Source organism: Paenibacillus sp. J2L1-98 (genome assembly GCF_056269405.1).
Genome location: NZ_JBWDNW010000012.1, coordinates 1 through 57,671, shown reverse-complemented (window position 1 = coordinate 57,671; position 57,671 = coordinate 1). Strand labels below are relative to the sequence as shown.

Annotated in this window: 53 protein-coding genes and 2 pseudogenes (1 of these 55 running past the window's edge); 37 read left to right on the top strand and 18 right to left on the bottom strand. The window is 48.0% G+C overall.

The genetic code is table 11. From position 1 onward, the window contains the following. Together AC0YNZ_RS20225 and AC0YNZ_RS20220 are read left to right on the top strand one after the other, a co-directional pair. Positions 1 to 437: the 3' portion of an Ig-like domain-containing protein gene (locus tag AC0YNZ_RS20225; RefSeq protein WP_475828310.1), read on the top strand. 2,221 nt of this gene lie to the left of the window's left edge; only the last 437 of its 2,658 coding nucleotides appear in the window; its start codon lies beyond the left edge, outside the window; the stop codon is at positions 435 to 437. A 14-nt stretch (positions 438 to 451) separates the two neighbouring features. Beyond that, a complete protein-coding gene (locus AC0YNZ_RS20220) occupies positions 452 to 1,171 on the top strand; it encodes a hypothetical protein (protein ID WP_475828309.1) in 720 nt (239 codons plus the stop codon). A 165-nt stretch (positions 1,172 to 1,336) separates the two neighbouring features. Here AC0YNZ_RS20220 and AC0YNZ_RS20215 read toward each other — a convergent pair whose 3' ends face one another. From AC0YNZ_RS20215 to AC0YNZ_RS20205, 3 genes are read right to left on the bottom strand one after another with little or no spacing between them, the layout of a single operon-like run. Next, positions 1,337 to 2,587, bottom strand: coding sequence for an extracellular solute-binding protein (locus AC0YNZ_RS20215; RefSeq protein ID WP_475828308.1), 1,251 nt, complete (start codon positions 2,585 to 2,587; stop codon positions 1,337 to 1,339). A gap of 18 nt (positions 2,588 to 2,605) precedes the next feature. After that, positions 2,606 to 4,147 (bottom strand): response regulator transcription factor, encoded by a 1,542-nt coding sequence (locus AC0YNZ_RS20210; RefSeq protein WP_475828307.1) that lies wholly within the window; start codon positions 4,145 to 4,147, stop codon positions 2,606 to 2,608. A gap of 37 nt (positions 4,148 to 4,184) precedes the next feature. After that, positions 4,185 to 5,966 (bottom strand): sensor histidine kinase, encoded by a 1,782-nt coding sequence (locus AC0YNZ_RS20205; protein ID WP_475828306.1) that lies wholly within the window; start codon positions 5,964 to 5,966, stop codon positions 4,185 to 4,187. A gap of 595 nt (positions 5,967 to 6,561) precedes the next feature. Here AC0YNZ_RS20205 and AC0YNZ_RS20200 point away from each other — a divergent pair. From AC0YNZ_RS20200 to tyrS, 5 genes are all read left to right on the top strand, one after another. Then, a complete protein-coding gene (locus tag AC0YNZ_RS20200) occupies positions 6,562 to 9,153 on the top strand; it encodes a glycoside hydrolase family 31 protein (RefSeq protein WP_475828305.1) in 2,592 nt (863 codons plus the stop codon). A gap of 366 nt (positions 9,154 to 9,519) precedes the next feature. Beyond that, complete coding sequence (locus tag AC0YNZ_RS20195; RefSeq protein WP_475828304.1) at positions 9,520 to 10,503, top strand: DMT family transporter; 984 nt, start codon at positions 9,520 to 9,522, stop codon at positions 10,501 to 10,503. 286 nt (positions 10,504 to 10,789) lie between these two features. Further along, complete coding sequence (locus AC0YNZ_RS20190) at positions 10,790 to 11,350, top strand: DUF4240 domain-containing protein (RefSeq protein ID WP_475828303.1); 561 nt, start codon at positions 10,790 to 10,792, stop codon at positions 11,348 to 11,350. Between the two features lie 219 nt (positions 11,351 to 11,569). Then, complete coding sequence (locus AC0YNZ_RS20185; protein ID WP_475828302.1) at positions 11,570 to 11,839, top strand: hypothetical protein; 270 nt, start codon at positions 11,570 to 11,572, stop codon at positions 11,837 to 11,839. A 253-nt stretch (positions 11,840 to 12,092) separates the two neighbouring features. Continuing rightward, positions 12,093 to 13,382 (top strand): tyrosine--tRNA ligase, encoded by a 1,290-nt coding sequence (gene tyrS / locus AC0YNZ_RS20180; RefSeq protein WP_475828301.1) that lies wholly within the window; start codon positions 12,093 to 12,095, stop codon positions 13,380 to 13,382. A gap of 162 nt (positions 13,383 to 13,544) precedes the next feature. Here the strand turns inward: tyrS and AC0YNZ_RS20175 are convergent, their stop codons facing one another. The 3 genes from AC0YNZ_RS20175 to AC0YNZ_RS20165 form a co-directional block, all read right to left on the bottom strand. After that, positions 13,545 to 14,741: an MFS transporter gene (locus AC0YNZ_RS20175; protein ID WP_475828300.1), complete on the bottom strand. Its 1,197-nt coding sequence runs from the start codon at positions 14,739 to 14,741 to the stop codon at positions 13,545 to 13,547. Positions 14,742 to 14,813: 72 nt separating this feature from the next. Next, complete coding sequence (locus tag AC0YNZ_RS20170; RefSeq protein ID WP_475828299.1) at positions 14,814 to 15,095, bottom strand: ArsR/SmtB family transcription factor; 282 nt, start codon at positions 15,093 to 15,095, stop codon at positions 14,814 to 14,816. A gap of 185 nt (positions 15,096 to 15,280) precedes the next feature. Next, complete coding sequence (locus AC0YNZ_RS20165) at positions 15,281 to 16,255, bottom strand: phosphotransferase (protein WP_475828298.1); 975 nt, start codon at positions 16,253 to 16,255, stop codon at positions 15,281 to 15,283. Between the two features lie 290 nt (positions 16,256 to 16,545). Here AC0YNZ_RS20165 and AC0YNZ_RS20160 point away from each other — a divergent pair, with 290 nt between their 5' ends. From AC0YNZ_RS20160 to AC0YNZ_RS20150, 3 genes are all read left to right on the top strand, one after another. Beyond that, entirely contained in the window at positions 16,546 to 16,650 is a 105-nt protein-coding gene (locus tag AC0YNZ_RS20160) for a hypothetical protein (RefSeq protein WP_475828297.1), read from the top strand. Between the two features lie 102 nt (positions 16,651 to 16,752). Continuing rightward, positions 16,753 to 16,905 (top strand): heme-binding protein, encoded by a 153-nt coding sequence (locus AC0YNZ_RS20155; RefSeq protein WP_475828296.1) that lies wholly within the window; start codon positions 16,753 to 16,755, stop codon positions 16,903 to 16,905. A gap of 44 nt (positions 16,906 to 16,949) precedes the next feature. After that, positions 16,950 to 17,771, top strand: coding sequence for a shikimate 5-dehydrogenase (locus tag AC0YNZ_RS20150; protein ID WP_475828295.1), 822 nt, complete (start codon positions 16,950 to 16,952; stop codon positions 17,769 to 17,771). Between the two features lie 101 nt (positions 17,772 to 17,872). Here AC0YNZ_RS20150 and AC0YNZ_RS20145 read toward each other — a convergent pair whose 3' ends face one another. Beyond that, positions 17,873 to 18,955: a branched-chain amino acid aminotransferase gene (locus AC0YNZ_RS20145; protein WP_475828294.1), complete on the bottom strand. Its 1,083-nt coding sequence runs from the start codon at positions 18,953 to 18,955 to the stop codon at positions 17,873 to 17,875. A gap of 119 nt (positions 18,956 to 19,074) precedes the next feature. Between AC0YNZ_RS20145 and AC0YNZ_RS20140 the strand changes: the two genes are divergently transcribed. From AC0YNZ_RS20140 to AC0YNZ_RS20120, 5 genes are all read left to right on the top strand, one after another. Continuing rightward, positions 19,075 to 19,971 (top strand): LysR family transcriptional regulator, encoded by an 897-nt coding sequence (locus AC0YNZ_RS20140; RefSeq protein WP_475828293.1) that lies wholly within the window; start codon positions 19,075 to 19,077, stop codon positions 19,969 to 19,971. 17 nt (positions 19,972 to 19,988) lie between these two features. Continuing rightward, on the top strand, positions 19,989 to 21,356 hold the full coding sequence (locus tag AC0YNZ_RS20135) for a UTP--glucose-1-phosphate uridylyltransferase (protein WP_475828292.1): 1,368 nt from the start codon (positions 19,989 to 19,991) through the stop codon (positions 21,354 to 21,356). A 69-nt stretch (positions 21,357 to 21,425) separates the two neighbouring features. Continuing rightward, complete coding sequence (locus AC0YNZ_RS20130) at positions 21,426 to 22,565, top strand: serine hydrolase domain-containing protein (protein ID WP_475828291.1); 1,140 nt, start codon at positions 21,426 to 21,428, stop codon at positions 22,563 to 22,565. Next, a complete protein-coding gene (locus AC0YNZ_RS20125; protein ID WP_475828290.1) occupies positions 22,562 to 23,236 on the top strand; it encodes an HAD family hydrolase in 675 nt (224 codons plus the stop codon). The genes AC0YNZ_RS20130 and AC0YNZ_RS20125 overlap by 4 nt, the downstream gene beginning before the upstream one ends. A 544-nt stretch (positions 23,237 to 23,780) precedes the next feature. Further along, a complete protein-coding gene (locus AC0YNZ_RS20120) occupies positions 23,781 to 24,533 on the top strand; it encodes a methylenetetrahydrofolate reductase (RefSeq protein WP_475828289.1) in 753 nt (250 codons plus the stop codon). Positions 24,534 to 24,900: 367 nt separating this feature from the next. On the opposite strand, the gene AC0YNZ_RS20115 is transcribed toward AC0YNZ_RS20120, so the two are convergent. Continuing rightward, positions 24,901 to 25,086 carry a hypothetical protein gene (locus AC0YNZ_RS20115; protein ID WP_056642829.1) on the bottom strand — a complete coding sequence of 62 codons (186 nt, stop codon included), beginning with the start codon at positions 25,084 to 25,086 and terminating at the stop codon, positions 24,901 to 24,903. 262 nt (positions 25,087 to 25,348) lie between these two features. On the opposite strand from AC0YNZ_RS20115, the pseudogene AC0YNZ_RS20110 reads away from it, so the two are divergent. Then, positions 25,349 to 25,573, top strand: a pseudogene (locus AC0YNZ_RS20110) (GNAT family N-acetyltransferase); the annotation flags it as partial. A gap of 97 nt (positions 25,574 to 25,670) precedes the next feature. Then, a complete protein-coding gene (gene rnhA, locus AC0YNZ_RS20105) occupies positions 25,671 to 26,327 on the top strand; it encodes a ribonuclease H (protein WP_475828288.1) in 657 nt (218 codons plus the stop codon). 101 nt (positions 26,328 to 26,428) lie between these two features. Here the strand turns inward: rnhA and AC0YNZ_RS20100 are convergent, their stop codons facing one another. Then, positions 26,429 to 27,301: an AraC family transcriptional regulator gene (locus AC0YNZ_RS20100; RefSeq protein ID WP_475828287.1), complete on the bottom strand. Its 873-nt coding sequence runs from the start codon at positions 27,299 to 27,301 to the stop codon at positions 26,429 to 26,431. Positions 27,302 to 27,441: 140 nt separating this feature from the next. On the opposite strand from AC0YNZ_RS20100, the gene AC0YNZ_RS20095 reads away from it, so the two are divergent. From AC0YNZ_RS20095 to AC0YNZ_RS20085, 3 genes are read left to right on the top strand one after another with little or no spacing between them, the layout of a single operon-like run. Continuing rightward, a complete protein-coding gene (locus tag AC0YNZ_RS20095) occupies positions 27,442 to 28,500 on the top strand; it encodes a Gfo/Idh/MocA family protein (RefSeq protein WP_475828286.1) in 1,059 nt (352 codons plus the stop codon). Then, a complete protein-coding gene (locus tag AC0YNZ_RS20090; RefSeq protein WP_475828285.1) occupies positions 28,497 to 29,354 on the top strand; it encodes a sugar phosphate isomerase/epimerase family protein in 858 nt (285 codons plus the stop codon). Before AC0YNZ_RS20095 ends, AC0YNZ_RS20090 begins: the two co-directional genes overlap by 4 nt. Positions 29,355 to 29,373: 19 nt before the next feature. Then, positions 29,374 to 30,264 (top strand): sugar phosphate isomerase/epimerase family protein, encoded by an 891-nt coding sequence (locus AC0YNZ_RS20085; RefSeq protein ID WP_475828284.1) that lies wholly within the window; start codon positions 29,374 to 29,376, stop codon positions 30,262 to 30,264. A 419-nt stretch (positions 30,265 to 30,683) separates the two neighbouring features. Here AC0YNZ_RS20085 and AC0YNZ_RS20080 read toward each other — a convergent pair whose 3' ends face one another. The 4 genes from AC0YNZ_RS20080 to AC0YNZ_RS20065 are packed head-to-tail and all read right to left on the bottom strand — an operon-like array spanning position 30,684 to position 34,818. After that, positions 30,684 to 32,024 (bottom strand): LLM class flavin-dependent oxidoreductase, encoded by a 1,341-nt coding sequence (locus AC0YNZ_RS20080; RefSeq protein ID WP_475828283.1) that lies wholly within the window; start codon positions 32,022 to 32,024, stop codon positions 30,684 to 30,686. A gap of 15 nt (positions 32,025 to 32,039) precedes the next feature. Beyond that, the gene (locus tag AC0YNZ_RS20075) at positions 32,040 to 32,876 is read right to left on the bottom strand and encodes an ABC transporter permease (RefSeq protein WP_475828282.1); all 837 of its coding nucleotides are present in this window, start codon (positions 32,874 to 32,876) and stop codon (positions 32,040 to 32,042) included. Further along, on the bottom strand, positions 32,869 to 33,747 hold the full coding sequence (locus AC0YNZ_RS20070) for an ABC transporter ATP-binding protein (RefSeq protein ID WP_475828281.1): 879 nt from the start codon (positions 33,745 to 33,747) through the stop codon (positions 32,869 to 32,871). The genes AC0YNZ_RS20075 and AC0YNZ_RS20070 overlap by 8 nt, the downstream gene beginning before the upstream one ends. A 24-nt stretch (positions 33,748 to 33,771) precedes the next feature. Continuing rightward, positions 33,772 to 34,818, bottom strand: coding sequence for an ABC transporter substrate-binding protein (locus AC0YNZ_RS20065; RefSeq protein WP_475828280.1), 1,047 nt, complete (start codon positions 34,816 to 34,818; stop codon positions 33,772 to 33,774). A gap of 177 nt (positions 34,819 to 34,995) precedes the next feature. Here AC0YNZ_RS20065 and AC0YNZ_RS20060 point away from each other — a divergent pair, with 177 nt between their 5' ends. From AC0YNZ_RS20060 to pruA, 8 genes are all read left to right on the top strand, one after another. Further along, complete coding sequence (locus AC0YNZ_RS20060) at positions 34,996 to 36,213, top strand: helix-turn-helix domain-containing protein (protein ID WP_475828279.1); 1,218 nt, start codon at positions 34,996 to 34,998, stop codon at positions 36,211 to 36,213. A gap of 257 nt (positions 36,214 to 36,470) precedes the next feature. Beyond that, positions 36,471 to 38,192, top strand: coding sequence for a methyl-accepting chemotaxis protein (locus AC0YNZ_RS20055; RefSeq protein ID WP_475828278.1), 1,722 nt, complete (start codon positions 36,471 to 36,473; stop codon positions 38,190 to 38,192). A 163-nt stretch (positions 38,193 to 38,355) separates the two neighbouring features. Beyond that, positions 38,356 to 39,288, top strand: coding sequence for a manganese-dependent inorganic pyrophosphatase (locus AC0YNZ_RS20050; protein WP_110772913.1), 933 nt, complete (start codon positions 38,356 to 38,358; stop codon positions 39,286 to 39,288). A 110-nt stretch (positions 39,289 to 39,398) separates the two neighbouring features. Next, positions 39,399 to 39,695, top strand: a complete 297-nt coding sequence (locus AC0YNZ_RS20045; protein WP_475828277.1) for a DUF6509 family protein — start codon at positions 39,399 to 39,401, stop codon at positions 39,693 to 39,695. 87 nt (positions 39,696 to 39,782) lie between these two features. Continuing rightward, on the top strand, positions 39,783 to 40,742 hold the full coding sequence (locus AC0YNZ_RS20040; protein WP_475828276.1) for a phosphotransferase family protein: 960 nt from the start codon (positions 39,783 to 39,785) through the stop codon (positions 40,740 to 40,742). A gap of 201 nt (positions 40,743 to 40,943) precedes the next feature. After that, positions 40,944 to 42,155 (top strand): ornithine--oxo-acid transaminase, encoded by a 1,212-nt coding sequence (locus AC0YNZ_RS20035; RefSeq protein ID WP_475828275.1) that lies wholly within the window; start codon positions 40,944 to 40,946, stop codon positions 42,153 to 42,155. A 5-nt stretch (positions 42,156 to 42,160) separates the two neighbouring features. Continuing rightward, the gene (gene rocF, locus AC0YNZ_RS20030) at positions 42,161 to 43,063 is read left to right on the top strand and encodes an arginase (protein WP_475828274.1); all 903 of its coding nucleotides are present in this window, start codon (positions 42,161 to 42,163) and stop codon (positions 43,061 to 43,063) included. Between the two features lie 58 nt (positions 43,064 to 43,121). After that, positions 43,122 to 44,669 (top strand): L-glutamate gamma-semialdehyde dehydrogenase, encoded by a 1,548-nt coding sequence (gene pruA / locus AC0YNZ_RS20025; protein ID WP_475828273.1) that lies wholly within the window; start codon positions 43,122 to 43,124, stop codon positions 44,667 to 44,669. A 133-nt stretch (positions 44,670 to 44,802) separates the two neighbouring features. On the opposite strand, the gene AC0YNZ_RS20020 is transcribed toward pruA, so the two are convergent. The 4 genes from AC0YNZ_RS20020 to AC0YNZ_RS20005 form a co-directional block, all read right to left on the bottom strand. Next, on the bottom strand, positions 44,803 to 45,009 hold the full coding sequence (locus AC0YNZ_RS20020) for a hypothetical protein (protein WP_475828272.1): 207 nt from the start codon (positions 45,007 to 45,009) through the stop codon (positions 44,803 to 44,805). A 19-nt stretch (positions 45,010 to 45,028) separates the two neighbouring features. Beyond that, a complete protein-coding gene (locus AC0YNZ_RS20015) occupies positions 45,029 to 46,045 on the bottom strand; it encodes a CotS family spore coat protein (protein ID WP_475828271.1) in 1,017 nt (338 codons plus the stop codon). Then, positions 46,029 to 47,084, bottom strand: coding sequence for a CotS family spore coat protein (locus AC0YNZ_RS20010; protein WP_475828270.1), 1,056 nt, complete (start codon positions 47,082 to 47,084; stop codon positions 46,029 to 46,031). Before AC0YNZ_RS20010 ends, AC0YNZ_RS20015 begins: the two co-directional genes overlap by 17 nt. A gap of 63 nt (positions 47,085 to 47,147) precedes the next feature. Beyond that, a complete protein-coding gene (locus AC0YNZ_RS20005) occupies positions 47,148 to 48,323 on the bottom strand; it encodes a glycosyltransferase family 4 protein (protein ID WP_475828269.1) in 1,176 nt (391 codons plus the stop codon). A 253-nt stretch (positions 48,324 to 48,576) separates the two neighbouring features. Between AC0YNZ_RS20005 and AC0YNZ_RS20000 the strand changes: the two genes are divergently transcribed. Next, the gene (locus tag AC0YNZ_RS20000; RefSeq protein ID WP_475828268.1) at positions 48,577 to 48,831 is read left to right on the top strand and encodes a hypothetical protein; all 255 of its coding nucleotides are present in this window, start codon (positions 48,577 to 48,579) and stop codon (positions 48,829 to 48,831) included. A 133-nt stretch (positions 48,832 to 48,964) separates the two neighbouring features. On the opposite strand, the gene AC0YNZ_RS19995 is transcribed toward AC0YNZ_RS20000, so the two are convergent. Next, positions 48,965 to 49,792 carry a UTP--glucose-1-phosphate uridylyltransferase gene (locus tag AC0YNZ_RS19995; RefSeq protein ID WP_475828267.1) on the bottom strand — a complete coding sequence of 276 codons (828 nt, stop codon included), beginning with the start codon at positions 49,790 to 49,792 and terminating at the stop codon, positions 48,965 to 48,967. Between the two features lie 206 nt (positions 49,793 to 49,998). Here AC0YNZ_RS19995 and AC0YNZ_RS19990 point away from each other — a divergent pair, with 206 nt between their 5' ends. From AC0YNZ_RS19990 to AC0YNZ_RS19955, 8 genes and pseudogenes are all read left to right on the top strand, one after another. Then, on the top strand, positions 49,999 to 51,282 hold the full coding sequence (locus tag AC0YNZ_RS19990; RefSeq protein ID WP_475828266.1) for a UDP-glucose dehydrogenase family protein: 1,284 nt from the start codon (positions 49,999 to 50,001) through the stop codon (positions 51,280 to 51,282). After that, positions 51,279 to 52,223 carry an NAD-dependent epimerase/dehydratase family protein gene (locus AC0YNZ_RS19985; RefSeq protein ID WP_475828265.1) on the top strand — a complete coding sequence of 315 codons (945 nt, stop codon included), beginning with the start codon at positions 51,279 to 51,281 and terminating at the stop codon, positions 52,221 to 52,223. Before AC0YNZ_RS19990 ends, AC0YNZ_RS19985 begins: the two co-directional genes overlap by 4 nt. 17 nt (positions 52,224 to 52,240) lie before the next feature. Beyond that, the gene (locus AC0YNZ_RS19980; RefSeq protein ID WP_475828264.1) at positions 52,241 to 53,485 is read left to right on the top strand and encodes a glycosyltransferase family 4 protein; all 1,245 of its coding nucleotides are present in this window, start codon (positions 52,241 to 52,243) and stop codon (positions 53,483 to 53,485) included. Between the two features lie 17 nt (positions 53,486 to 53,502). After that, positions 53,503 to 54,507, top strand: a complete 1,005-nt coding sequence (locus tag AC0YNZ_RS19975) for a CotS family spore coat protein (RefSeq protein WP_475828263.1) — start codon at positions 53,503 to 53,505, stop codon at positions 54,505 to 54,507. 137 nt (positions 54,508 to 54,644) lie between these two features. Next, positions 54,645 to 55,640: pseudogene (locus tag AC0YNZ_RS19970) on the top strand (amidase family protein); the annotation flags it as partial. Positions 55,641 to 55,779: 139 nt separating this feature from the next. Further along, positions 55,780 to 56,085: a hypothetical protein gene (locus AC0YNZ_RS19965; protein ID WP_475828262.1), complete on the top strand. Its 306-nt coding sequence runs from the start codon at positions 55,780 to 55,782 to the stop codon at positions 56,083 to 56,085. A gap of 165 nt (positions 56,086 to 56,250) precedes the next feature. Beyond that, positions 56,251 to 56,808 (top strand): DUF4362 domain-containing protein, encoded by a 558-nt coding sequence (locus tag AC0YNZ_RS19960; RefSeq protein ID WP_475828261.1) that lies wholly within the window; start codon positions 56,251 to 56,253, stop codon positions 56,806 to 56,808. A gap of 255 nt (positions 56,809 to 57,063) precedes the next feature. Beyond that, complete coding sequence (locus tag AC0YNZ_RS19955) at positions 57,064 to 57,537, top strand: DinB family protein (protein ID WP_475828260.1); 474 nt, start codon at positions 57,064 to 57,066, stop codon at positions 57,535 to 57,537. Positions 57,538 to 57,671: the final 134 nt, after the last annotated feature.

Below are 57,671 nucleotides of genomic sequence, written 5' to 3'. Positions count from 1 at the left end.
ATCAGGATATTCACCACTCCTTCGTTGAAGAAGCGGTGCTGAAGGATGCGAATGGAAATGTCATTCCGGCGTCAAATTACTTGCGCGTCAAGAAGGACTACTATTCCGAATACGCCGATGAAGCAACCGGATCGACGATCAAGGTTCCAGGCATCATTATGGCCGCGAACAACCACGTCCTGCGGACGGACGGCATCGTCGTCGATGCGGTGCTCGGCCAGGGCGAGGCGCTTGACGAATACTCGAGCAACCTGCAATTGCAATCGGTCAGGGAGAAGGAGCTGAAAAACGACCTGCTGCAGACGGAGGTCCGGATGAGGGAACTGGCGCTGCAAATTCTCGAATCGAAGGATCAGGCGGCAGCCCAGCTGTATGCTTTGCTTAATCCTCAACCGGTTGCGGACGAAGAGGAAGAACCAGCGGCTGTTACCGTATAGGAGGAGGCAGAGAGATGGATTTCACTTTCACGCTCAGCGACCGGAACAAGGATCGGCTCGAGCATGACAAGGCGCTTGCCAACAAGGATAAGGCGGCTGTCGTCAATCAGAAGACGGTCGTCAGTGCTTACAAATTCATTTATAAAAAAATCGTGAAGCTGATCGATCTGCCGATTGCCGCCTATGCATTGAACTTTCATAAGGTGCATTTCGAATATTTGACCATCGTGCTCGTCGCCGTAAAAAATACGAGCCAGGCGACGGAAGCGATCGCCGGCATGAAGATGAATCTGGACAGCTACGTGTCGATGACAGAGCAGGTGCTGCGCAAGATCGAAGAGCTGCCGGAGGATCCGCTGCCGGGACTCAATCCGCTCGACCATCTGTATCTGTCGCGCGATCCGGAATTCGTGGAGGCCCATGACCGGATTATCGAGGATTACCGGACGGTTGCCCGCGAGAATTTGACCAATATTACGCATTGCGCGAAGCAGGGGCGGGACATTTACACAAGCACGAATACGGAAGCGAAGAAGATGCTGGACGATTTGATGAAGGTGCAGCCGCAGTCCGATATGGAGAAGCTCATCATCGAAGCGAACAAACGGGATTTGAAGTGGCTCATTTTGTCGCTCGACAAGATTAGGACGGTTTACCAGAAAGCTGATGCCGCCGTGCCGAAGGCGCAGAGCATGGCGGATTTCGCGGATCAGTTCGTGAAAATAGCCGGATAAAAACAAAAAAGGCAGTCCCTTCGCCAATGTGCGAATGCGGCTGCCTTTTTCAGCTATTTGACATGAGCGGTTCCCATGGAGGAAGTTTTCGGTTGTGAGTCGGTATTAAATAGTCGCCGGCTTCAATAATGCCGATCTGCTTGTCGTAAGAAGGAATCGGACAAATTACAATAATTTATCGATTTCAGCCGCCGCACGGTTTAACCCGTCTTTAACCGATATTTCACCCCGAAATATTTTTTCTAAATAATGGGTATACACTTCGTCGATCTTACTCCAATTTTTGACCGGTGGACGAACAAAAGAAGAATCCAGCGCTTCTACATAAGGGTATATGAAGGAATCTTCACTGACCTTCAAAGTTTTGGCTGCATCCAAATTTGTTGGAATCAGTCCGGTGCGCGACATGATAAGCTGAGCTTCCTTACCCGACATCCATTTCATAAACGCCCAAGCTTCATTCGGATGCTTGCTCCCCTTCGGAATAACCAAATCTTCTCCGCCTATAATTGAAGCAGGGCCGTTTCCATGGGGGAAAGGAATGGGGATGGTCAGTTTCAAAGCCCGGTTTAACTCCTGTTCGTTTAAAATGCTATAGAACCAAGGACCTTCATCCATCATCAGAATATCGCCATTCTGTACGTTGTCCCAATTGTCACCGCCGCCGGTAACCACCGAAAAGTCAATGATCTTCTCCTTGTAAAGGACAAGCAGTCGTTCCATAGCACGAATTGTCTCTTCTCCATTTAAATAGCCGGCAGCCTTTGTAAAATCTCCATTCGTTAAGGTTCCTCCAAGACTATAAATATAAGGAAGTGTACCCCACGAGTTAAATCCCCCGAGACCTATGATAAATCGATGCTCGCGTGCAATTTCCAACACTTCTTCCATTGTATGCGGCGGTACGGATAGGCCCGCGCGTTTAAGGAGTCCGCGGTTAAATATGGCCGCTTTCGTGTAAATATTGAGTGGCAGAGAATAATAATTATTTCTGTACAAGCTTGTATCCATTGCCTCGGGACTAAACCTGCCTCGGATCTCTTCGAAATCCGGCATCCCGTTTAACGGCCGGAGAAGTCCGTTTTGTAAAAACTCGGGGACCCACATTTTATCCAAACGGACCACGTCCGGACCGCGTCCGGAGGGAGCATGTGCAATCAGTGCGTGTTTAAATTCGTTATTACTGGCCAGGTGCAAGGGCTTTACCCGGATGTTCGGGTAATTCTTCTCGAAGGCAGGGATCACCTCTTCCTCGAGCAGCCGGGTTTCCTCGTCGTTGTAAGAGTTCCAAAAAACAATCTCAACTTTGAGATTCCCGTGAATCTTCTGAACAGCATTCGGGTCGGAAATGACCGATTGCCTTCCACAGCCAGCAATCAATAGAATAAACAGTACCATTAACCATCGTGTCGGCATCCAGACAACCACCCTTTACTAGACGATCTGCGAACCTGTCCCTTGGTGTTTTCCCCTGTACTCCATCGGCGTTATACCGACGACTTTTTTAAATATTCTGCTGAAATATTTAACGTCGTTAAAGCCCGCCGCCTTCGCGACATCACCAATACGAGCATCATTTTGCACCAGCAGCCGCTTAGCTTCCCTAATCCGCAGCTCAATCAGGTAATCAATGAAGTTCAGACCCGTTTGTTTTTTGAAGAGAAGACTAAAATAATTTTTGCTTAGATGAACGTAATCCGCTGCGCTTTGAAGCGTCAGATTCTCGGTATAATTGGCGGCTATATATTCGAGCGCCTTCTCTATAATCTCCCTGCCGGAGATTCTTTCGGTCATATTCGGAATAAAAGGCTTTCTGATTTCTAGCAGTTGGACGGTCAAATGAGATGCCAGTTGTTCCAAAGTTTCCGCCCCACGCAGGATATCAAGCTGATCGGGCTGTAATAATAGCGATTCCTCTTGAAGGTGAAGACTGCAAGCCTCCTGCTTCACTTGCTCTGGATTAAGGACGCCGCTCTTCCATCGTTCAAGCGCAATATCAACAGCTGATGATACCGGATCGCCGTTTCGGAGGATGTTGAAGTATGGCGTCCAGTCATAATCCGCTTTCTTATCAGCAATGGTTTTCCCTTCAGGATCCTTCTTTTCTTCTAACTTATGCAGGCCGCCCAAACCATCAAAAAATCGTCTTTGACATGCCAAGCGGCTTCCTGAAAATCCTTTGGTGATACTGCCTGTTCCTAACTCTCTTACGAAGCCAGCCGATATGGATATTCCCCATTTCGATTGCGCCGACAATTTCCAATTGCGGAGTCTATACTTCGCCTCACCGTCTTGATCCGGAAGCAGAAGAAATAGGCTGTTTTCGTCTGCTAACATAGCGGTTCCTTCCTCCATTTTTGCATAAAACAGCTCCTGCAATTCCTCCATCATAAAATGGACATAGGGATAGCCGTGATTTTCTTGCCATTCCTTCGCTCCGTCCAACATCACATAAGCACAGAGATAGAATGATTTTAACCATGTTGTGTCCGAAACGGCTGTCGATGCAGATAATTGCTCCTGCACGATCAATCTTTTGATTTCCTGTTCGAGCATCTTTCGTTTCTGATACATGATCGTGCGCAGATTGCTGCGTTCTTCCTGTAGGATCGAAATACACCGGCGAATGACCGCAAGAATATCTTCCGGTTCCAAGGCTGATTTAAGCAAATAATCAACGGCACCGAGCTTCAGCCCTTCTCTGACGTATTCAAAATCACTGTAGCTGCTGACCAGGACCACTTTCAGTGACGGATGAAGCTCCAATGCCTGCCTCATGAGTTCAATGCCGTCCATTACCGGCATCTTGATATCCGTGATCAGAATATCGAATGAACCGTTTTCCAAAGCATTCAGCGCTTCCTCTCCGTTCTCGCAATCGTAATCTACAGACATTTGTTCCTTCTCCCAGTCGATATAGGCGCTGATTCCATGACGTATAACCGGCTCATCGTCAACGATAAGGACTCGATACATTCTATTTCCTCCGATCCGCACTCATTTTTCAAAGGGTTTAAAGATGAATGTTTTTCAATAAAATACGAACGGTTGTACCTTGATTAGGTCTGCTTGTAACGGACCATTCCGAACGGCCGGCATAATGAAGTCGAAGCGTATCGTAGATGTGCCGCAGCCCGATACCCATTTCTCCCTTGGCGATTGCTTTCTCCGGGTCATTCAGTGTGTTCAATTTATCGCTGGACATTCCCCGGCCGTCATCCTCTACAACAAATTCAAGATCACCGTCATGAAAAAGAATCCGTATCCGGATACAACCACCTGTTTTTTTCGGTACAATACCATGGAAAACAGCATTTTCAACTAAAGGTTGGAGCAGCATGCGAGGAATCATTACTTTCTCCGCACCCGGCTTCACGTCCAGCTCAAGCTTGAAATCTTTTTCATAGCGCAGTTCAAGGATGGTCAAATATTTCCGGATGATATTCAGTTCCTCTTCCACTGTTATGATATTTCCGCTTTTAGCCATGTTGGCCTCAAGCAAACGGGTCAGTGCCGTCAAACCTTTATAAGCGTGGTCGTACCGCTTCGATTTGATCAGCCAACGAAAGGTGCCAAGCGTGTTATAGAGAAAATGGGGATGAACCCGATGAATGACCGCCCGCAGCTCCGCAAGATGCTTTTGGCTTTGTTCATTTTCAATCTGCTTCATTAAATGCTCGATTTCGTTAAGCATATTATTGAATTGCTTGCTCAAAAAACCAATTTCATCAGAGGATTGAACGCTGGTTCTTACTTTCAGATTTCCTTCTTGAACATGCCGCATATTAAGGGTGAGTTGTTTGACAGGGTTGATCACCGATCTGGAGATAAGCAGCCCAAGTACTACCGCCAGCAGTCCAAATATTCCGGAAGAAAATAATATTCGGGACCGGAGCCAGTCCAATTGACCCGTGATTTCATGAATCGGAACCGTACCAACAATCATCCAGCCATTGCTGAGCGGCTGTTTGACACCATAGTAGGGGACCCCATTCAAATCGAACTCGAACTCGGATGCATCATCCCTCACAATATAATCATACAATTGGGGGTTTTCCACTTTCTTCCCGATCAAGCCAAGGTCAGAATCGATCGTTCGTTTTCCTTCGGCATCTACAACGAAAAACGTTCCCGTCTTCCCGAGTTTCAATTGCTCAATGGTGCCGAGAATCGCGCGGCCATTCAAGTTCACCTGTACGAATCCAATATTGCTCATCGTACTAAAGTTCTTCATCACCCTGTCTATAGGTAAAACCAAATCCGTATTTTTACTGCCTCCGCTGAAACGATCATATTGGATGCCCCGCCAAACCATTTCCCCATCCGCACGTTTGGCTTCCTTCACCCAATTCAGGTCGGACAGCCTTGTCCTCTTTAGCTTATAATCGGAAAAATCTCCGCTGCCCCAGCCTTTTCCCTCTTCTTTTAAGACATAAACGTTTTTGACATGGGAATTGGAATAGACGAGATTGTTCAGACTGGTTTTCACATCCTGATACAACCTGCTCTTTTCTTCAGTCGAAGTATTGTCCAAATGCATAACGGTTTGCTGGATGCTCTTATCGCTGTAAATCAAATTGGAAATGTCATTACCTACATCAAATATCGATGAGAGCGAATCTGCCGTCTGTTTGGCGATTTGAACGGTTGAAGCCCGCACGTTCTGCTTTAGTATGGTGTTCGACGCCATATAAAAAGAGACACTTGTCAGGAGGGTCGGAATTAAAATGACAAGCAGGAGAATCAGAATGATTTTTGCGGAGAAACGGTTGAGCAACAGGAATTTTCGAACCATGGCATCCCCACCTTAGTTACAAACTTAGTACACTTAATGTACATGAAAAAGGCACCATAGCACTAATGAAGGAACTGGAAGAGATGGTATTTGTTATAGCTTACATCGGTACAGGTGATTTATTATCCGGAAAGTCCTTATTATAATCCGCACCCTTGCTGCTCGGAAATTGTCGGATTTATTTTCCCCATTGATCAGACCGTTTCAATTTATTGTAAAAAATAGATGATGGATTCTCTTATGTTACGTAAAAGAAGTGAAAAAATGAATCACAGTAAACGGGAACATAAATTTAATAATCGGTCCTTTAGTTTTTTTGAACTATATCATCCCCCGATAATAAAGGTCATGTAAAAGCTTAAAACACAGTAAACAAGCCTGTTTTGAATTTTTTATCGGAGTATTTGTTATCTTGCGACACTTCATGATCGTTAATGCCTATTGTTCCCCGTCATTTTACCTGTTAATTTTTTAGTGACCTCCCGAAAGGGGCCCATTTCGGAAAGGCCATTTTGATTTACATGAGTGATATTATCGTCTTCCCCAAAAGCAGCTGTTTGCTAGCTGATCTCATTATTTGAATAGGAGTGAAACCATGGATTTAAAAAGACAAGGAACTAAAATGCTCCTCACGTTATCTGTCGTTCTTTCGGCAGTCACTTCGCCGCTCTATCTGGCCACACCGGTATTCGCAGATATGCAGCCGCACGCTGAAAGGCCTCTTGTAAAAAGCAATCTGCAGAAACCGATGACGGTGCAAGGTGTCGAGAAATTGGAAAATGGCGTAAAGCTTAACTTAGGTGAGCAGGAAGCTTACATTCGGATGCTCACATCCGATACTTCCAAGGTGTCGCTCGTAAAGAAAGGTGAGGAAGAATTCACCTCCGTGGGGATCGCCAAAACGGATTGGCCTACCCCGGACAAATTCAAAGTAAAAGAAACGGATAAGAAAATTACCATTACCACGGACAGCTTGACAGTAGACATCAAGAAAAGCCCATTCGGGATTAAATATTTGGACAAAGACGGGAGTGTAATCAACGAGGACGCTGAACAAGGCGTAGGATACGAAAACGGGAAGCCGTACGTATTCAAGAAAACCGACAGTAACGAGAACTTTTATGGTTTCGGCGAGAAAGCCTCCGGCTTGAATCACCGCGGTGACGAAATCGGCGTATGGCATCAGGATCCATTCCCATATGAGTCGAAATACGGTTACTCCTCCATTCCGTTCTTTATTGGGTTGAAAGACAACAAGGCGTACGGTATTTTATTCGATAATACATGGCGCTCTTATTACAACCTGGCGAAAGAAAGCGACGATTATTATTACTTCTACGCCGATGGCGGGAAACTGACCTATTATTTCTTCAATGGGCCGCAGATCAAAGACGTCGTTGACCGTTATACCGATTTGACAGGCAAAATGGAAATGCCTCCGGAATGGGCGCTTGGCTTCCACCAGGCAAGTTGGGGTTACCATCAGAAGGACGTTGAGGAAGTAGCTCAAACGTACCGGGATAAGAAAATTCCGGCAGATACGATGTACGCAGACATCGAATGGATGAACGACTATAAAAACTTCGAATGGGGAGAGAGATTCCCAGATCCCAAAGGTTTGAATAAAAAGATGGACGAGCTGCATTTCCATCAAGTTAATATCATCGATCCGGCTATCAGAGTACCTGATCCGGGCCAACCGGAATACGCTCCTTACACAGAGGGGACTGAGAAAGATCTTTGGGTTAAAAATCCCGATGGCACTAACTTTTTGGGTAAAGTCTGGCCATGGGGTGTCCCTTCCAAATCCGTTTTCCCGAACTTCATGAAACAAGAAACCCGCGACTGGTGGGCGGATAAGCAAAATTCCATGTTTGAAACGGGCGTAGACGGCGTTTGGAACGACATGAACGAACCGGTTAATTTCAGTGAAGCTGACCACTGGACCCTACCGCTTGATAAAATTTTTGAAACGGACAATGGCGGCAAATTGACGCACGAAGAGGTTCATAATATTTATGGTCACTTGGAAGCCGAAGCGACGCACGAAGCTTGGGACAAATATAAACCGAACGTCCGCCCGTTTGTATTGACGCGCGCTTTGTTTACGGGAACCCAGCGTTACGCCGCAACTTGGACAGGCGATAACCACAGCACTTGGGCACATCTCAAAATGTCGATGTCGCAGAACGCGAACAGTGGCTTGGCAGGTATGCCGTTTATAGGTAACGACATCGGCGGCTTTTCGAAAAATAAGGATTTGGGTGAAAAAGCTACGCCGGAATTGTTTGCACGCTGGGTTGAGCTCGGTGCCTTCAATCCGTTCTCCCGTGATCATTACAATAACGATGGCAAAAGTCCATCGAGCACGCAATCTTATATGCAACGACAAGAACCATGGCAGTTTGGTAAAGAGGTAGAGGATATCAGCCGCAAATATATATCTTTGCGCTATGAACTGCTGCCATACCTGTACAACGCGTTCCAACGTGCGCATGAAACAGGAAATCTCGTTCAACAGCCGCTCGTATTCCAGTTCCAGGACGATCCGAACACCTATAACATCGAAGACCAAGTGATGTTTGGCGATTCGATTATGATTGCACCGGTAGTGACTGAGGGAGCAACGTCCCGCAGCTTGTATCTGCCGGCCGGCGCGAAATGGGTGGACTACTGGACAGGCGAAAAGCATGAAGGCGGCCAAACGATCACGAAACAAGCCGATCTCGGAACGCTTCCGATCTACGTAAAACAGGATTCAATCATTCCCCGCCGCGAAGTTCAACAGTACACCGGCGAGAAGAAACTTACGAATCTGATTCTGGATACTTATCTGAACGATGAAGTTTCATACAGCTTCTATGAGGACGATGCCAATACAGAGGATTACACAAGAGGCGAATTCAATGTGACCGATTTTAAAGTGGAGAAAAAGGGAAGCATTACCTCTTTCACACAAGACAAGCAAACAAGCAACTTCGCCTCCGACATTCAATCCTACACGCTGAAGCTGCATGATACTGAAGAGCCTAATAAAGTTCAGGCAGCTGATAACAAATATAAAAAAACCTACAGTATTGATGAACTTAATAAACAAGAAAGCGGCTATTTCTACGACGGGACAGAGAAAGTTCTGTATGTTAAAATCCCTGTGAACGAAAAGCATAAAGTTAAAATTCATAACTAACGGTTGGGTGCTTACGTAACAGCAAAAATAGGTTCAAAGGAATCGACAAAACAGACGGGTTGGAGTCATGAGCTCCAACCCGTTTATTTTTTTGGATCAGTAAAGGATGGCCCCTTTTTACCGAAATGGTAGACATAAACATGGATAATTATAGGCCAGATCCGAAGGACAAACAATCGGGTAGCAGATGAAATGGCAGCTTCGCCTATCGATTTGTTCATCCAGGCAGCTCTGACTCTGCTGCGAGTCCTGATTTATGCGGTGCGCATTTAACCCGGTTAAGCATCGTCAATCGATGTTTTTCCGGGTTTTTCTTGTGAAAGCTCCATGATGCGCTTTTTGATCAAATGGCGAAGGAGGCGTATAGTGGGGGATAACTACGGCTACGGAAAGGCGGATTTTTCGAAAATGTCCCAAAAGCTCCTTCTCCCGCATCTCGGTTTCTTGGTTGTATACTTGTTATGGGGCATCAATATCAGCTCGATGAAAATTGGCGGCCACGAATGGGATCCCGTCATGTTCAACGGGCTTCGCTATGCTCTAATAGCCCCGCTGCTTTGGCTTGTGACCTATTTCCATTTCCGCCAAAAGGGCATCAGCCTCCGCATGGAAAGCCGTGATCTGGGCCGCATTTTGTTCCTCGGCATCCTGTCCGCGATCGGGATGGAGGTGCTGCTGTCCTACGCGCTGCAGTATTCGAACGCGGCCAACGGTTCCGTATTGGGCCGCGGCTTCATGCCCGTGCTGACTGTCATCATCTCGCTCGCTCTCAAGGAGATCCGGTTGTCGTACCGGATTCTGATCGGCCTTCCCTTTGCTTTCGTAAGCGTTATCGTGATTGTGGCGGGTGGCGAGCAGGGCTTGCATTTCGGGCTGGATACGCTTCGCGGGGACGGCCTGCTGCTGCTGCGAAGCCTCTTTGGCGCCTTCTATCTCATACTGATGAGCAGATTGACGTCGCGCTATCCGCTTATGCTGCTCATTTCCTGGGAGATGACGGCCGGCGCCGTTTCGCTGCTCCCGTATGTGCTGTGGAAGGCGGACGCCGCCTATTTCGCCGGCATTTCGTCTCACGGCTGGATCAGCCTCGCGTATACGGCCATTCTGGCTACCATGGTCGGCTTTACGCTGCACAATTGGAGCCTAGCCCGTCTGGGCCCGTTTAAAGCGTCTGTTTACGGGTACACGCTTCCGATTACGGCGGCCGCCTCGGGGTATTTCTTGCTGCATGAAACGTTGACGGTGTATCAGGTGCTAGGAGGAATCGGCGTCCTATTCGCCATGTATTTGTTGCAGAGTGACAGGCAGAGGCTCGGAAAACCGAAGGCAGCCGAGGCGCAGGCGACATGATGCTTCCTTTTTAGGTTGTGCTTACTCATACTTACTAGTAGTGCATAACTTTAGTTTAATAAAGACATACGAGGCAGCTGGTCGGAGACCGGCTGCTTTTCCCCGTTAACGGGCAGTATACTTGAAAATAGTCGAACAGCGGCGAAGAATGAACTAGAGGAATTTGTTTGCAAACCAAGAATTAGTTAACTGTGCCATTACAGGAGGAGAGAAATTAAAATTGAAGGAAGATCATAAAAGATTGTCATTGATCAGAAGATAACTTAATAACAAGGAGATACCTCAAATGGAAATTAAAGATTTTTGGAAACTCATTGAACAATCCAAGGAGCTTGAGGACGAGATCGACCAGGCGGAATGGATAAAGGATCAATTGGCAAAAAAAACGATAGAAGAAATTTCTCAGTATGTAATCATATTCACTCATTTTATGAACCAATCCTACACCTCCGCATTGTGGGGAGCGGCATATGTGACTATGGGAGGATGCTCCGATGACTGCTTTGACTATTTCAGAGGCTGGCTCATTGCTCAAGGCGAAGATGCATACAACAAGACTTTAGCGAACCCGGAATATCTTGCGGCGTATATTCCTCCAGACTACGCGGAAGAGGATCTGGCGCCGCAGCTGGAAGAGATGCTGTCGGTTGCCGCAGATGCGTATACTTACCGGAGGACAGGAACGTTTGAATATAACGAAGATATCTATGATGAGTTTTTTAATTTGATCGAAGCAAAAGGATCTGTTATTCAAAACATCGAAATTGAATTTGATTGGGAAGAAGAAGATCTGGAGGAGCGATATCCTGCTCTATGGGCAAGATTTGGCGAAGAACCGTTGTTGTAGGAAGCGCTTCAGCAGCTTAGACAATGAGACAGGTCTTTTTTTATAGCTGACGTAACGGACAGATTCGATGTAGCACATAAAAATCCATATATGATAAGATAAAAAAGAAATTAAATTCGAGGTGATTGAGATGTTCAATCGGGCGGTCTTCTTCTATTAGTTGTGTCGGTACTCATGGCAAATAAGGCCATAATCTAACCCGGCACAACGGGGATGAAGATGTTTAATCAGGAAGAAATTACAGCCTGGGAAAATGAACGGACCGGTTACGCCAAAGAACTTGTGAAAAATCACAAGGATCCTAGAAAAGAGAAATTAAAAGATTTTCGTAAGGGAATAAAGAAGAGTGTACACTTTAACAAAGAGATCAAAGAGGCAAGGAAATCGGATTATCAAAAATACAGAACGCAAATGAAAAGACTTCTTCGCAGTGAAAAATATGAATTATTACGCGGTTATAAGCGAACTAGCGGTTGGTTGACTTGGTAAGCTATTAAACAGCCGAAAACCACACCCGCAGCGTGTCAGCACAATTCCATAAAGCTATACCGACGGTACTAAAAGATATAAGACAGACGGACTCGAAGAAAGGGAAGTTTGCCGGCCGCGGCAGACTTCTTTTTTTGCTGTTAACGGATTGTGGTAAAATCACTACATGGAGCAGCGTGCTCTGCGAGATATCCTTCTTTTAAAAAAGCCGGATAGGGCGTAAACTGGAAGAAACATTTGAGGAGAGAGTTAAATGACAAACGAAGCAATAGCTATCAATCATGATGATCTTTTGGCTGATCTTGAGTACCGAGGGCTGGTGCAGCAATTCACCAACCGCGAGGAATTACATAAGAAGCTGACTAACGAGCGCGTTGTGCTCTACTGCGGATTCGATCCGACTGCGGACAGCCTCCACATTGGAAGCTTGCTGCCGATCTTGTGCCTGCGCCGCTTCCAACAGGCGGGTCATATTCCGCTTGCTCTGGTTGGCGGCGGAACGGGTTTGATCGGTGATCCGAGCGGCCGCTCGACTGAGCGGTCGCTCAATACAGCGGAAACCGTATCGCAATGGACGGAGAGCTTGAAGCGTCAGCTGTCCCGCTTTCTTGATTTTGAGGTGACGGAAAATCCGGCCAAGCTCGTGAGCAACTACGATTGGATTGAGCCGCTTGATGTTATTACTTTTTTACGGGATGTAGGCAAAAACTTTACCGTAAATTATATGCTTGCCAAGGACTCAGTCGACTCCAGGCTGTCATCGGGCATTTCCTTTACTGAATTCAGCTACATGATATTGCAGGCATACGACTTCCATAAGCTTCATCAAGAGCACGGCTGCGCTCTCCAAATTGGCGGCAGCGACCAATGGGGCAATATAACGGCAGGTCTCGATCTGATCGGCAAAATGGGCGGCGGAGACGCATACGGCATGACGATGCCTCTCGTGACGAAAAGTGACGGGAAAAAATTCGGCAAATCCGAATCCGGCGCGGTCTGGCTTGACCGCTCGAAGACTTCCGCGTACCAATTTTATCAATTTTGGATCAATACGGAAGATAACGATACGATTAAGTTTTTGAAATATTTCACTTTCCTCTCCCGTGCGGAAATCGAGGCTTTGGAGACGGAGCTTCAGACGCAGCCGGAAAAACGCGTTGCACAGCGCGAGCTGGCTCGTGAGATCACCCGGCTTGTTCATGGGCAAGAAGCGCTGGACAGCGCAGAGAAGATTACACAGGCATTCTTCTCAGGCGATGTTAATCAACTAAGCGAAGCGGAGCTTATCGAAGCGCTGCAGGACATGCCTACAACGGTGCTTACGAATAGAGAAGAGATCGGGCTAATGGATCTGCTTATCGAATCAGGAGCAGCCCCATCCCGTCGCCAAGCCAAGCAGGATATTGTGAGCGGCTCGATTTCCATTAATGGAACGAAGCAAACAGACGTTGAATCGGTCGTGGGCGCAGAGCAAAGGCTGTATGGCAAATTCGTCGTCTTGCGCCGAGGGAAGAAAAATTACTTCCTGATTAGATTCGAATAAAAGGAATTTCTCCTGTTAGTTGAAAGATGATCAGCGGGCATCAACCTCCGCCTTCAGAATAAAACAAACCAGGCTGCCGAATGGCAGCCTGGTTTGTTTCTGAGCGGGCTTGCTTGTTAGAGCATAACGCTAATGTTAAGAGCAATCCGCATGATGCTGAACTTAAGCGCCTGTCTTTACTAATTTGCTCTCCGCAGTCTTGCGGCGGGATCGCGTATGGGATACTCCGAAGGACGCTGTGGCTGTTGCTGCAGCGAGGATTACCCCGGTTGCTCCGATCCAGCTGATTGAGGTTAGCGAGGCTTGCTCTACGACGACACCGCCAAGGCCGGCGCCGGCAGCCATGCCAAGCTGAATCACCGAGGTGTTCAGACTAAGCATAATTCCGGAAGCTCCCGGAGCAAGCGACATTAAATAATATTGCTGAGTGGGGCCGGATGACCACGCAGTAAACGCCCAAAGCATAAGCAAAGGAAATACGATGACTGGGGACTGACCCGTCAGCGAGAGCAGAATAAGCGCGATCGTATGAAACAGCATGCCGCTGACTAATGTACGGGGAACGCCCCATCTATCAGTGCTGTAGCCTCCGATTTTGGAGCCGATCAGACTGGCGATGCCGAAAGCGAATAGTCCTGCGCTCACGCCCTGTTCACTCAATTTGGTTACCGTAAGCAGAAATGGTGAAATGTAAGTGTAGACGATAGAGTATCCGCCGATCCAAAGGAAGGACACCGTCAAGGCGACGGCAATTTTCGGCTGCTTCAATAGAGCAAGCTGATTGCGAAGCGGTATTGGCTCCTCGCCATCTGTTTGAGGAATGGCGAAAAAAATAATGAGCATAGCGAGCAGTCCCAATATGCCGATGGCTCCGAAGATCAACGGCCAGTCGTAAGCGGATGCTGCTAACCTTCCGAGAGGGACGCCAACGATCAAGGCTGTGCTGAAGCCCATAATGAGCGTTGCGATTGCGCTTCCCTGTTTATCGGGAGGAGCCAGCTTAGAAGCGACGGTCAGGGCGGTAACGACGAACACCCCGGTGCTAAGTGCGAGGACGATTCTTGATAGCAATAAAAATTCAAATCCAGGCAAAGCAACGGCGATTAAGTTGCCTACCGCAAATAGGCCAAGGGAGTAGAGCAGCAGACGGCGACGCTCCATACGTGCGGTTAAAGCCATGAGAATGGGTGTGCCAAAAGCGTAAGCCAGCGAAAAGACGGTAATCAACTGACCTGCCGCAGATACTGAAACTCCTACGTCCGCAGCAACCTTATCCAAAATGCCTGCAATAATAAATTCGGACGTTCCAACCAGGAAGCTGATAATAGCCAGCATGTAAATTTTCCACGCGTTCGACATACCAATAATGCTCCTCTCTCCACTCCAATATTTTTATATTTCTAGATATATAGAAATAAAATCGAAAAAAAATTACTCCAACAAATATGGCGCGTACTTTCTCGCCATTTCGCGGTTCACGCTGTAGTAGATATACGTACCGTCCTTGCGCAGTTCCAGCAGCCCGCTTTCCGTCAATTGCTTCAGGTGATGCGAGAGTGTTGAGCCGGCGACGGATTCCAGCTTAGTCCCAATATCGGAGCAGCACAAATTGACCTCCTCCGTGAGCAGCATAGCTATTTTAAGCCTGGTTGGCTCTCCGAGCGCTTTGTATACTTTGACAGCTTGACGCAGATCCGCATTGTCTTCTACCATCGTGACTTCACCTTATTTCCAGTAGTTGTTATTTCTATATGCGTAGAAATAAGATAGCATACCTTTTTTAGAAAGTAAACAGGAAATTGCAGGCGATGGTGATTTCCGGATTGCGCGGAGCCGGCCGGTCCACGATCCTGCTATGCGGAGTAAGGGGCTGCGCGAAGCCTCTTACGCCGGTTATGCTACAGTTGGTGAGCGTCTACCCAAGCAGAGAGAAACTTCAATTTCCCGTCAAAATAAGCATCGTCCTGCCATGCTCCCCAGACGCTGCTCCGCCCCGTATGGAGTCCAATCAGCCAGAGCTGCCTGACTGCAACGAATAAGGGAATGACGGCGATATCCTGCTCGTTTAGCGGGCGTTCCGCCAAATAAGCTTCGATGAAAGCGTCCCAGCATTCATCTTCGAAGCGATCTTCTTTGCCATGGACACGATCCCATAGAAATACGGATAGATCGTAGGAGCGCCAGCCTAAACCGCAGCAGTCGAAATCAAAGTGGGTCAGGCCGCCGTCTACCGTATGGAACACGTTCCAGCCATGCAGGTCACCGTGGCATAGCCCCCAATCATACGCTCCGTTTGCGACCGACTCGAGGCGCTTTCTAAGCCGGCCGGATATGTCGTCCACAAGCTTCAAATCATGCGGGCGATGCTGCAAAAACGGTTGAAGCTGCTGGAGCGGCTCATCAAGCAGATGGCTGGCATCAAGCTCAAAGCGCTTGTGCCGGGGAATATGGCGGTCCATCGCATGATGGAGATCAGCGATCGCGCGCCCGTAGGAGCGGCTTGTCTTCACATCGGATTTGCCTATTCCAGGAGCAAATGTGAACAGCACAGCGTAACGCAAGCCTTCCGGGGCGCTCAGCTCCGTTATCCATTCGCCGTCCCGCCTTGGAATCGGATACGAAACCGGCAGTCCGCAGTCCTTTAAGTGCATAAGCAGATCCAGCTCAAAGCGTATATCCGTTTCAGTTCGCCAGCTATGCTTGTAAATCCGTAAAATAAATTTACCGGCAGACGTTTCGGCTTCGTAAGTATCATTCAAGCCATTGGAGACGAACCGGCTCTTGAGCGGCGTGCCCATCTTATACAATAAGGCCATAGCGTCAAAAAGCTCTTCCTTATTGAAAACAGTATGTGCTGCAGAAATGTGGAGCATAGCGGAATCATCCTTCTAACCGTTTTAACGTTGTTTAATTACATCCTATCCGAATCGCGGGCAGAATGGCATAGAAATATTGGCTATAATTGTTTATTACCAGGTTGTTACAATGATCGGGCTAAAGACCATAAAAGCTTTTACGAAGCAACCGAATGTCGACGCGCGGCTCGATATCGATCTGGATAGCCTTAAACGGCATATGATCAGACGTCATCCCGAATCCGCCGCGCACCTTGCTCATCCGTGATGGGGAAGCCCGCGGTTGTGTCACGCTTGATGGCCTTGGCATGCTGGTTAATCAGGGTGTTATCAGTATCCAGCATTGGACGGGCATTGCCGCGGACCCCTCTGTAATGCGTCTAAAGCTGGAAGAGCTGTTCGCCATTAAGTAGCGCAGCAACACGGCTTGCAATGATTTACGAGGGGAAGATGTTGTATGAACTTGGAGCTATTAGAACAAATAGAATACGAGTTGGAATTCACATGCTTCACAAATGAAGATGCCAGATTATCAAGCGGTAGGAGGAGCTTTTCCGATTCGGGTTAAAGGCGCGGGCGTTATAGGCTCAGTGACAGTATCAGGTTTATCGCCGCAGCTTGATCATGATTATGCGGTTGAAGGTGTTAAGAGGTTTTTGAAGAAATAATAGTATGGTATGTTTATGATCATGAAATACGTCTACTGGAGGTAATGATGAAACCAACAATCAATAAGGACACACAGCTTTGCATGTCACTTGCCGGCAGGCCGGGGAATTTTGGCACCCGGTTTCACAATTTTTTGTATGATGAGTTAGGTCTTGATTTCATTTACAAAGCATTTACGACAAACGATTTGCAAGCGACCATCGGCGGCATCCGGTCTTTAGGAATTCGTGGTTGTGCCGTTTCAATGCCGTACAAAGAGGCGTGTATTCCATTTTTGGACGAGATGGATGATTCGGCGACCGCTATCCAGTCCGTCAACACAATCGTGAATGATAATGGCCGGCTGCGGGCTTATAACACCGACTATATTGCAGTTTCGCAACTGCTCGAGCAGCATCAAGTGCGGCGTGACAGTGTTTTCGCGCTGCGCGGGAGCGGCGGCATGGCTAAAGCTGTTTTATGTGCGCTGCGCGATGCGGGATTTCGTTCCGGTCATGTCATCGCCAGAAACGAAGCTGCAGGCCGTTCGTTAGCAGAAGGCTACGGATATGAGTGGAGAGAAGAGCTGGGAGCCATACGTCCTGATCTCTTGGTAAATGTCACGCCCATCGGCATGGCAGGCGGCAAAGAGTCGGATGACCATTCCTTCGAGCCGGAGGCTGTCGATAAGGCTGAGACCGTATTTGATGTGGTCGCTCTTCCTGCTGAGACGCCGCTGATCCGCCTCGCAAGGCAGAAGGAGAAGAAGGTTATTACGGGAGCGGAAGTATTCGCTATCCAAGCATTGGAGCAATTTATTCTGTACACAGGCGTACGTCCGAGTGACGAGCAGTTCAAACGTGCCTCCGAGTACGCGCGCGGCTGATGCTGCTAAGCGCAAACTAACTAAAGCTCAAAAGAATAACCGAGGCAGTCCAGAACCTGTTGATCTGGATTGCCTCGGTTATTTGCATTTACATAGTCATTTTATACGTTAACGGCGCTGGCTTCGACCATCCAGCCGAACGGGTCCGCAAGCTTGCCCATCTGAATGCCGGTTAGCGTATCGTAGAGCTTCTTGGAGAGCTCGCCTGTCTGTCCTTTGTTGATGACGAGCACGTCATCCTTCCAGTTCAGTTCGCCGATCGGAGAAATAACAGCAGCTGTCCCTGTACCGAAAGCTTCCTCCAGCTCGCCTTTGCGGCTGGCCTCGTACAATTCCTCTATCGTGATCGGACGCTCTACAACCTGGATGTTCCAATGCTGGAGCAGCTGAATAATGGAATTACGGGTTACACCGTCCAAAATGCTGCCATTCAGCGCGGGCGTATGCACGACGCCGTTGATTTTGAAAAAGACGTTCATGCTGCCGACTTCCTCGATATATTTGCGGTGCACGCCATCAAGCCACAGTACCTGGGAATAGCCTTTCTCCTTGGCAAGCTCCTGCGCTTTCAGGCCGGCAGCGTAATTGCCTGCAGTCTTCGCTTCGCCCACGCCGCCCTTTACAGAACGGACGTAATCCGATTCGACGAAAATTTTGACCGGGTTCACGCCCTCGGTATAATAAGCGCCTACCGGCGACATGATGATGATGAATTGATAGTGGGTAGACGGCGCCACGCCAAGCTGCGCCTGAGTTGCGATGATGAAAGGACGAATGTACAGCGATGTGCTTGGGGCTGTCGGAATCCAGTCCTTATCAACCGCGATCAGCCGCTTCAAAGCTTCGATCGTCGTATCGATATCAAGTTCGGGAACGCTGAGACGCTCGTTAGAGCGGTTCATTCTTTGTATGTTTTTTTGAGGTCTGAACAGCAGTACGCGGCCATCATCGGTTTTATACGCTTTCAAGCCTTCAAAGATCGTTTGTCCATAATGGAATACTTTGGCTGCCGGGTCTAATACGATCGGTTGGTAAGGTATGATACGCGGCTTATGCCAGCCGTTGTCCGTCGAATAATCCATAATAAACATATGATCCGTAAAATGGTTGCCGAATCCAAGCTGATCCGCCGCTGGTTGTTGTTTCTTGTTTTTGGTTAACTCGATTTCCAATGATTGAAGCAATTGGCCCATCTCCCTTTAGTGATCGATAATTGAATGCTAACACTTCATACGATATATTTAAAATATCTATTTTATTGAATGTCTATACCTTTTGGGTATAGATGAACGGAGTGAACGGAATGGATATGCGACAGCTTAAATACTTCCTAACTATAGCACAAGAAGGACAGGTTACGCGTGCGGCCAAGCTGCTTAATATGGAGCAGCCGCCCCTCAGCAGGCAGCTCAAGCTGATGGAGGAGGAGCTAGGCGTCAAGCTGTTTGAACGCAATGGCAAGGGGCTGAAGCTCACCGATTCGGGAGAGCTGCTTAAGCAGAAGGCGGAAGCGCTGCTCGTGCAATTCGATGAATCCCTCCGGGAAGTCAAGGGGGTGGAGGAGGGCGTTCGGGGCGTCCTGTCGATCGGGTCGGTCGTGTCCTGCATTTCCTTATTGCCGAAGCGGATCGAGCTGTTCAGGGAAAGGTATCCCCAGGTTACGTTTAAAATATCGGAGGGCGACCACTTTTACTTAGGCGAGCAGCTTGAGAAGCGGGCCATTGATTTGGTCGTCGCTAGACTTCCGTTTGAGGCGCAGAGGCATCCGCAGCAGTATACCATTTTGCCGCTGCCTTCAGACCCGTTCGTAGCTGTTATTCCGAGTTCCTGGACGGCGTATTCCAGCAAGGAAGCGATTTGCATGAAGGAGCTAGCCCAGTTTCCGTTCCTAACCTTGAAGACGGACAAAACGACGCGTATGCATGAGCAGGTCGTGAACGAGTGCAAGCGGCACGGCTTCGTGCCTAATATTATATGCGAATGCTCGAGCGTTGCGATTATTATGTCGCTTATCGCAGGAGGAATTGGCGCAACCGTATTCCCGAAGTCGGTCATGTCTTCTTTTCCAAGCACCGTTGTCAAAATGCTCGATATCGAGGATGCGGACTTTCAATCCGATGTCGGCATCCTTTGGCTGAGGGACCATTATCTGCCTAAGCGCGCGAAACAGTTTATTGAAAGCTTCCGGACGGAAATGTGAAAGGCAGGGGAAAGCGCATGGTACATAACATAAGGCTGGCGGAAGCCAAGCTTCGCACCTATCAGCAGGAGCATGTCCTGAAGGTTCTGGAGAGACTAACCGGGGCGGCGAAAAACAAACTGGCCGCTCAAATTGAGCAAATAGATTTCGAACGGCTGTTCAAAGCGCTGGATGAGCGTAAACGGTCCAAAGAGGTGAAGTATTCCAGCATAACGCCGATCCGCTATGAGGACTGGGACGGTTATGAGGAGGAACAACAGCGTGCTTTTACCGAGCTGGGATGGGAGCTTCTACGGAATGGGAAAATCGGAGCGGTCGTCGTTGCGGGGGGCCAAGGCAGCAGACTGGGACATCGCGGGCCGAAAGGCACGCTTGATATCGGACTTCCCTCCGGGAAGTCGTTATTTCAGCTTCAGGCGGAACGGCTGCTTCATCTGTCGCGGAGAGCCGGCAAGTCTATTCCTTGGTACATCATGACTAGTCCGGACAACCATGAAGAGACAATATCTTTTTTTCGCTCGTTTCATCACTTTGGCTATCCGGCCGGGGACTGCTTTTTCTTCCGGCAAAATGTGATGCCTGCGCTTGATCATGAAGGCAAGCTGCTGCTTTGCGACGATGGCGCAATCAAGCTTGCCCCTAGCGGGCATGGCGAATGTTTTGCATCATTAAAGCGGTCTGGCGCATTAGCCGATATGAAGCAAAGAAATTTGGACTGGTTATTTTATTATAATGTAGACAATGCGCTTATTAAGGCAGCTGATCCCGCTTTTATCGGCGTCGCTGTCTCGCATAACAATAAAGTTGCAACGAAGGTGATCGAGAAGACGGATATCGATGAAAAGATCGGTATCGTTTGTTTGAATCACGGTCGTCCGGCTGTTTTGGAGTATAACGAGATTCCGGATGAAATAAATGAAGCAAGAACGAGGGACGGACGCTTGCTTTATAATTTGGGGCATATTTCTATTCATTTATTTAAGCTTGATTTCATAGAAGAGCATGCCGATGCCGATATCCCCTTTCATGTCGCCTCCAAGAAGCTGGATCACTTCGATTACTTAGGAAACCATATAACGCCGGCTGAGCCAAACGCGTATAAGCTCGAGCGGTTCATTTTTGATTTTTTCCCGCTTGCTGATCAATTGACCGTATTAAAGGCAAGACGTGAAGAGGAGTTCGCTCCCGTGAAAAACAAGACGGGGGCGGACAGTCCGCAAAGTGCGCGTAATCTCGTGCTTGCGCTTCATCAGAAGTGGCTGCATGATGCGGGAATTCGGCTGGAACAGCTGAAGGAGCGCGATATTGAGATTTCGCCATTGCTTTCATATAACGGCGAGGGATTGAAGGCAGAAGACGTGAATGTGCCATTCAGGGATGAATGAAGGGCTGGACATATAGGGAAATGTTTACAATACGAACATATGTGCGGTATAATAGAGATGGATATTGGTATGGATATTGATTTCGATACGGATGGAGATGATTTCATGACTGAAGCAGGAGCAGCGTCCATACCGCTTTTGCAGCATAATCTGGATGATTATTGCCAGTCGCTTACCCGATCGGGCTATCTTAACGGCTGTGTACTGGTCGCTTCCGAGGGACGGATCGTTCTATGCAAGGGCTACGGAATGGCAAACTTCGAGCACGATATACCGAATACGCCGCAAACGATATTCCGCATCGGCTCCATCACGAAGCAATTTACGGCCATGGCTATCGTCATGATGCATGAGCTAAAACTTCTGAACGTAAACGATCCAATCGCGAGGTACATCCCCGGCTATCCGAATGGCGATACCATTACGGTTCATCATCTGCTCACAAATACGTCAGGCATACCGAATTTCACCAGCTTTCATGATTATGTTGCGAAGATGCGGCTTGCTTCTTCTACGGAAGAGACCGTTGCAAGATTTTCGGACAAGCCTTTGCTGTTTGAGCCGGGGGAAAGGTTCGATTACAGCAATTCAGGCTATGTGCTTCTTAGTTATATCATTGAGCGGGTAACGAACCGGGACTATGAGGATTATATCCATCATGCTATTTTGAAGCCGCTTGGCTTGATCAATTCAGGCTATGACAACGCAAAGAAAATTTTGAAAAATCGCGCTTCCGGCTATGAGGTATGCGGCGGCCGGGTTAATGCGGAATTTATGGACATGTCCATCCCATCCGGCGCCGGCGGCTTGTATTCGACCATCGAGGACCTGTACATATGGGGTCTGGCTTTACATACCCAGCGGCAAATTAGCGAGCAGGCCTATGAGCGCATGACTACTCCGTTCAGGGAGCGATATGGCTATGGACTATTTATATATGAGGAAGAGATTCTCGGCAGCAGCAGAAAGGTGATTGGGCATAGCGGCGGCATTAACGGGTTTCTGTCTGAGATGAAGCATTATAAGAATGAGGATTTAACGGTAATCGTGTTGTCCAATTTAGCGACGACGCAGGTGGGGCCAATTAGTCAGCAGCTGGCGCGAATCGCTTTTGGCGGAGAGCTTAAGCATTTTGATCTGCACGAAGCAGAGCGAACCGAAGAAATGCTCGGAGGCGCCGAGAAAGCTGTGCGGAGGCCAGGCTCATGATTAAAGCCGTTATTTTTGATCTGGACGGTACGCTGCTCGACCGGGACCAGTCCTTATTGCATTTTGTGGAGGAGCAATATGATAGAATCATTCAACCTAAATTTTCGGTAGACAAAGAAAGCTATATTAACCGTTTTATTTCATTAGACAGTCGGGGCTATGTATGGAAGGATCGTGTATACCAATCGCTCATCCGCGAATTTGAGCTGCAGCTTGATTGGAATTTGCTGCTGGACGACTATAAGGCAGGCTTCTCCGCGCATGCCGTTCCGTTTGCTCATGCTGTTGAATTGCTCGGCAGCTTGGTGAGCAAAGACTATAAGCTAGCGATGATCACGAACGGGTTCGGCGATTTTCAAGCGGGCAACATTCATGCTTTGGGGATAGCCGGATATTTTGATAGCATTCTTATTTCTGAAGTGGAAGGCTTAAGGAAGCCCGAGCCTGCTATTTTTCTGAGGGCAGCGGATAAATTGGGCGTGAAGCCTGAGGAATGCGTATATGTAGGCGACCATCCGATCAATGATGTTATCGCGAGCAAAGCAGCTGGGATGAAGGGGATATGGAAGGAAGACAGCTATTATACGGATTCATTCGAATATGATGCCAAAGTTAGAGATTTGAGAGAAATAGAGCTCATACTGGAGCGGTGGCGCATGATGGCGGAGTAACAAAGTATCGCTAATGCGAGGTTGAAGTTGCCATTTTGCGGTGCAGTAGGCACAATAATGTAAATTATTGGAAGGGTTGGGAGTATGAGAAGGAAGGATGAGGAGCTTAGGGACGGTCCTCGGTTTTCATATTTCTATTCTCATACGAAACACTAAAGCGCTGCTGCTTTAGTGTTTTTTTATGCACAAAATGGCGATGGAGGGATTCTAATGATTTGAAGAAGTATGGGGCTGAAATATCGACCGTTATGTCGGTTATCGAAAGGGACCCATTGGGGAGATCCAACCTTGAGGCGGCAGGCTTTACATACATTTCATTGTTCAAAATAGGCGAGCTTCTGCAAGCAGAGACTATGTAGGACTGCCGAAAGTCTAGTGCTATAGGTGCGAATAAATATGCTTTATAAGGAAAAATGATAGTAAGACCTTATTAAACTTATTGGATATATGAATTTAAATTCGGTAATATGTATTATTATACAGATTACAATTATGATAGAACGTATGAATTTGTTCATTCTATAGGGAGTAAGGAGATTATGAAGTGAGAATTTCGTTAGAGCTTGTTCCAAGAGACGAGGCTGTGCTGAAAGCGGAGCTTCAATTGATTAAAGAAAATTTTCCTGAAATTAATACGATAAATATACCAGATTTGTTGAGATTCGAGCTCCGCAGCTGGGAAGCGTCCTGCATGTCCAGATCACTATATGAGTTTTGCATTCCCCATATCAGGGCAATGGATTTCGATAGCTCGAAGCCGCTTCCATTCATCGACCGCTTAGATAAGCATCGTATTACCGAGGTGCTCGTCGTCACGGGTGATGCTCCAAAAAATAGCGGGCATCAGGTATATCCGACGACGTGCACCGATTTAATTACCAAAATCAAGAAGGAGCACCCCCATATCAAAGTTTATTCAGCGATAGATCCGTATCGGGGCAGCATGCGTGAGGAATATGAGTATGTGCAAAGAAAATTGGAGGCTGGAGCAGACGGCTTCTTTACGCAGCCGTTTTTCGATCTGCGGTTAATAGAGCTTTATTCGGAAATGCTGGAGGGCTCGGATATTTTTTGGGGCGTATCGCCGGTCGTCTCGGCCGGGTCTCAAAAATATTGGGAAACGAGAAATAATGTCGTTTTTCCATCGGATTTTCAGCCGACATTAGATTGGAATATTGCTTTCTCCAGAAAGGCTTTGGACTTCACGAAGCAAACGAAGAGCAATATTTACTTTATGCCGATTAAGGTTGATATGGCGGCTTATTTTGACGGTGTATTCAACAAAGTGCTGGTGTAAAGCTTGTTAACCAAATCGTTTGATTTGACCGAAATAATCCGATTGATTGTGAAAACCCAGGCGTTTAAGCTGACTTTGAACTGAGACCCGTATGATGGACATTTTGAAAAAAGTGACCAGCTTATGGGTTTTTGAGTTTTAATCAAATTATCGAGAAATCGGGCATATTGACGATAGCGTCAGTCGAAACTATATTAATTTAAACTGAAAATAAAAAAAGGGTGTCGTTTAATGGACCCCTTAGGCTTACTTATTGATCCGCTTTAGGTATCTATTATCTCCCGTTTTTACCCAGAGAAGAAAGTTTAATCGGTTATAAATGAATGTTTTTTTTATTTTCTCCACGATCGTCTTCTTTTGTACGATGTTATTCACCTCTATTCTGTAATAACGGACCGCCTGTATCCACCCTTTTACGATCTAGCGCCATTTGCTGCTCTTTTGTAAAGGTGACTCGTAGTTTGGATAGTCCCGTATGTTCGTTGATGTAGACGGTCTTAGATTTACCTTGAATAGTCATGAATAGTTTTGTCCATTCTTCAGGGTTAAACATATGACCAACTCCTTTTGGAAGCGCTTTTATATTTAAATATTATGTCCAAGAAACGTGGTTCATGCATCTCTTTACATACTTCCTGCCCTGACCAAGTCCGACAGCGAGCACGTGTTAAACCATGGGTGCTTACATACTCCAAAAATCGTCTTGTTTGAAGCAGGGAAGCGATATACGAATAGAGAAAATTGTACATGCGAGGGATGCCAATGATCCATGAATTGCAAACGATAGAAAGCTATAAAAGGTTGTAAGCGCAGATGAGTATGAAATCGGGATTAACACGTATGCGGCTGAGCACCGCGGCAAGGGGCTTGCGAGCGCAATGGCAATGGCGTTCATTAATAAATGTCTCAGTCTCGGCGGGACACCACACTGGACGACAGAATATTTTCGCAAGGATTCGATTGCGATCGCAAATAAACTTTGCTTTAAGCAGCTTCCCAATTATCCGGTTTATTATTTAGCTTTTGAGGATTTTATCTGATGCTCGATTTTGAGCGCGGCGATGGTAAAATAAACTAAGCGGATGCGATGGAGAGCCGTTTGTGTCTCAATTAAAATGAAGGTGGTATTTCAGACGAATGGCAAAAGGGAAATATTATGTGGTTTGGGTTGGCAAGAAGACTGGCGTGTTTACATCTTGGCCGGAATGCCAGGCGCAGGTGAGCGGTGTGCAGGATGCTAAGTATAAGTCCTTCGAGACGAAGCCGCTCGCGGATGCGGCGTTTAAGGAGGGCTGGCGCAATCATTGGGGTAAGGGCAAGGAAACTGCAGGCGCCAAAACAGGCACCGGTTTGAAGCAGCCTGTCTTGCTGCAAGCGGAAGCGGCATCCATCGACTACGATAGTATATCCGTTGACGTGGGCACGAGAGGCAACCCGGGTCCCGTTGAGTTCAAAGGCGTCGATACGCAGACCGGCGAGATTTTATTTTATGTCGGCCCGATCCCGAACGGAACGAATAATTTGGGCGAGTTTATCGCAATCGTACATGCTCTTTCCTATCTGAAGGAGAAGGGCAGCGATAAAACGATCTACAGCGATTCCAGAACGGCGCTCAGCTGGCTTCGCAATAAGAAGGCAGCCTCGACTTTAAAGCGGGATGCCTCGACAGCGAAAATATGGGAGCTGACGGATGAGGCGGTTAAGTGGCTTCAAACGCATACGTATACGAATAAGGTTTTGAAATGGAATACCGAGGAGTGGGGAGAAATTAAAGCTGATTTTGGCCGGAAATAATAGCGTATATGGAATGGAAGGGCAGTATACATAAGACTCGGCTAGATTATGGGAGGCACTTCGCATTACGGAAGGAAGCAGCAATGAAGCGGCAGCTATAATTACATTCGGTTTCCCCGGAGCGATGACGGGGAAACTTTTTTGTGCTTCTTAAACGTTTTGCTAAAGTAATAGATGTCATTAAAGCCCGTTGCGGCTGCAACCTCCGATACCGACAGCGGACTGTGGCGCAGCAAATAGTCGGCTTTGCCGAGGCGTGTCAAGGTAACGTATTCCGTTACCGTATGGCCGCTCAATTCTTTGAACAGGCGGCTGAAGTGGTAGCGGCTTAGATTAGCCATACCCGCCAGCATCTCGACGGACAACTCGTCCTTGTATTGCTTCTCGATGTATTGGAAGACGGGCGCGAACCGCTCGATGTTTTTCATGCGCTCGGCATATTCGTCCTGCGTAAGCACGGTGGCGACATGAGCGCGCAGCAGCAGTGTCAGCAGCCGGTACAATTCCGACTTAATGGCAAGCTCATAACCGAACTCCCGCTGCTCCAGCTCATTGATTATAGCAAGCATACAGGAAGTTACTTTGCTGTCAGCGCCGATATCATTTCGCAGCAGCAAGCGGTTCTGCGTGATCGGCGTAATGAATTTGGTTTCGGCGGCGTCCACCGACTGGCTGTGCAGCAAGGAAATGTCGGCAATGAGCGCATAGTAGTACAAATTTGACGACATGCTGATTCCGTAATGCAGCTCGTTGCTGTTCACGACGATAAGATCTCCTGCGGAAGCCATAATCGTCGTTGAACCGCATTCAATGTAGGCTTCACCCGTAATAATATATAGAAACTCAAGATGCTCATGAAAGTGATGCGGGAAAATGACTACTCCCTGCTGGTCGAAGGCATTCCGGTGCAGCTTGATCGGAAAATGCGGATCAGGCATGTCCATGGGCTCGCGCAGCTCTTCGAATTTCTCCACCTTGCTCGACCTCCTCATCAGGATAGCACAATTGTACAAACAAACCGCACAGCTTTACATGGAGTTGCATGTTGAAACCATTATAATACGAAAGTATAGACATGCAAATCCATGCGATACAATCAAAGGAGAGATTAGCAATGAAGCCGGTAAAAATTGCGGTTATTGGAACAGGCTCTATCTCGTCATTCCATTTAGATTCCTATAAGAAAAACCCGAATGCGAACCTTTACGCGGTGTGCGATTTGAACGAGGAGCGGGCTAGGGCGGCGGCTGAGAAATACGGCGCAGAAAAGGTTTATACCGATTACCGCGAGCTGCTTGCCGATCCGGTTATTGAAGCGGTCAGCATATGTACGTGGAACAATACGCACGCTGAAATTAGCATTGCCGCACTTGAAGCGGGCAAGCATGTGCTGGTCGAGAAGCCGCTATGCCGCACCGTCGGGGATGCGCTTCTCATACAAGAGGCCGTTGCCAAATCAGGCAAGCTGCTTCAGGTCGGATTCGTCCGCCGTTACGATACGAACGCGCAGCTGCTGCATGCAATGGTAGACAGAGGAGAGTTTGGCGAAATTTATTTTGCCAAAGCGTCGACGCTCAGGCGTCTTGGCAATCCGGGCGGCTGGTTCTCCGATATCGAACGCTCGGGCGGCGGGCCGCTCATTGATATTGGCGTCCATGTCATCGACCTGTGCTGGTATATGATGGGCCGGCCAAAGCCGGTATCGGTTAGCGCGAATACTTACCGCAAGCTTGGCAATCGCTCGAATGTCAAAAATTTAAGTTATTACCAAGCGGCCGATTTCGATGCGGGCAAAAATACAGTCGAAGATTTGGCAAATGCGCTTATCCGCTTCGAGAACGGGGCTTCGCTGCTCGTTGATGTCAGCTTCACGCTGCATGCCAAGTCTAATGAGTCCGCGGTTAAGCTTTACGGGGAGAAAGGCGGTTTTGAGATCGATCCGGAGACGGTTATTGTAACGGAGCAGAACGACACGATCTTAAACATATATCCGCAGACGGACAATAAAGGCTTCGATTTCGTGGGAGCTTTCCAGAATGAAATCGACCATTTCATCGACTGCGTATCAAACGGCCGGCAGCCGATCAGTCCTGTTGAGGATGGCGTGGAAATCATGAAAATACTGGTCGGTATTTATGAATCGGCAGCGAAAGGGGCGGAGGTGCGTTTATGAAGCTGGGGATCAGCACGTACAGCTTATACAATGCAATTAACAGTGGCGAAATGACGATCCGGGAAGCGATCGCATATATAGCATCTATTGGCGCGGAGCATGCGGAAATCGTACCGATGGGCTTCAACCTTACCGAAAATCCGGAGTTAATCGAAGTCATTAAGAAGCAGGCGGAGGAGAGCGGAATCGAGCTGTCCAACTATGCGGTAGGCGCGAATTTTTCCGGCTTGAACGAGGAGCAGTACGAGCAGGAGCTTGCACGCTTGAAGCATGAGGTGGATATCGCGGCAGCGCTCGGCGTGAAGAAGATGCGTCATGACGTAGCATCGTCTAGCAATCTATCGATTTCTAATTTCCTCCAGGAGCTGCCGAGGCTGGCTGCAGCTTGCCAAGCTGTCGCGGACTATGCAGCCCCATTCGGCATTACAACTAGCGTAGAGAATCATGGCTATTATATTCAGCACAGCGACCGCGTGCAGGCGCTCGTTAAGGCAGTAGGCCGTCCAAACTTTAGGACGACGCTGGACGTAGGCAACTTCTTATGCGTGGATGAGAATCCTGCTGCCGCCGTCGCAAACAATATTAGCTTTGCTTCCATGGTGCATATCAAGGACTTCTATTATCGTCCGTCTACGGAAAGGCTGGGCGAAGGCTGGTTTAAGTCGTCTAGCGGCAACTGGCTGCGCGGCGCAATCGTCGGGCATGGCGATATCGCGATGCAGCAAGTGCTGCGACTGGTGAAGGAAAGCGGCTACAATGATTTTATATCCATCGAGTTTGAAGGCTTGGAAGAATGCCGGCTTGGCACGAGGCTTGGCTTCGAATTCGTAAAGCGCGTATGGAATGAACTATAACCGAAGGAGCGAGGCGGATATGGCATTGCCTATTATAACGAATAAAATTGGCGTTATCGTGGACAGCTTTCAGGTTGGGGTGAAGGAAGGCCTGCTCAAAGCGAAGCAGGTAGGTGCGGATGGCGTACAAATGTACGCGGTGCACGGCGAGCTGGATCCGGCTAACCTCGGGGCAGCGGCGAGAAAAGAATGGAAGTCCTATATCGAAGCGCTTGGCCTCGATATTTCCGCCTTAGTCGGCGATTTGGGCGGCCACGGATTTCAGGACCCGGCGGAAAACCGCGAAAAGATCGATAAATCCAAGCGGATTATGGAGCTTGGCATGGAGCTTGGAACAAACATCATTACAACGCATATCGGAATTGTGCCGGGCGACAAGAACAGCCGCGTTTACGAGACGATGCATTCCGCCTGTGAAGAACTGGCCCGTTTTGCAAGCGATATGAACGCGTACTTCGCCATTGAGACGGGACCCGAAACCTCCTCTCATTTGAAATCCTTCCTTGATGGCCTCGGCACGAAGGGAGTAGCGGTTAATTTCGACCCTGCCAACATGGTGATGGTAACGGGCGATGATCCCGTTCAAGGCGTCCGCAATTTGAAAGATTATATCGTTCATACTCATGCGAAGGATGGCGTAAAGCTTGGTCATATCGACCCTCGTGACGTCTACGGAGATTATGGCTATGAGGTATCGCTCGACCATGAGAAAATTGCCGTAATGGCCGAATCCGGCTCGGCGTTCCGCGAGGTTCCGCTCGGAGAGGGCGGCGTGGATTGGCCGGCTTACCTGCGGGCGCTTCAGGAGATTGGCTATACCGGCTATTTGACGATCGAACGCGAGGTCGGTACTAATCCAGAGGCGGATATTAGCAAGGCTGTTCGGTTTTTGAAAGGGTTTAGGGCGTAACAGGGGTTACAACAGAAGGTGAAGGGAGAATTAATTCCCCCACCTTTTTTTGTGCTTGCTTGCAGCGCATCTTGTTTACAAGTGAAAGATCCGGGCTTGCGGTTACAGGGGAGATTAAATCTAATTATTATATCTATTTGGTTGCATTTCAATTTCTCGTGGTAAATAGGTCTAGTTTTTAGATCTATATGCAGGATATAGGGACTTTAGCGAGTGTTTCAGCAGAGAATCGAGGAGATAGATCTAAATTTTAGATCTATTTCCTTAGGGGAACAATAATGCTGGATCATGAAACCCGGCTTTGGCTGTCGATCGGATACAGCGGCGGGTTGCCGCCGCTGCATCGGTATGCAAGGTCGTTGAGCAGCTTTCTCCAGCATTCCTCTGAACATTAAACCATTTGCTCTTGCCAGATTCCGCTAGTTAGAAACAGCTAGTGACGAATATTGATTAACAGGTCTTTCTAGTCCAAAATGCTCGCGAAGCGTGCTGCCTGTATAGCTGGTTCGGAATAGTCCCCGGCGCTGCAGCTCAGGTATAACCTGCTCCGCAAACTCTTCAAGACCAGCAGGCAGGTAAGGAGGCATGACATTAAAGCCGTCGCTGCCGCCCTTCACAAACCATTCCTCAAGCTGATCGGCTATTTGGACGGCAGTGCCTGCGAAGGTGCGGTGTCCGCGTCCTCCCGCCAGGCGGTGAAGCAATTGACGAATCGTAAGGTCCTCGCGCGCCGCCAAGTCGACGACTAATTGGAAGCGGCTCTTGTTGCCGTTGATCTCCTCCAGACTTGGAAGCTCAGGCAGCTTTCCGTCGAGCGGATAGGTGAACAGATCGACGTTCAACATATTCGAGAGCTGGTTTAAGCCATAATCTATGATGGTCAGCTCATTTAATTCCTGTTCTTTTTCCTTTGCTTCCGATTCGCTGCTTCCGATGATCGGGCAAATGCCGGGCAGAATCAGCAATTGCTCGGGAGTGCGGCCGTATTTGACCAATCTGGACTTTACGTCGGAATAAAAATGCTGCGCTTCCGTTAAGGTTTGCTGAGCTGTGAATATCGCCTCGGCGTACTGAGCGGCAAATTCCTTGCCGTCCTCGGAGGAGCCGGCTTGAACAAGCACCGGATAGCCCTGCGGCGAGCGGGGAATGTTGAGCGGACCGCGTACTTTAAAGACATCTCCGGCATGATTGATGCTCCGGACCTTCTGATGATCGGCAAAGGTGCCCGAATCGCGGTCGATAATCAGAGCATCGTCCTCCCAGCTGTCCCAAAGTCCCGTCGTCACTTTCAGAAACTCATTCGCCCGTTCATAACGTTTGCTGTGCTCCAAATGGGTGTCCTTGCTGAAATTGTTTGCTTCCACCGCGCTTCCGGAGGTGACGATATTCCAGCCCGCGCGTCCTTTGCTGATATGATCGAGCGAGGCAAACTTGCGCGCAACATGAAACGGCTCGTTGTAGGTGGTCGAGACGGTTCCGATTAGGCCGATATGATCGGTTACGGATGCGAGCGCGGAAAGCAGCGTAAACGGTTCAAGTCCGACGAAAGCGCCATGCTTGATATTATTGTTAACCGCTAAGCCGTCTGCCAAAAATAGCGAATCGAATTTAGCAGCCTCGGCCGTCTTCGCCAGCCGCTGGAAATAACGAATATCGGTAATATTTTGCGGCTCCGTGCTTGAATGTCTCCAGGCTGCCTCATGGTGTCCTGCGTTCATAATAAATAAGTTCAAATGCAGCTGCCTCGTTATTTGGCTCATCCTCATCTCACCTTTCTATTCGCTGTGGGTTTGTTTCCATCTAGTCAAACGTTTCTCTAACCCAACCAATAAATAATTAATAATCAAGCCGATAACTGAGATCGAAATAATGCCGGCATACATGTTCGGGATTTGGAAGTTGAATTGCGCATATTGAATCAAGTAACCGAGTCCGGATTGGGCGCCAACCATCTCGGCGGCCACGAGAACGAGTATCGAACTGGCACCAGCCTGCCGAATACCAACGAACATCGTTGGAAGCGCGGCGGGGATGATGACCTTGTAAAATAATCGAACGGAAGACAGGCCCATGGAGCGGGCGGATTTAATCAAGAGCGGGTCTACGTTTTGAACACCGCTGATAGTGTTTAGCAAGAGCGGGAAAAAGCACGCATAAAGAACAATGGCAATCTTCGAGGTCTCGCCAAGACCGAGCAGCAGGATGAAGACCGGAAGGATGGCCAAAGCCGCCGTGTTCCTCATCAATTCCAGCAAAGGATTTAAATACTCGGACACGGACTTCCACCAGCCGATAGCTAGCCCGAGCGGGATGCTGATGACGATGGCGAGCAGAAATCCGCCGGCTGACCGCAATAAGCTGGCTGACGTATGCTCTGCCAAATCACCGGAAATGAGCAGTTGCCACCAAGCGCTGAGCACCTCGCTTAAGGGAGGGAAAAACGTAATATTAACGAGTCCGATTCTCGGTGCAAGCTCCCAGAAGATAAGCAGGGAGGCGATGACGACCGATACTTTGAACGCCTTGCGCAGCTTAGACAAAGACCATTCAACTGCTAAAAAACCTTTGTTGTCACGAAGGATAACTGTTTCACCCGCGCTGCCGTTAGCCATCGTTAGCCACCTCCTTCAAAGATGAATTACCGCTTGGAAAGCTGCTTAATGTTTTCGTCTTTTCTTGCTCCTGAGCCCGGCTTACCTCGTCCTTAAGCAAATCCCATATTTCATGGCGCAGTTTGACGAACTCAGGATTTGCCCTCAGATCCTCCTCGCTTCTGCGGGATTCGAAGGGGATATCGATAACTTGCTTGATCCGTCCGGGACGAGAGGTCATGACAGCGACGCGCTGCCCCAGGTAGACGGCTTCTTCAATGCCATGTGTAATGAAAATAATCGTTTTCTTGGTCGCTTCCCAGATGCGGAGCAGCTCGCTTTGCAGCGTTTCGCGCGTTTGCGCGTCAAGCGCGGCAAACGGTTCATCCATAAGCAGCACCTCAGGATCATAGGCGAGGCTTCTTGCAATGGCTACCCGCTGCTTCATCCCGCCGGAGAGCTCATGCGGATAACGATTCTCGAATCCGGCAAGGCCGACCAAAGCAATATACTGCTGTGCGATTTCCCTTCGTTCCTTGCGGCCGATGCCCTTCGCCTCCAAGCCGAACTCGACATTAGCGAGCGTTGTTTTCCATGGAAACAAGGCATATTGCTGGAAGACGATGCCTCGATCCAGATTAGGTCCGGTAATCGCTTTGCCGTCGAGTAATATTTGGCCGCTATTTGGCTTTGTTAGTCCGGCAAGCAAATCAAGAAGCGTTGATTTGCCGCAGCCGCTGGGACCGACGATAACCATGAATTCTCCTTGCTTGACATCCAGATTAATATCTCTTAGCGCGGATACGGGCTGCGAGTTTTCCTTTATATGTCCTAAGTTTCTTTGGATTCGAAATGATTTCTGAACATGCTGAATGCTTATTTTCGCTGTCATACGGCACCTCTCCCTCTGGATGGATTACTTGGTTTCATTCAGGTAAGGACTGAACTCGTTCGTATACAAATCCGACGCCTTGATTTGGCCTTTCTTCAGCGTGCCTTCCGCCTCAAACCAATTGATCCACGTATCAAATTCTTTATCGGAGATCAAACCGCCTTTCCCTGCAACGCCTGTGCTCCGCCAATACTTAACAGATGAAGCATCTTCCTTTCTGCCGCGTTTGTTAATGATCGCTTCGTAACGGGCAATAACCTCTTCTCTAGGCGTTTCGCGAGCCCATTCGATGGCTTTGGCAGTCGCTTCAACGAATAACCGTGTCGCATTCGGATTGTCTTTAATGAATTTGTTGGAGAGAACATAGCTTCCTGCGCTAAAGATTCCGAACAAATCGGTATCTTTGAATAAAGGATGAATGCCGCCGCGCTCCAATGCTTTATCTCTTAACACCCCGCCCAACGAGGCGATGTCGATTTGCTTGTCACGCAGTGCCTGCTCGGTTGAGACTGGCGGTATGACGACCAGCGTTACCTGTTTAATTTCCTCCAGGGTTAATCCTGCTCTGCGCAAATATTCTTTAATAACCGCTTCATGGTGACCGCCGAGCGTATTCATGCCGACCTTTTTGCCAATGAGATCCTTAGCGGATTTGATAGGGCTGCCGTCCAGCGCATAATAACCCGTCCAGGTATTCTCATCAGAGCCGTAATAAGCGAGGACGGAGGTGATCTCCGCTTTAGCCGCAATCAGCTTGACGATCGCCCCGTTAAAGGCGCCGCCAAAGTCGGTATCTCCTGTAACGACGGATTGGATATCTTGAGGTCCGCTGATCGTATTGCCGATATATTTCAGCTTGAGCGGTGCCAAATACCCCAAGTCCTCCGCTAATTCAGGAAAAGAGACGGAGCCGGTCCAGCCTTGATAACGCAGCTCGGATACTTCCGGCAATCCGTCATTTCCCGCACTTGCTTTTGCAGCCTCCTTGTTCCCGCAAGCCGATAGCAGGATAGCTGCTGCTATAAGCAGGAGTAAGACGGAGCTGATTTTTTTTTGTGATGTTGTTTTCATTGAATAACCCTCCCGTTGTTCGAAATACTGAAATTCCTATAGACTTACTTTGAATTAATTTCTATAATTGACTATAGGATCAGTCTCGTGAATTGTCAATGAAATGACGACGAATGACCATGAATGACGAGGAATGACAATGAGGGCTTTGAATTTGTCAAAGAAGGCGGGATATTAATGACTCATCAGCGTTTAAACCTACTCTCTATACATGAAGCGATTGATATGCTTGGTGTCAGCCGGTCCACATTCGATAGATGGCGCAAGCATAAACGGCTTCCATTCACTAAATTAGGGAAAGAAATTTTAATAGATAAAGCGGAACTGGAACGATGGATTAAGCATCACTCTTCGGGAATAGCTCAGCCTGCTTTCGCATCCGGGATGAACCCGGCAGCAAATCTCCAAGAGCCCCGGACGATCACAATTGGTTACCAGAGCGGTTATGCTCATGTATGGACAGCGCTCATCATGAAGGAGCTTGGCTGGTTCGAAGAGGAGCTCTCTGTTACTTCGCCTGTGCGAATAGGGCAAGTGAAATGGGTGGACGCCGCGAATGGCCCTGAACTCGTTAAAGGCATGATCGGCGGCCATGTGCAAATCGCTTCCTTAGGCGACTATCCCATTGCCCTAAGCAGCTCGCTTGCGCAGCTGCTGCCGGCGTTTCAATCCGTTCTGCTTGCGTTTGACGGTAAATCGCCCCATGGACACGGCATTTCTCTTGTCGTGCGCAAGGGCATTCAAATTCGCGACGCATCTGATATTTCGGGCTTGAAGCTGAGCACGGTTGCGCAGTCAAGCTCGGGATACCGGTTATCGAAACTGATGAACGCAGTTGGCGGCAGCCATAACCAAATCATACACCAGGCAATGGATGCAAGCATGTCGGGTATCGCAAAAAGGCAAATCGAAGGCAGCGTCATGACGGAGCCATACTTAAGTTTGGTCCAGTATCACGGTACGGGACAAGTATTTTTTCAAGAGGGGCTTGGAGAGGATTATTTGACCGGAATCGTCGCTGAAGAGAGCTGGGCTGGCCAAAATCGCCCGATTATCGTCGCTTACCTAAAGGCGCACATCAGAGTGCATGAGCTTATGCGGAAGGAACCTGCCAAAGCAGCCAAAATCATAGCGCGGATAAAAGGAATCCCTGGAGAGGTAGTGACCCGCGTCTTAGAGAAAATAAGGTGGGATGCGGCCTTGTACAGGAAGGATATCGGCACGCTTAAGTTGCTGAAGCAGGAGAATGCCCGAGTAGAGGGAGGGCTGTTCGTTAATAACGGAGAGATTAAATACAGCTCGGAATATTTAAACCAAGCGATTAAGTCGCTAAATTTACCTTTGCCGAGTGACAGCTTGCTGGCAGGCGAATGGGAGCAGGAGCAGCTTTATTAGACAGGGAAAGGCAGTATTGTTCCAATGCCGGTTAGAAAGCCTTCCAACTACAATAACGCATCTGTTAGCCCCTAAACCGGTCAATAGAAGAATAGAGCTATAATTGCAGGGGACTTTCTAGCCGATAAAAGGTTAGATGGCCTCTTTTTTATGCTTTGAGCAGCTTTATGCTTCTCATTTCATTATCTTGAGATTTGAATCTTGTAAAATAGTGTCAAAGTCAGTTTCAGTTTCGCACACGGGGAAGGGGAATTCGGTTGAATCGCTTATTAACACGGATGGTATTATTTTTCTCTAGTCTAATTTTGCTTGCGGGGGCAGTGCTTGGTTTTACGATTTACCGGTCGTCGACGAAATTAATTGAAAGCTCTTTGGGCGCACAGGCTCAGCTTGTCGCGGAGAATGCAGCGAAGCTGGTTGATTTAGAGGCTTACGCTAATCTCAGCATTGATGCGGGGGAGACGGAATACTACACGAGGCTGCGCGGCCAGCTTAATGCTCTTCGGGAAATGAACGGACTGAAATATTTGTACACGCTCGCGAAAACAGAGAAGGACGGCAAAGCTGTCTATTATTATATAGTCGACGGCGCGCCGCAGGATGTGGATAGCGAGGACTTCTCGGCTCTAGGCGATCCTGAGGAAAACGAATATCCGGGTATGGTCCGGGCATTCGCTGAGGGTCAGGCACAAATCGGCGAATTAACGAATGATCCGGATTACGGTGCGACGATAACGGCGTACGTTCCTCTCAAAAGCAAGGATGGGAAGCTGCTCGGCGTAGTCGGCGCGGATTTCGACGCAACGAATGTTTTTGCGCTGATGGACGACAACCGAAAGGCGGCATTATACGTCACTCTCGGCATCATTGCTGCCGGCATGCTGCTTGTGTTTGTACTGGCCAGCTATTTAACGCGCCCCTTGCTTCAGCTGACGACGCAGGTCGCGAAGGTGAGAGAGGGCGATATGACGGTTGTTATTAAGACGAACCGCAAGGATGAAATCGGACATTTGGCGAAAACCTTCGAGCAGCTCGTATCGAATACGCGGACTGTTATTCGAAGTATGCGGGACAACTCGGAGCGTCTGCTCCAAACCTCGGAGGGGGTATCAAGCCATGCCCGGAGGACGACGGAAGCGAGCCGCTTAATAGCGGCCAGCATGCAGGATGCTTCAGGCGGCGCGAATATTCAAGTCATCAGAGCGGCTGATATGACGAAGGCGGTAGAAGGTATGACGCACAGCATGCAGCGGATTACGGAATCGGCTGCGGTCGTGTCGGATGTTGCGCAGGAGACAATGGACCAAACTGAGCGCGGCAATGAGTTGATCGTTCATGCGATGGCGGAGATGGAGTCCATTCATCATACAGCTAGGCAAATGCTGGAAGCAACGAAGCGCTTGGAAAGCCGTTCCGGCGAGATCGGGGAAATTACAAATGTGATGGCGGGCATCGCCAAGCAGACGAATTTGCTTGCGCTTAACGCGGCTATCGAAGCGTCTCATGCCGGAGAGAACGGCAAAGGGTTTGCTGTCGTAGCGGAGGAAGTGCGCAAGCTTGCGACGCAATCGCAAATATCGGCAACGCAAATCAGCGACTTAATTACGGCTATCCTGGAGCAAACCGCGAAGCTCTCGTCGGACATGGAGTCGAGTACGAAGAAGGTGGAGTCGGGATTGTATCTCGTTAAGGATGCAGGCGCCGCTTTCCATTCGATCGTAACCGGACTGGAGCAGGTGAACGTGCAGCTGCAAGAGGTGTCGGCGGCTTCGGAGGAGGTATCTGCCGAATCGGAGGAAGTAGCGGCATCGGTCGAGGAGATGGAGCGGATTTCCCGCCAAGCTGCTCAGCATTTCGAAGGAATCGCGGCAAATTCCGGCGCGCAGATCGTTTCCATGGACGAGGTCAGCACTTCGGCAGAGCTGATTCGTTCCATGTCTGACGAGCTCACATCGCTGAATAAGCGTTTTATTGTATAGCCATTCAATATTCACAAATTTTATAATTTAATCCGGTGTAAAGGTATAGGAATAAGGAACACTTAAAGTTATAATGGTTTTTAGTATATAATCAACAAAAGGTTAAGAGCCGCTAACGACTACAGAGGCTCAACCGACAAATAACTTTTAAGGAGTACTTGAAATGACTAAAACACTTATTTTCGGGCACAAAAACCCGGATACCGACACTATCACATCAGCTATTGCTTACGCTGAGCTGAAAACGAAGCTAGGCGCTGACGTTGAGGCTATCCGCCTTGGAGACGTTAACGGCGAAACGCAATACGCGCTGAACTATTTCGGCATTGCAGCTCCCCGCCTTATTGAGAACGTTGCTGACGAGACTGACACGGTCATTTTGGTTGACCACAACGAGCGTCAACAAAGCGCGAACGACATCGATAGAGTACGCGTGCTTGAAGTTATCGATCACCACCGTATCGCTAATTTCGAGACAAGCCAGCCGCTCTATTTCCGCGCTGAGCCTGTAGGCTGTACAGCTACGATTTTGAATAAATTGTACAAAGAAAACGGCGTAGAAATCCGCAAAGAAATTGCCGGCCTTATGCTGTCCGCAATCATTTCCGATTCCTTGCTGTTCAAATCGCCGACTTGCACAGAGCAAGACGTAGCGGCTGCTCGCGAGCTTGCTGAAATCGCTGGCGTTGACGCGCAAAGCTATGGTCTGGACATGCTTAAAGCAGGTGCGGATCTAAGCGACAAAACGATTGCGCAGCTGATCTCCCTTGACGCGAAAGAATTCGCAATGGGCAGCTACAAAGTGGAAATCGCGCAAGTAAACGCGGTAGACACAAATGATGTCATTTCCCGCCAAGCAGAGCTTGAAGCAGCTCTTAACGACATTATCGCGACAAAAGGCCTTGATCTGTTCGTGCTTGTCGTAACTGATATTTTGAACAATGATTCCGTAGCACTCGCACTCGGCGCTCAAGCTCATGCTGTAGAGAAAGCTTACAACGTAACATTGTCCGATAACAAAGCGGTATTGAAGGGCGTTGTTTCCCGTAAATCGCAAATCGTGCCTGTGCTTACAGAAACGCTAAGCAGCCTGTAAGAAGCTGAACGGCCGCTGCCGTTCATCAAAAAAACAGCAGTCTGGAGCTTGTTTAACAAGTTTCAGGCTGCTTTTGTTTTGCTATAATAGAAGAGAAGGAGCGGATAACAATGTTTACGATTACCGAATACAGCGCTGAATTAATGAAGGATCCGTTTGGCATTTTGACGGGGAAGAGGTACGAATTCATACTCGATCTGGACGTTGCTGAGGATGACGAGCTATATCATGAAGAGGGCGTAACGCTCCGGGTGATTTATGTGGTTGAAGAGGATGCTGTCCGCATCGCGAAATATGAGTTTTTGACGACCTCCTCGAATAAGTATATCGACTTTGAGCTGGAAGAGGACGAAGAGAAGATGGTGCTTGCGTTCTGTCAGGAGCATTTCGACCAGTCAGGGGAATAAAGAACGGCCAAAAGCGCCTAGCCAGCAGACGTCTGGCTGGGACTTGGGGGCCGCGCGAAATCCATAATGGGTATGGGGAGATACGAAATGATGGAAAACGGAATAAAGCGGAAGCTGACGGAAGATGAATTGAAAGCGATTACAAAAAAGGTTTTTGATCAACAAGCAACTGCTGTAAAGGAGCTAACGGACGGCTTTGCGAACGCGGCGTATAAAGTAACGCTGGAGGATGGGCGGCCGGTCATCGTAAAGGCGGCGGCGCCTTCGTCTACGAAGATGATGAGCTACGAGCAGGGGCTGATGAAGGCGGAGGTAGAGGTGCTGCGGCTCGTGAAGCAAGCCGGCGCCGTACCTGTCCCTTCTGTATATGCCCATGACGCATCCGAATCGCTCGTAAATTGTGAGTATTTCATTATGGAGATGCTGGAAGGCGATCCGTACAATAAGGTGAAAGATCGTCTAACCGAGGAGCAGCGTTATCTGATCGATCATCAGCTTGGCGTTTATAACCGTCAATTGAATGATATCCGAGGAGAGCGCTTCGGCCTGTACGCGGCAAGCGGCGAGACGGACTCCTCTTGGAGAGAGGCCTTTCATCGATTGCTGCTAAGCGTGCTTGCCGACGGAGAGCGGGAAGGCGTAAAGCTGCCGGCAGACTACGATACGATCAGGAACGAGGTATCGCTTAGACTGGATGTGCTCGATGAGGTTACGGAGCCGCGGCTCCTGCACTGGGATTTGTGGGATGGGAACGTGTTCATAAAGGATGGTAAGGTTACGGGAATTATCGATTTCGAGCGCTCGCTTTGGGGCGATCCGCTGATGGAGTTTTATTTCAGCCACTTTCATCAATCCGCGCCGTTTCTGGCTGGGTATGGCGCTGCGGCGTTTACGCCGGTACAGCTTGGCCGCAGAGCGCTCTACGATCTTTATTTGGATCTCATTCTGTGCGTAGAGTGCCCGTTCCGGCAATATGAGGACCATAATCATCTGCAGTGGGTTCAAGATAACATGGCAAAAGGCTGGATTCGGTTTTTAGCAGTCTAGCTGAGATTAAAACCGCTTTTTTATCTTTCATTTTGCACTCCCCCCGACTATTATTAAAGCAAGTATTCAATTTTCACACCAGAGAAATTGTTCCTTTCTACCCGTATGCGGAGCCTCGCTGTTATTTGTCACCCCTTAACCGCATAAAATTGAAAAAAGGCTATTTATTTGCAAAATAAGCAGAAAGGAGCAGGTGATGTGATGAACAGGGCAAAGAGGGATATAGAGCTAGCTGAACAATACGGCGCCCATAATTATCATCCCCTGCCGATTGTCATTAGCAGTGCAGAGGGCGTGTGGGTACAGGATTCCGAAGGCGAGCGCTACATGGATATGTTAAGTGCTTATTCTGCTTTGAATCAGGGCCATCGTCATCCTCGCATTATTGAAGCGTTAAAGGAGCAAGCGGATAAAGTCACCATCACGTCACGCGCGTTTCACAACGAGGTGCTTGGCGCCTTCTGCGAGAAGCTTGCGGCCTACACCGGAAAAGACCGGATTCTTCCCATGAATACAGGGGCAGAGGCGGTTGAGACAGCGATAAAGGCAGTGCGGCGCTGGGCATACAGCGTCAAGCATATACCGGAAAATCAGGCGGAAATCATCGTATTCGAAGGCAATTTTCACGGACGGACGCTGACGGTAACCTCTTTCTCCTCAACGGAGGCTTACCGGCAAGGCTTTGGTCCCTTCACGCCAGGATTTCGGATTGTTCCTTACGGGGATCTGGATGCATTGAAGGCTGCGATACAGCCGCATACCGCTGCGGTGCTGTTCGAACCGATCCAAGGCGAAGCAGGCATCCGCATTCCGCCGGACGGGTTTCTTGCAGGGGCGGCTAAGCTTTGTGAGGAGCATCAGGTGCTGCTCGTCGCAGACGAGATTCAAACCGGCTTCGGGAGAACGGGACGCAGATTCGCTTGCGACTGGGAGGATGTCATCCCCGACGTTTATATTATGGGCAAGGCGCTTGGCGGAGGAGTGATGCCAGTATCGGCTATTGCTGCGAATAGTGCCATTATGGACGTATTCGAGCCAGGGTCGCACGGCTCTACGTTTGGAGGCAATCCGCTGAGCTGTGCGGTTGCAATCGCTGCGCTGGACGTTACCGTGGAGGAGAAGCTGGCGGAACGCTCGTTTGCGCTAGGGCGTTATTTCATGAAGAAGCTCGAGGCGCTCATGCATCCGGATATCGCCGAGATCAGAGGCCGCGGCTTGTTTATTGCCATTGAGCTGTTAAAGCCTGCGAGAGCTTATTGCGAGAGGCTGATGCAGCTGGGGCTGCTGTGCAAGGAAACACATGAATATGTCATCCGGTTAGCGCCGCCGCTCATCATTACGGAAGATGATCTGGATTTTGCTTTTGAACGGATTCAAGCTGTCTTCGCGAATAGCAACTTGGCAGGAGAGTGACGGCTATGAACATTCAACAGGTTGCAGTCGTTTCGGTTCCTTTCGGGAAAGGGGCCGGCACTCCCGGAGCGGAGCTTGGACCAGCGCATATACTACATGCCGCAGAGCTTGAACGGAAATTGGCTGAACTGAATATCTCATATCGGCTGGCGGGGGAGGTCAGTGTAACCTCGCAGCTGCCGCCGCTTCAGGCGGCTAATGCAAAGCATTTGTCCGAGGTGCATGAGGTAAGCAGCCGGCTGTCGGAACGCGTATCGGAAATCGTTGCAGAGAACGCATTCCCGTTAGTATTGGGCGGCGATCACAGCATTTCGATCGGTACGATTGCAGGGCTGGCCGAGCATTATGCGAATCTAGGCGTCATTTGGTTCGATGCCCATTCGGATCTGAATACGGAGGATACGAGTCCATCGGGCAATATCCATGGGATGTCGCTCGGCATTAGCCTCGGGAGAGGCATCCCGCTGCTAACGGGCCTTAAGGGCATTTCGCCCAAAATAAAGCCGGAGCATGTCGCGATTGTCGGAGCCAGATCGCTTGATTCCGGCGAGAAGGAGTATATCCGCTCATTAGGCATTGCTTGCTATACGATGCATGACATCGACCGGATCGGCATCGCACGCGTGATGGAGAAAGTGATCGGGCAGTTCAGGCAAACGACCGATGGCGTCCATGTCAGCTTTGACATCGACAGTCTGGACCCGCGCGAGGCGCCGGGCACAGGCACGCCCGTCAGGGGAGGCCTCAGCTACCGGGAAGCGCATCTTGCGCTGGAGCTGCTGTATCAATCCGATCTTGTCACATCGGCAGAATTCGTGGAAGTAAATCCAAGCCTCGACCAACACGACCAGACGGCAAAGCTTGCCGTGGAACTGATCGGCTCGCTGCTCGGCGAGCAGATCCTTTGATTGTAACGAGCGTCATGAGCGTCATGAATCGATTCGAATTGTTAGGAGGGATACGCCTATGCGGGAGCCATTCCAGAATGAGCCGTTTACCGATTTTTCGATAACCGATCATATTAACGATTTTCAAGAGGCGCTGCGAAAAGTGGAGCTGGAGCTCGGCCAGGAATATATGCTTAAGATTGGTCCGGACCGAATCGAAACGATCCAAAAACGCAAATCGATCAATCCTTCCGATGTGAAACAGCTTGTCGGTATCGTATCTCAGGCGGATACCGCGTTAGCGCATAAGGCGATACTTGCGGCAGCAGCGGCCTTTGAGGATTGGAAGAAAGTGACGCCGTCCGCAAGGGCGAGGGTGCTTTACAAGGCTGCGGCGCTGCTGCGGCGGCGCAAGCATGAGTTCTCTGCATGGCTCGTTTACGAAGCGGGCAAAAGCTGGACCGAAGCCGACGGAGATACGGCCGAGGCGATCGACTTCCTGGAGTTTTATGGGCGGGAAATGGAGCGGCTGTCGGAGCGTCAACCGGTTGTCGCGTTAGCCGGCGAGGACAATGAGCTCGTCTATATACCGCTCGGAGTAGGCATTATTATTCCGCCATGGAATTTCCCGCTGGCGATAATGGCGGGCATGACGATGGCTGCGGTTGTTGCCGGCAATACCATCGTGCTGAAGCCGGCTAGCCCTACGTCAGTCATTGCGGCCAAGTTTGTCGAGCTGCTCGAGGCCGCGGGTCTGCCCGACGGTGTCGTGAACTTCCTGCCGGGAGCGGGCAGCGAAGTTGGGGATTTTTTGGTGGAGCATCCGTTAACCCGCTTTATTTGCTTTACGGGATCGAGAGAAGTAGGCTTGCGCATTAACGAGAAGGCCTCGCTGAGCCAGCAGGGTCAGAAGTGGATTAAGCGCGTAATCGCCGAAATGGGCGGCAAGGATACGATCATCGTCGATGAGGACGCGGATCTCGATCTGGCTGCCGATGCCATAACGGCTTCCGCTTTCGGCTATTCGGGTCAGAAATGTTCCGCCTGCTCGCGGGCCGTCGTGCATGAGCTTGTCTATGACGAGGTGATCGAGAAGGTTGTTGAACGGACGAAGCAGCTGAAGCTTGGAATGGCCAATGAGCAAATTACCGATGTAGGCCCCGTCATCGACGAACGGGCCTACGTGAGCATATTGAAATATATCGAGGTCGGGCGCAGCGAAGGCGTCATCGTGCATGGCGGAAGAGTTGGAGACAGCAGCGGTTATTTTATTGAACCGACGATCATTAAGGACGTCGCTCCGTATGCCCGGATCGCCCAGGAAGAAATATTCGGACCGGTATTAGCGTTTATCAAAGCGGCCAACTTCGACGCGGCGCTCGATATCGCAAACAACACCGAATATGGCTTAACCGGCGCCGTCATATCGCGGAACCGCAGCAGATTGGAGCAGGCCCGCGAGCAGTTCCACGTAGGCAATCTCTACTTTAACCGCAAGTGTACGGGGGCCTTGGTAGGCGTTCATCCATTCGGCGGCTTTAATATGTCTGGAACGGATTCGAAAGCCGGCGGGCGCGATTATTTGCTGCTCTTCACACAGGCGAAGGTTGTATCAGAAAGATTCTGATGGGAAATAGCAAAACCCCCTTTCTTCAGCAGGGTAGTTTCTCATCAGAGAACACTATTCCACTGTATAGCGAAAGGGGGTTATTATGCTTTAAGCTGTTATACGGCTATCGGGCCGGGTGCTTGTACTGCGCTTAACGATCCAGCCACTCAATCGTTACCGTGAATTTGTTGGCGCCGAGATCCGATTTATGGCTGTATTTATATTCCATGTCTGTATCGGGCAGTTCAATTTTTTTGCCCCGGACAACAAGCGCATCCGCTTCGATCAGACCAGCCAGCATTTTTAGCAATTCAGCAAATTGGGCGCTTCGTCCTACGAATTCTTCCTCTAATTTCATGAATACCACCTCGTATTTTTTAATTTACTTGCAATACCTTCTGTAGAACAGGCCATGCTTCCAGATCGAACTGGTATCCTTTTAGCAGCTTTTTCACTTCTCCGGGCTCGCCTTTTTTGAATGGGTTTTTAGCATAGCCGTAAAACTTGTGAGGAAACAGCAAATCGATATACAGCACTTGTTTCTGCTCTGGCGAGAGCGGCAGAATAGCTTCGTAACAGTTAATCAAACGATCCAATTCTTCGAGATTCCAGCCCAGCTCTTCCATACGCTTCGTAATTAATTTACGCACATCCCGCAAAGGGATATCATAGGTCAGATTATCAAGGTCCAGAACGTATACGCCTTTATCGGTTTGCAGCGCATTCCCTTTCCCGTAATCCTGATGGCATAAATAACCGTATTTGCCGATAGCAACATTCCATTCTGCATAACAGGAGCTTTGCAACAGCTGGATAGCTTGTTCGGCTCTGCGTATCATTTCACCGGCCGTCTGTACATAAACCTGATGAAACTCCGAGGTTTTCTTCTCCGAGTCACTCTTCCACTGCTTGAGCTCCTCCAGCATTTTCGAGTAATGATCCGGCCATACTCCCATGCGGTCATAGGTTTCGTAACCATCCGGGGGAATAAACCCGACAGAATCCTGATGGAATTGCGCAAGCCCTCTCAGGCCTGCATAAAGATGCTCAGGGTTTTTATCCATCTCCAAATCGCTTCCATCAATCCAGCTGTACAGCACCAGCGCATAACCTTCATGGACAAAATAGAGCTCTCCGTCCTTCGTCGGAATAATGCTGCAAACCAGAGCGCCATTCGCATGCAGATAGGTTTGTGCCGCTGTAGTAAACTGAACGATCGGAATCGGTTTTCTGATTCGCTTCAAGCAAACCGTTCCGATAGATGTTTCAAGCTTCCAAACAGTTTTTATGCCACCGCCTTGGATAACTTTGATATCTGTGACCGTAATCTGCGGGTAATTTTCGTTCATTAGCTTCTTTCCTAAAATCAAGTCAGTATTATTTGTGTTTGCCATAATCCACCACCTCGTCCAGATATGCAAGAGCAGCTTGAACAACTGTATTTTTGCTTAACTCTGTAGCTATCATTTCATTTAACCGTTCGATATGCTTAGCAGGCGTCCACTTATCCTCTTTTCTTTCGTAGTATTTGGAGACCTGTCCATAAAACAGATGAGGAAATTGAATATCGGCCGCAAGGACCAGAAGCTGCTCTTTCGTTAAAGGGTTTACGCCCTGATAAGCCTTCAGCATCGTCAGCAGGAGCTGGAGATCCCACTCAGGAAGTTTCTTCATCACTTTGTTAACAATTCTTCTCAAATCCCGGACCGGGAGGTCAACTGTCAAAGAATCCATGTCAAAAACGTACAACTGGCCGTCATTGCCAATCGCTAAATTGCCTGCGGCATAGTCTTGGTGGCATAAGGTTTTGGTCACTTTCGTTTCTTCCACCCACTGGTCAAAATAGGACTGGCTGAGCAAAGAGAGCGATACTTCGCACTGCTCTAAGAAAGCATCCGCATTTGCCAAAAATAGCTGGTCAAACGCATTCGTATCCTTCAAAAGTGATTTCTGCTGCTTCCATGACTGCAAGCGGCCGTATCTTTTTTGCAGGTCGGATTTCCATTCTGTCAATAGGAACGAAGGGAACGTACCTGTCGGCGACTCGATCCCCCTCGAAGCTTTATGGAAGGATGCCATGCCTTCCAAAATCATGGCAAGCTCATCCTCATTCTCGTATTCCGGTGAAGTTCCATAGACGGCTTCAAAGATTACGAAGTATTCGTCATCGACTTGTACAAAGCCTGCGCCTGAGTTCGATTTGAATATACCGGGTGTATGAACGCCGTTTTTCCTCAAATAATCAACGGCATGAATCATAAAGGCAATTTGACTTTCATCAAAGGGCAATTTTTTTATGATGACTTCGCCAAGGTTCGTTTGAGCGGACCAGACGGCTTTTTTACCCTTATAGGACAATAGGTAAATCTGCTCGGCGTCCAATGGATATTGGGCGATTACCTTCTTAACGACTTCCGAAAATGTTGTATCCATGCTGACACCTCCGCTAAACGCATAATAATGTTTTCAAATCCACTTTGTTAACTGCGGCTGCTTTCAAGATTTATCTGGCAGCATTGCTCTGAGATATAGATTGATTAGCCGTTTCGCAGCATGCTCGAACCCATGGCTGCTTTCAACGTATACTCTGCCTGCTTTAGCCAAAGCTAAAGCTTCTGCCGGATTGGATAACAGAAATAGAATGGCATCTGCAAAAGCTTGCGGGCTTGTATACTCCTCGATCACAATCCCATTCTTAAGATGTTTAATGATTTCAGCGTTTCCTCCCCGGTTCGTCGTAATGACAGGAAGTCCTGCGCCCATAGCTTCGTAATGCACTCTTGCCAAAGGCTCCTGCCACTGGGAGCTGCATACAAAAATATCGCCGATTGAGAAGTGGGAAGGGATTTCACTTGGCGGGACGAAGCCTGTAAAAACAACGCGATCCTCTCCAAGCTCTTCTGCCAGCTGACGGATTTTGATCCCGTATTCATCGATCCGTTCATCGTGGAACCATTTGCTTCCTACAATGACCAGCACCGCATCGCTATGCTTTTGAACCACCAGCTGCATAGCCCTTATGAGAATATCAGGTCCTTTGACTGCGCTTAAACGTCCTACGAATAAAACGACTTTCTTGTTTGCTACACCGTATTTTTCCCGAAGCTCTTTCCTTATGAGCTGCGCCCGGTCATCCCAAACCGGTATATACCTCTTTAAATTAATGCCTGAATACACCGTCTTTATTTTACGTTTGGCGGAAGGGAACCGCGCTGTTACAGTTTGTCCGATGTAATCGCTGATGGTCATTATTTTATCGGCGCCTTTGATCGTCAAAGATCCCATTTCATATGAAATTTTCCCTTCCCGGAACATTTCGTTATGCAGGCTGATCACAAACCTGCTGTCCGGCATTGCGGCTTTATACACAAGAAGATATCGGGGGCGGTTGAAGACATGGATAACGTCATAAAGCTTTTTATCGGCCTGTTTTCGGGACAGCTCTTTGGCTACATGGAAAGCGTAGTCTTCGTTCGGTACACGAATGTACTCCACACCTTTGATGACTTCCCTGTCAGGAAGCTCCGGGTCCGTAATACAAAAAATGGTCAGTTCGTGTTTGCTGCTAAGATGAGGAGTAATCCCATCGATAAATATTTGAATGGCACCTCCTCGAATCGGGGGGACGGTAAGCATTTCGGTACATATCAATGCGATCTTAATCGTTCTCACCTCCTCCCTTAAATAAATAGATTTGCAAAAAAAAGCCTGTCTGCTTTCCCTGCTGGTTTTAAGATATGATTCTTTTTTTTATTCAGGAACGGCAAATCTACTAATTTACTTGTCCATAGCTGCCATAACTTTCAAAAACGCCTGGGCGAAAACGAATAAAAACGTATTTCTTTTAAAATCATCAGAAGTCTAGTTACGAAAGATAGAGTTCCATCATATGTTGTTAGTAGCATTCGCGAGAGGGGCAAGGTATATGGCAAAGGGAAGAATAGCCGGTAAGAGCTCAGGTAACGATCATACTAGCGGTCACAGCTCAAGCGGCCACAAAACTAGCGGTCATCGTTCATGCGGTTATCAAGCTAGCAATTGTTGTTGGTGGTGGTGGGACTATTGTTCATGCTGTCACGGGAGTCATCGCTCGGGCGGCAAAAGCAGCGGCGGCAACCGCAGCGGAGGTATAGATCCGGACAGCGACTTTGCGTCAGACACGGATGACGATATCGAGTAGATTTATTTAAGAGGTTACGATAGCAGCTCATTTCTCTTCGGGGGACTGGGCTGTTTTTATTTGTCTTTTAAAAAATACAGCCCGGCTTTTTAGGGACGGACTGCTTCTTCTGAATCGTATAAGCGCTGCCATTCTATAAGTCCATCTGCTGCTTGGACTTGTTTTTCAAATACGCATGGCGTTGGATGTTTATATATTCTCGTTCTATGCTGATGTCATACCAATTTTCTTTGAATAGATAGCCATGTACGTTGCCGGAATCACACATTTCATTTAAGGCCGCCGTCAATTGAATTTCGCCTTTTTCATCTGCCTTCAGCTGCTCGAGCAGCGTAAATATTTCAGGCGTCAGTACATATCTCCCCATAACAGCATGGCGGGAAGGCGGGTTGAACTTGGGCTTTTCTACAATCGAATGAAGCTTGTAAATTTGCGGTTTGACAGATTTGCCGGCAACGACGCCATAGTTTTGGAGCAGCTGCGTTTCTACGGTTTGTAGTCCGATAACGGTGCCTTTATACTGCTCGTACAATTTGATTAATGGTAATAATGGAGACGGCTCGGCCAAGCATACCTGATCCGGAAGCATAACGGCGAAAGGATCATTTCCCGCAAATGATTTGCCCATTTGTATGGCATGACCGAGCCCGAGCGCCTCCGGCTGGCGGATATATTGAATACATACTTTGGGGGGCTCAATTTTTTCGATAAGCTGATCCTGATTATGTTTGGATAAATGCAGCTCCAGCTCGATGGACCGATCGAAGTAATCCATAATATCCGTCTTATTACGGGATAAGATGATCAATATTTCCCGAATTCCGGCATTTATGGCTTCAGACACAATATAGTCTATCGCGGGCCGTCCGCTAATAGGGAACAGTTCCTTTGGCACTACTTTAGTAGCCGGCAAATTTCGTGTCCCGTAACCGGCAGCGGGGATAATTGCTTTAAATACCAATTGTATCACCTCGTTAAGTATTAATTCATTGTAATAATTACTAGTATATAAAGAAATGCACGCATTAATTTGTACAATATACAAAAAAAGGCATTCATACATGCCTATTTTATAGAGTTAATTCGTTTTGCAAAGCGCAATGGCCGACACACTTATTAATTTATTATTAATATAATAGATTATTAGATTTTGAAGGGAGTGGTCATATGAATATTTGTATTGTGGGAGCTGGATATGTCGGTCTCACGACTGCGGCAGTCTTAGCGAATATCGGGCATACCGTGTATTGTACGGATCGGGATGTAACAAAGATTGACAAGCTTAAGAGAGGAATCGTTCCAATCTTCGAGCCAGGATTAACCGAAATGATCGCTCTGAATCAAGCGGAGGGCAGATTGTTTTTTGCTGCAAACGTGAGGCGGCATATGATGAATTGCCCGGTCGTCATGATTGCAGTAGGCACACCCTCCGCCAAAAACGGCAGCGCGGATATGCGGTTTATACGCAGCGTTGTAAAGGATTTGTCGCTGGTTATACGTTCCTCTAAGACGATTATTATGAAAAGCACCGTTCCCCCGGGAACTGCGGATTGGATAGATACCCTTCTTCAAGAATACGGCGTAAACCCCGATATGTTCGAGCTTGCGTCAAACCCCGAATTTTTACGTGAAGGCTCCGCGATTGAAGATACGGTTCATCCTGACCGAATTATTATCGGCTCAAAAAAGAAAGAAACGGCGCTTATGGTGAAAGAGCTCTACAATGCGATAGAAACAAAGTTTTTATTGACCGGCCGTATGGAAGCGGAATTAATCAAATATGCGTCCAATGCCTTTCTGGCAACGAAAATATCGTTCATTAATGAAATATCACGAGTATGCGATGTTTTCAACGCCGATATTACTGAAGTAGCCCGAGGCATCGGAATGGATGATCGAATTGGTCCAAAATTTCTGCATGCGGGACTAGGCTATGGCGGCTCCTGCTTTCCAAAAGATGTTAATGCACTGAACTATTCTGCATCATCCAAAGAGGTTGAATTGGAATTACTGGAGGCTGTTATGAAAATAAATCGTTCACAACTGGAAATTTACATGAATAAACTAAACCATAAACTAGGGAAAAACAGGGATCATGTTCGGGTCGCTGTCTGGGGAGCGACTTTCAAAGAAAACACCGATGATATCCGGTATTCTCAAGCGATTGCTTTTATGAAGAAACTAACGAAGCAAGGATATCAAGTCTACGCCTACGATCCGCTCGTATCTCCGCCGATTCCATCCGTTGTATGGTGCTCTGATAAATATAAAGCTGTCGTACAAGCGGATGCGCTGGTCATAGCGACGGGCTGGCCGGAACTAATTGAAGCCGATTGGGACCGAGTGAAGCTATTGATGAAGCGAAACATCATTTTGGATGGAAGAAACTGTCTGGACAAAAAAACGATGGAAGCGTATGGGTTTGAGCTCGCAGGAGTTGGTCGCCCGTGAAAATCGTTGTTACTGGAGCGGCAGGCTTTATTGGCTCGCATCTTTGCCAATTTTTATTGGAACAGGGGAAGCACGAAGTAGTGGGCATCGATGCTTTCGTTCGGGACGAGTTGAAAATAATTGGATCGAAAAATATGGAAGCTTTCCTGGCTCACCCGAGATTTCATTTCATTTCAAAAGATATGCTGCATATCGAGTGGAGTGAGATACTAAAGGACGCGGATATCGTCTACCATTTGGCAGGTATACCTGGAGTACGGTCCAGCTGGGGTCAGGATTTCCGCAAATATGCAGACACGAATATACTCGCCACTCAGCAATTGCTGGAAGCATGCAGCAATAGCGGGATTAAAAAATTTATATTTGCCTCTACATCATCCGTCTATGGGGAAACGACAGGAAGAGTGTCGGAGGATACTAGAACGGCTCCGCTATCGCCTTATGGCGTAAGCAAATTGACAGGCGAGCATTTATGTCGTGTTTATTGGAAAAACAATGGCGTTCCGATTGTGATTCTGCGGTTCTTCACCGTATATGGCCCAAGGCAACGATCGGATATGGCGTTTCACCGCTTCATTAAACAAATGATAGCGAACGAGCCTATCACGCTAATTGGAGACGGTACGCAGTCAAGAGATTTTACGTATATAAGCGACTGTATTGAAGCGACTGCAGCCGTTGCAAACAAACCTGCATTGATCGGAGAAACGATTAATATCGGGGGTAAAGAACGGTCTTCTATTATCAATGTTATACGCGATCTAGAGAATTTGACTGGGAAAAAAGCGGATATCGATTGCATCGGATCGATGCGTGGAGAGCCTATGCATACATGGGCTGATATTTCGAAAGCAGCCCGTCTTTTGGAATATAAACCAAAGGTAAGATTAACGGAAGGCTTAGCCGAAGAGCTTGCATATTTCAAGAAATATTATAAATGATGGGAGGCTGTCTCGGCATGAGACTGGCATTTATATGCACGGAGAAACTGCCGTCCCCGGCCGTAAAGGGCGGAGCGATTCAAATGATGATGGATGGCGTTGCTCCCATTCTCGCCCGTACGCATAAAATAACGATTTATTCGATAACGGATGAGTCCCTGCCCGATCAAGAGGTTCGAAACGGCATCCAGTATATAAGGTTTCCGAAAGAACGGTATATGGAAGAGGTATCGCGTTCACTTAAGGAACATGTATATGACGTTGTTCATGTTTTTAACCGGCCGGTAAACGTCATTGCTTATAAAGAAGCGTCTCCTAAAAGCCGTTTTGTCGTAAGCCTTCATAATGAGATGTTCGAAACGAGCAAAATTACCGATAAGGAAGCCCAGCTGTGTCTGAAATACGTCTACAAAATAACAACCGTCAGCAAATATATTAAAAAGACCGTAACGGACCGTATTCCTGAAGCGGAGAGTAAAACGGAACCGATCTATTCGGGCTTCGATCCTGACCGGTACTACCCGATTTGGACGGCCCGAGGAAGCAGAGTACGTGAGCAATTACGATACCAATACGGAGTCTCTAATAAAAAAGTTATCTTGTTTGTCGGACGGCTCAGCATAAAAAAAGGCCCTCATTTGCTTATCCAATCCATGAGCCGTGTGCTGGAGCGGCATCCGGACGCCGTACTTGTCATTGTGGGCGGAAAATGGTTTAGCGATAACGCCGTGGACAGTTATGGCAAATGGTTGCTCAGATTAGCGGAGCCGTATCGAAACCGGGTTATATTTACAAAATTCATTCCGGCAAATGAAATTCAAAATTATTTTTCGATGGCCGACGTGTTTGTGTGCAGCTCTCAATGGCAAGAGCCTTTGGCGCGCGTTCATTATGAAGCGATGGCGGCAGGCGTCCCGGTTATTACAACCGACCGGGGCGGTAATGCCGAGGTGATAAGCCATAAGGTTAACGGATATATCGTTAGGGATTATACAAGTGCGTCATCGTTTGCCGATGCAATCAATTACATGCTTACTAACAAAAAAGAAGCGTCAGCGATGGCGGTAAAAGGCAGGCAGCTCGTAGACAGCAAATATACATTCGAGCATGTTGCGCAGCGGTTAAATAAAATCTATATGGGAGCTTATTCGAGCGCGCCGACCTCGTTATCCGGTATTTCCGTATCCAAAAAGGGAGCAGTGCGCATGCTTCGTTCCCGTAAGAGAAGGAACGCTGCTCCTATTCGAAAAAGACTGCAATAAGGAGGCAGATAGCGGTTATGACAGACAATGTGAATGGAATAATGTCTCAGTATCCCCTGCGGGTAGTGAGCGCCAAACTAATTGCAGACAAAGGGAAGAAAGCGGTCTGGACGATTGTTACAAACGAGGGTACAAAAATATTAAAAAAATCTCCTGCAACCCAAAAAAGGCTGCTATTTCTTATCGAGGCCGTAAAGCATATGCAGAATAACGGAGCTTCCATTCCCGCTATGGTCAAAACACAGTCGGGTAAAGAATATTCAGAGGACAGCAGCGGTAATTGCTATGTCCTCTCTGAAGCTGTACAAGGCACTGCTCCTACGTATGAAACAGCGGATCTTCTTATGATTATGAAAGAGCTCGGCAGATTCCACGTAGCCTCAAGAGGGTTCCAATCTAATTTTACAACGAACGAAAGAGAGCATCTCGGCCGCTGGGAGCAAAGCTACGTGCGGTATATTGAGCGGTTGGAAAGCTTTAAAGGGATGGCGAAAAACAGTAACAACGAATTCGAGAAACTATATCTTCTCCATGCTGACCGCTTTATCGATCAAGGGAAAGAAGCTTTGAAATGGATTCAAAGCAGGTATTACACGAATTGGGTAAACAAAGTTGCTGTGCAAAAAAACCTTTGCCATCAGGATTTTGCGGCAGCTAATTTAATCAAAACGAGTAAAGGCTTATTCGTTATTGACATGGATTCGTTAACCTATGATTTGCCGGCAAGGGACATTCGGAAAATATTCAATAAAGTGATGAAGAAGAATGGCTGGAACATTTCGAGAGCCGCGTTAATGCTGCGAGCCTACCGGGAGGCTCATCCTTTAAGTGAAGAAGAATGCCAAATCGTATATGCCGATCTTATGTTTCCTCATTTATTTTACGGTTTGTCGAGCAAATACTTTAATAAACGAACCGAATGGAATCAGCCTTCGACGCTCCAGAAGCTTAAAGCTATGATTGCTTCCGATAATGACCGTCAAAAAATGCTGTCCGCATGGCAAACTATCGTTAAATCTTGATCATGATTTGTGAATGGCACATACTTTTCTGTTCGAGGACCTTCTTTTGGAAGGTCTTTTTTGTTATCGAGAAAAGCAAATATGCATCACTTGGCTATAACCGTTTATTACAATGACATTTATCCTGGAATACAGTCATCCATTCGATTTTGGAAATTAACCCGGATGCGATTGAAATCGCTAAGGCTTTAGATAGGGAACGAATCGAGAGAGGAAGCCGGGGAAGCTTGCACGGCATCCCGGTTTTTCTGAAGGACAATATCGATACGCATGACAATATGCACACGAGCGCAGGATCGGTGGCATTGGCGAATTCTTTTGCCGCGGCGGATTCGTTTGTTGCTTCGCAATTACGCTCTGCCGGGGCTATTTTACTCGGTAAAGCGAATATGACGGAGTGGGCGAATTTTATGTCGGGTTCGATGTGGGCGGGCTACAGCTCAAGAGGAGGACTTGTGTTAAATCCTTATGGGCCGGGAGAGCTGTTCATAGGCGGCTCAAGCTCCGGATCAGCTGCTGCGGTTGCGGCAAATTTAGGGGCGGCTGCGATCGGAACGGAAACCTCCGGTTCGATTATTAGTCCTGCAAGCCAAACGTGCTTGGTCGGAATCAAACCAACGATTGGATTAGTCAGCCGGGCCGGCATTATTCCGATTACGAATAGTCAAGATACTGCCGGTCCGATGACAAGAACGGTGACGGACGCGGCCATTCTTCTCAGAGCGTTAACGGGAGCGGATGAGCGTGATGAGGTCACGTTATCCGGGGTGAAGCATGCCTGCCGGGACTACACGCCATTTTTGGATGCCGGTTATTTAAAGCAATCGCGTATCGGGGTTCCGCGGTTTTATTATAAAGATTTGGATGAAGCCAGGCTTGCAATTATTAATCAGGCAATTGGGGTTTTGAAACGGGCAGGCGCGACCATTGTTGATCCGGTCGAGCTTCCATGCGAGCAGACGGAATGGGACTGGAATGTTTTGCGGTATGAATTCAAGAAGTATCTTAATGATTATATGGAGAAGCTTGATGAATCGGTTCCCGTTCATTCCTTGCGGGAGTTGATTGCCTATAATGAAGAGCATGCGGATATCGCTTTGAAATATGGGCAGGGCACGCTGACCGTGGGCGAGGGTAATCGATTGCGGGCAGCTACGACGTTACTCACAGGTGTTGGTACCGAGTACAGTGCTACCAAGGTGCCCAGAGGTTACAGAGCAGAGTGGAGGGTTAAGGGACATACGGACCAAGATTATAGAGCGACTGAATCCATTGTTGATCTACGTAGAACAGAACGATCTTGATCATTCTTTCAGAAAGGCTGTTAAGGAAAGACCTAAAGAATGGTCAAAGGGATTTATTGAATATTATACAAACCAAGGGTATGGAAAAAAGCAGGGTTACAAAGGGTTAGAAGGAGCTCTGCAGGTTCTTAAGGCAAGGAGGGAATTGGAAGGAGAAATATTTAACGGCATAAATATAGCCAAGAAAAAAGTGGACAACTCTTCGTATGATATAAACGATTATAGGCAAGTTTTAGTGGGGATTTTATCAGAATATTTTAGTTCAACAAACTAACGAAAAATGAGATTCTAAGATTGTAGGCTGCAAAAGATGGAAGTCTATTAAGCTAACGGGTACGTTAACTCAATACAACACGACGGCAGCTGCAGAAACAAAAGCGCATGTGCGACTGAAACAATCGTACTCGCTGTAACGTTCTTAAATGTGAGGTGATAATTCATGATCAAATGGGTGTTAACATTAGCGGCTGCATTGGTGCTGCTATCGGGCTGCAGTGAGAAGTCGGGCAGACCTAGTGACAATACGACCAATCCTTCCACTTCTCCTGCACCGGGGGAGACGGTTGCGCCGCCAGCGAAGCCGAAAGCGTTCTCCGCTTTGTCTGACCCTTATGATGCTGACCAAGCAGCGGCGAATGGCGATGTCGTGAACGTTCACGGGAAGATGTACAATCTCGACAAGTGGAAGCTGTTTCTGGCGAATCTCGACGTGGGCGTGCCGAATCAGGTGCGTATTACGCAGTATACGGTTGAGGGTGACCCGATCTTCTATGAGCTGATCTATGATGGGGCTGAGGCGATTGCGTATACGTACGACAACTCGAGGGACGGGTTTGGCAGCGATGCAGGTCGTCCGAGCACGGTGTGTAAGGGTATTGAGCTCGAGGAGAACAAGGAGTTCGGCTCCCATTACAAGCTAACCGGATGTGATAATGAAACCAGTAATACGTTCTGGTTCACGAACATAGAGGCGGAAGCCGATCAGGGCAGCCAATAAGCACAATAAAACACATAACTACACCGGTAGTTCAGAATTAACCGCTCAGTAAAATGGGCGGTTTTTCCTATTGCACGAAAATCAACAATCAAGAATAACAGAGCCTTTAAATAAAAACAGTGAGGTAGTCCGTCAAATATCATTAATGAATATTTGATCATATACCCTTCCTTCATTAAACTAACGAAAGACGATAGCATAATAACACAACCACCAAATCGGCAGCTGCTCTTTAGCATACAAGGAGGAACTACTGTGAGATATGATTTTAATCGGGAGTGGTTAACAAAAAAGTTTGAAGAAATTCGAAGAAGAATCCTTAAAGCTATTGACCAGCTCGATGATGAGCAACTCAATTGGAGACCTGATAAAACAAGTCATAGTGTATCCACGCTAATTAAGCATATAGAAGGAAACATTCAAGAAAGAATCGCTAAAGGAATTCTAGACGAAGAAGTCAAAAGATTTCGTGAAGATGAACTTAATCAAACGTATATAAAGAAATCAGAACTGGAGACGATTATTCATAACAGGTTGCAGTTAGTCATTGATACAGTTAAAAACATTACTGATGAGAAGTTGGAGCAGAAACAAATGGTGAGAAATCGGGAAAGAACCAATCTTGACATGTTACATCAATGTGCTACCCATTATTCAGAACATATGGGGCAAATTTTTTATATTGCAAAACAATGTTTGAAGGAGAACTACAAATCCACTTCTTTGTAGAGATGCTACAAAGTATTGTTAAGCTAAACATTCCTGTATAGCCTAAGAAATGGGCTTTGTCAAAAAAGGAGCGTCTCGGTATGATGGGTTTGTCCACGGGCTTGAAACCCGACACCATCAAGGAGGCGCTCTTA

Coding starts and splice junctions, on each gene's coding strand:
- AC0YNZ_RS20220 (WP_475828309.1), top strand. CDS start 452: ATGGATTTCACTTTCACGCTCAGCGACCGGAACAAGGATCGGCTCGAG.
- AC0YNZ_RS20215 (WP_475828308.1), bottom strand. CDS start 2,587: ATGCCGACACGATGGTTAATGGTACTGTTTATTCTATTGATTGCTGGC.
- AC0YNZ_RS20210 (WP_475828307.1), bottom strand. CDS start 4,147: ATGTATCGAGTCCTTATCGTTGACGATGAGCCGGTTATACGTCATGGA.
- AC0YNZ_RS20205 (WP_475828306.1), bottom strand. CDS start 5,966: ATGGTTCGAAAATTCCTGTTGCTCAACCGTTTCTCCGCAAAAATCATT.
- AC0YNZ_RS20200 (WP_475828305.1), top strand. CDS start 6,562: ATGGATTTAAAAAGACAAGGAACTAAAATGCTCCTCACGTTATCTGTC.
- AC0YNZ_RS20190 (WP_475828303.1), top strand. CDS start 10,790: ATGGAAATTAAAGATTTTTGGAAACTCATTGAACAATCCAAGGAGCTT.
- AC0YNZ_RS20185 (WP_475828302.1), top strand. CDS start 11,570: ATGTTTAATCAGGAAGAAATTACAGCCTGGGAAAATGAACGGACCGGT.
- tyrS (WP_475828301.1), top strand. CDS start 12,093: ATGACAAACGAAGCAATAGCTATCAATCATGATGATCTTTTGGCTGAT.
- AC0YNZ_RS20175 (WP_475828300.1), bottom strand. CDS start 14,741: ATGTCGAACGCGTGGAAAATTTACATGCTGGCTATTATCAGCTTCCTG.
- AC0YNZ_RS20170 (WP_475828299.1), bottom strand. CDS start 15,095: ATGGTAGAAGACAATGCGGATCTGCGTCAAGCTGTCAAAGTATACAAA.
- AC0YNZ_RS20165 (WP_475828298.1), bottom strand. CDS start 16,255: ATGCTCCACATTTCTGCAGCACATACTGTTTTCAATAAGGAAGAGCTT.
- AC0YNZ_RS20160 (WP_475828297.1), top strand. CDS start 16,546: ATGCTGGTTAATCAGGGTGTTATCAGTATCCAGCATTGGACGGGCATT.
- AC0YNZ_RS20155 (WP_475828296.1), top strand. CDS start 16,753: ATGAAGATGCCAGATTATCAAGCGGTAGGAGGAGCTTTTCCGATTCGG.
- AC0YNZ_RS20150 (WP_475828295.1), top strand. CDS start 16,950: ATGATGAAACCAACAATCAATAAGGACACACAGCTTTGCATGTCACTT.
- AC0YNZ_RS20140 (WP_475828293.1), top strand. CDS start 19,075: ATGGATATGCGACAGCTTAAATACTTCCTAACTATAGCACAAGAAGGA.
- AC0YNZ_RS20135 (WP_475828292.1), top strand. CDS start 19,989: ATGGTACATAACATAAGGCTGGCGGAAGCCAAGCTTCGCACCTATCAG.
- AC0YNZ_RS20130 (WP_475828291.1), top strand. CDS start 21,426: ATGGATATTGATTTCGATACGGATGGAGATGATTTCATGACTGAAGCA.
- AC0YNZ_RS20125 (WP_475828290.1), top strand. CDS start 22,562: ATGATTAAAGCCGTTATTTTTGATCTGGACGGTACGCTGCTCGACCGG.
- AC0YNZ_RS20115 (WP_056642829.1), bottom strand. CDS start 25,086: ATGTTTAACCCTGAAGAATGGACAAAACTATTCATGACTATTCAAGGT.
- rnhA (WP_475828288.1), top strand. CDS start 25,671: ATGGCAAAAGGGAAATATTATGTGGTTTGGGTTGGCAAGAAGACTGGC.
- AC0YNZ_RS20095 (WP_475828286.1), top strand. CDS start 27,442: ATGAAGCCGGTAAAAATTGCGGTTATTGGAACAGGCTCTATCTCGTCA.
- AC0YNZ_RS20090 (WP_475828285.1), top strand. CDS start 28,497: ATGAAGCTGGGGATCAGCACGTACAGCTTATACAATGCAATTAACAGT.
- AC0YNZ_RS20085 (WP_475828284.1), top strand. CDS start 29,374: ATGGCATTGCCTATTATAACGAATAAAATTGGCGTTATCGTGGACAGC.
- AC0YNZ_RS20080 (WP_475828283.1), bottom strand. CDS start 32,024: ATGAGCCAAATAACGAGGCAGCTGCATTTGAACTTATTTATTATGAAC.
- AC0YNZ_RS20075 (WP_475828282.1), bottom strand. CDS start 32,876: ATGGCTAACGGCAGCGCGGGTGAAACAGTTATCCTTCGTGACAACAAA.
- AC0YNZ_RS20070 (WP_475828281.1), bottom strand. CDS start 33,747: ATGACAGCGAAAATAAGCATTCAGCATGTTCAGAAATCATTTCGAATC.
- AC0YNZ_RS20065 (WP_475828280.1), bottom strand. CDS start 34,818: ATGAAAACAACATCACAAAAAAAAATCAGCTCCGTCTTACTCCTGCTT.
- AC0YNZ_RS20060 (WP_475828279.1), top strand. CDS start 34,996: ATGACTCATCAGCGTTTAAACCTACTCTCTATACATGAAGCGATTGAT.
- AC0YNZ_RS20050 (WP_110772913.1), top strand. CDS start 38,356: ATGACTAAAACACTTATTTTCGGGCACAAAAACCCGGATACCGACACT.
- AC0YNZ_RS20045 (WP_475828277.1), top strand. CDS start 39,399: ATGTTTACGATTACCGAATACAGCGCTGAATTAATGAAGGATCCGTTT.
- AC0YNZ_RS20040 (WP_475828276.1), top strand. CDS start 39,783: ATGATGGAAAACGGAATAAAGCGGAAGCTGACGGAAGATGAATTGAAA.
- AC0YNZ_RS20035 (WP_475828275.1), top strand. CDS start 40,944: ATGAACAGGGCAAAGAGGGATATAGAGCTAGCTGAACAATACGGCGCC.
- rocF (WP_475828274.1), top strand. CDS start 42,161: ATGAACATTCAACAGGTTGCAGTCGTTTCGGTTCCTTTCGGGAAAGGG.
- pruA (WP_475828273.1), top strand. CDS start 43,122: ATGCGGGAGCCATTCCAGAATGAGCCGTTTACCGATTTTTCGATAACC.
- AC0YNZ_RS20020 (WP_475828272.1), bottom strand. CDS start 45,009: ATGAAATTAGAGGAAGAATTCGTAGGACGAAGCGCCCAATTTGCTGAA.
- AC0YNZ_RS20015 (WP_475828271.1), bottom strand. CDS start 46,045: ATGGCAAACACAAATAATACTGACTTGATTTTAGGAAAGAAGCTAATG.
- AC0YNZ_RS20010 (WP_475828270.1), bottom strand. CDS start 47,084: ATGGATACAACATTTTCGGAAGTCGTTAAGAAGGTAATCGCCCAATAT.
- AC0YNZ_RS20000 (WP_475828268.1), top strand. CDS start 48,577: ATGGCAAAGGGAAGAATAGCCGGTAAGAGCTCAGGTAACGATCATACT.
- AC0YNZ_RS19990 (WP_475828266.1), top strand. CDS start 49,999: ATGAATATTTGTATTGTGGGAGCTGGATATGTCGGTCTCACGACTGCG.
- AC0YNZ_RS19980 (WP_475828264.1), top strand. CDS start 52,241: ATGAGACTGGCATTTATATGCACGGAGAAACTGCCGTCCCCGGCCGTA.
- AC0YNZ_RS19975 (WP_475828263.1), top strand. CDS start 53,503: ATGACAGACAATGTGAATGGAATAATGTCTCAGTATCCCCTGCGGGTA.
- AC0YNZ_RS19960 (WP_475828261.1), top strand. CDS start 56,251: ATGATCAAATGGGTGTTAACATTAGCGGCTGCATTGGTGCTGCTATCG.